The following is a 55,487-nucleotide window of genomic DNA, read 5'->3' on the forward strand; positions in this document are numbered from 1 at the left end:
GTTTCGGTGGTCATAGCGTTAGGGAAACGCCCGGTTACATTCCGAACCCGGAAGCTAAGCCTTTCAGCGCCGATGGTACTGCATGGGGGACCGTGTGGGAGAGTAGGACGCCGCCGAACAAATTTTAAGCCGCAGGCCCTGAGTGATATCACTCAGGGCCTGCGGCATTTTTGCGTTCCGGGCCTCTAGGGTGACGTCATGATGCGCTACGACCTCGTCATCTTCGACAACGACGGTGTGCTCGTCGACAGCGAACCGATCGCCAACCAGGTGCTCGCCGACTACCTCACCGAACTCGGGCACCCCACCACGTACGAGGAATCCATCCGGGACTACATGGGCTCCGCCGTGCACCGCGTCCACGACCTGGTGCTCGAACGCACCGGCCGGCGGCTGCCCGCCGACTTCGACACCACTCTGCACTCCCGCACCTTCGACGCGTTCGACCGCGAGCTGCAGCCCATAAAGGGTGCTGCGGAGGTTCTCGAGTACCTGGTGGCCACCGGCGTTCCGTACTGCGTCGCCTCCTCCGGGACCCATGAGCGGATCCGGGTCGGTCATGGCCGTACCGGGCTGGACGAATGGTTCGAGGAATCCTGGATTTTCAGCGCGGAGGACGTCGGCAGGGGCAAGCCGGCCCCCGACCTCTTTCTCCACGCCGCCCGTTCCATGGGTGTTGACCCCACCCGCTGTGTCGTCGTCGAGGACAGTCCGCTGGGCGTCCGGGCCGCGCTCGCCGCCGGTATGGATGTCTACGGGTACACCGGCATGACCTCTCCCGAGCGATTGACCGAAGCCGGCGCCAAGGGGCTGTTCGGTGAGATGACCGAACTCGCTCAGCTCCTGGTCTGACCCATCCACTACGGTGATGCCCATGAGCGGCCGTGCGCAGTTGATGTGGGACGAGGCGGTAACGGGCTACGACTTCGGGCCAGGCCACCCCATGGATCCGGTGCGGCTCGCGCTCACCATGCGGCTGGTCGAGGCGCTCGGGCTGGACCGTGCCGTGCGCGTCGCCGCCGCCCGGCCCGCGGGGGATTCCACGCTGCGGCTGGTGCACCGCGAGGACTACATCGCCGCCGTGCGTGCCGCGTCCGCCGACCCCGCCTCCGCCGACGGTTCGTACGGTCTCGGGACGCCCGACGTCCCGGCCTTCCCGGCCGTGCACGACGCCTCGGCACTGATCGCCGGGCAGTCGGTGGGCGCCGCGGAATCCGTATGGCGCGGCGAGGCCCTGCACGCGGTGAACTTCGCCGGCGGGCTGCACCATGCGATGCCCGGCGCGGCGTCCGGGTTCTGCGTGTACAACGACGCGGCCCTCGCCGTGGCCCGGCTGCTGGAGCTCGGGGCCGAGCGGGTCGCGTACATCGATGTGGACGTGCACCACGGTGACGGCGTCCAGGCGGCCTTCTGGGAGGACCCGCGCGTTCTCACCGTCTCCCTGCACGAGCACCCCAGCACGCTCTTCCCGCAGACCGGCTGGCCCCAGGAGACCGGTGGCCCGGGAGCCGAGGGGAGTGCCGTCAACGTGGCGCTGCCGGCGGGGACGGGTGATGCGGGGTGGCTGCGGGCGTTCCACGCCGTGGTGCCGGAGCTGCTGGCGGCCTTCCGTCCGCAGGTGCTGGTGACGCAGCACGGCGCCGACACGCACTTCGAGGATCCGCTGGCCCATCTGGCGGTGTCCTTGGACGCCCAGCGGATGGTGGCCGAGGCCTGTCACGCGCTGGCTCACGAGCATGCGGAGGGGCGGTGGGTCGCCCTGGGCGGTGGCGGGTACGCGGTGGTCGACGTCGTGCCGCGGTCCTGGGCCCATCTGGTGGGGATCGCCGCGGGGGTGCCGGTGGCTCCCGAGAGTGCCGTTCCGGAGGAGTGGCGGGCCGAAGTGTTCCGTCGTACGAGGCAGTTGGGGCCGTACCGGATGACGGACGGGCGCCGGCCCGAGTGGAAGGACTTCACGGATTCGGGGTACGACCCGGGGGACCGGCTCGACCAGTCGATCCTCGCGACGCGGCGGGCCGTGTTCCCGGCTCACGGCCTGCTTCCGTAGGACGCCGCGTCACGTGGGGCCGTGCCTGAGGCAGGCGGCGCCTGGCCTGAGTCGCGCGGGGCTGTGCCGTGTTGCACAGGCCTGTGTCTGCGTCGTGCATGCCTGCCGTGGCGTGCAGCCCGTTAGGCCGACCGTGGGATCCCTGGGCGAATGCCCTTCGGCTCAGGGGCGGTTCCGCCAGCATCGGAACCGTGCCGACCGAGCTCCCCGCCCAGTCCCGTGCTCAACGTGCCCTCCGCAGCCACCTCCTGCGCTCCCGTATCGCCGGTGTCGTATCCACTTCCCGGGAGCGGAGTCTGAGCCGCTATCGGATGTTCGTGGCCGGAGATCCCCGGGCGTTGCTCGGGCTGGAGCCGGAACGGGACTGGCGGCTGGGGGACTTGTTACAACTGATGGGCCGCAAGTGCGGGGTTTCGGCCGATCCCGGTCACACTTCGGGGCAGGATGTCATCGACCCCGACCGTACGATCGTGGCACTGAGTGCCTTTGCGGAGCGGCTCGCCGCGGCGGCCGCGGCCGCCGCTCCGGTGCTGATCGGCACCGGTCACCCGCACCGGCTCCTGGGCTTCTACGCCGGGTTGGCCGCCGGTCTCTCGGCGGCGGGATGCACTGTCCTCCGTCCGGCGCAGGGTCGAAGTGTCGACATAACGACCCGGTTCGGGGTACGTACCTACAACCTGGACTACGTTCGAGGCGTCGCGCTGGTGCGTGAACCCGGCGCACGTGGGTGTGGAAGTGAGCCCGGCGTACATACGCATTCTCCGCTCCCGCTTCGGGTGGCCCTGGGAGCGGCGATGGACGGTGACGGACCGCTTCCGGCGATGGTCGTGGGGGACCACGGCTGGGTCTGCGGGGCAGGTCAGCTGGGTATTGAGGCCCTCGGCCTGGCGGATGCGGACGACCCGGCGCCGTTCGTCGGGCAGGCGGAGGGGCGGGTGTCCGTCGTCGTTCCGCTTGATGACACTGTGCGGTCTGATTACTACCGACCGCTTACTCGCTATGTACTCAATCGAGCGTGTCTGTCACAGTAGGCGGCCGATGGCTGCTCCTCTTCCCCACTCGCATCACCCGCCCCTAACCTGGGGAGTGAGCGCGCAGCGACGAGGAGTCACCGGAGGGGAAGCCGGTGCGCGTCATGTGCGGAAGGTTCAGGTGTGTCATGGCTGCTGACCAGAGGCCTCTCAACGAGGTCGTGTTCCTGACCGTGGCGGAAGTCGCCGCGGTGATGCGAGTGTCCAAGATGACCGTGTACCGCTTGGTGCACAGCGGTCATCTGCCGGCGATCAGGGTGGGCAGGTCGTTCCGGGTCCCGGAGCAAGCGGTGCACGAGTACCTCCGAGAGTCCTACGTGGGGGTGGAAACAGCCTGACGGGGGCCCTGGATTACGCTGATCGCCCGGTGCCGGGTAGGCTGGCCCGATGTAGGTCGTGTGGGCTCGGACGCCCCGCACCGAGTGAATCGATGTAAGCGAGGGTAGTCGTGGGCTCTGTTATCAAGAAGCGGCGTAAGCGGATGGCCAAGAAGAAGCACCGCAAGCTGCTCAAGCGCACGCGCGTTCAGCGTCGCAACAAGAAGTAAGCGGCACGCCGCTGTGCTCGTCCCGCAGCCCTTCCACCGATCATGGTGGGAGGGCTGCGGTGCATTGCGGGCCGGTAGCGCTGAGTGAAACCTCGGCTACGGCTTGAAATGTAGCTCCGTGCATCGGCCGGTCATCACAGCGCAACGACGACCCGCTACGGTGGCCGCGGCAGCACCACTCATGGGTAGGTCGTGGGCGGATCGTGGGCAGAGGAAGGCGCTGATCTTGGGCAAGGTCGTGCTCGTCACCGGAGTCGCACGGCAGCTGGGGGGCCGGTTCGTCCGCCGTATCCAGCGTGAGCCCGATGTGGACCGGGTGATCGGGGTGGACGCGGTGCCTCCCGCGCACCATCTGGGCGGGGCCGATTTCGTACGGGCGGACATTCGCCATCCCCGGATCGCGCGGGTTCTGGCCGAACACGCTGTGGACACGGTGGTCCACATGGATGTGAACGGCACCCCGCTGGGCAAGCGCGGCAGCCGGGCCACGGTCAAGGAGACCAACGTCATCGGCACGATGCAGCTGCTCGGCGCCTGCCAGAAGACGCCCTCGGTCAAGCGCCTGGTGGTCAAGTCCAGCACCAATGTCTACGGATCCGCGCCACGCGATCCGGCGATCTTCACCGAGACCACCCCGCCGAAGTCGCTGCCCAGCGGGGGCTTCGCCAAGGACGTGGTGGAGGTCGAGGGGTACGTGCGCGGCTTCGCCCGGCGCCGGCCCGACGTGGCCGTGTGCGTGCTGCGCTTCGCGAACATCCTCGGGCCCTGCGCCGACTCGCCGCTCGCGGAGTACTTCGCGCTGCCCGTGCTGCCCACCGTGCTCGGCTTCGACCCCCGGCTGCAGTTCGTCCACGAGGACGACGTGATCGAGGTGCTGCGGATCGCCTCCGGCGAGCCGCGCAGGGGCACGCTCAACAGCGGCACCTTCAACGTCGCGGGTGACGGAGTGCTGCTGCTCTCCCAGGCGGCCCGCCGCCTCGGGCGTCCCACGCTCCCCTTCTTCCTGCCGACCGTCACCTGGGTCGGCTCCGCACTGCGTTCGGTCGGCGTGACGGACTTCTCGCCCGAGCAGATCCGGCTCCTCACCCACGGGCGGGTCGTCCGGACCACCCAGATGCGCGAGGTCCTCGGCTTCGACCCGCGCTACACCACCGCGGGGGCCTTCGAGGACTACGCGCGCAGCCGGGGGCCCGGGCTGCTGCCGCCCGAGACCCTCGCCCGTACCGTCGACCGGATCGCCGCGGCACTGCCTGCCGGCCGCGGCCAGAAGTGAGGAGCGCACCCACCATGGCGGACGCGAAGGTCATCCCGTTCGGCGGCGAGGAGCCGCGGTCCAAGCGCAAGGGCAAGCGGACGGGGCGGGCCCGTACGAACCGCGTGTCGTCCCTCGCGCCCGTGCCGCCGCAGCGGGACGTGGACCAGGCCGCGGCGGCCGAGCCCGAGCGCCCGGCGGCCGCGGACGGCAGTGCCCGGGGGCGGGAGCAGGAGGCCGCGCGGGAGGCCGGCTGGGACCGGAAGCTGGCGCACGGGCTGAGCTTCCTGCGGCGGCGGATCACCGGCGAGTACGAGGTCGACGAGTTCGGCTACGACGAGGAGCTGACCGACCAGGTCCTGATGTCCGCGCTGCGGCCCTTCTACGAGAAGTACTTCCGGGTCGAGGTGAAGGGCATCGAGAACATTCCGGAGAAGGGCGCGGCCCTGGTCGTCGCCAACCACTCCGGGACGCTTCCGGTGGACGGGCTGATGCTGCAGGTCGCGGTGCACGACCACCACCCGGCCGACCGGCACATCCGGATGCTCGCCGCGGACCTGGTCTTCATGCTGCCGGGCGTCAACGAGCTCTCCCGGAAGCTCGGGCACACCCTGGCCTGTGCGGAGGACGCGCAGCAGCTCCTGGAGCGGGGCGAGGTGGTCGGGGTGATGCCGGAGGGGTTCAAGGGGATCGGGAAGCCGTTCTCGGAGCGGTACAAGCTCCAGCGCTTCGGCCGGGGCGGCTTCGTGTCGACGGCACTGCGTGCCGGGGCGCCGATCGTGCCGTGCTCGATCGTGGGGGCCGAGGAGATCTATCCGATGCTCGGCAACTCCCGGACGGCCGCGCGGCTGCTGGGGATTCCGTACTTCCCGCTGACGCCCGCGTTCCCCTGGCTGGGGCCGCTGGGGCTGGTGCCGCTGCCGACGAAGTGGACGATCCAGTTCGGGGAGCCGATTCCCACGGACGGGTATCCGGCGGAGGCCGCGGACGACCCCATGCTGATGTTCAACCTGACCGACCAGGTACGAGAAACGATTCAGCACACCTTGTACAAGCTGCTCGTGCAGCGGCGGTCCGTGTTCTTCTGACCGGCTCACGGATCGGCCCGGCCCGACACGGCACAGCAGCGGCGGTCGGCGTTCTCGAAAGAACGCCGACCGCCGCTGCTGTCCTACTTCGGATCGTCGCCGTGGATGCCCAGGCCCGGGAGGATGTCCGGGAGGACCGGCGGGATCGTGATGCTCGGCTGCTTGGCCGGCTTGCTCTCCTTGCCGTGCGACGTGCCCTCCGGGCTGGCGGTGCCGGGGGCCGAGGGGGGCTTCAGCAGCCCCGTGCCGCCGAGGAGGCCCTCGTGCTCCTCGTGGCCGCCGGGGGCCGCCGGATGCTGCCGGCCGCCGCCGCCCGCGTGCTTGCCCTCGCCGCTGGACGAGGCCGACGGCTTGGGCGCGGCGTGGCCCGAGCGGGCGGACGTGCCCGGGGAGGGGACGCCCGGCCGGACGGACGAGCCGTGCTTGCCGTGGTGGGCGGGGAGCAGGGACCGCAGCGGCTCGACCTCTTCGTCTATGGCGAAGAGGACCGAGCTCACTTCGGCGCCCACGTCGGCCAGTTGGACCGGGAGCTTCTCGCGCAGCTGGCTCCAGCTCTCGCGGTGCGAGGACGCGAAGCTGGAGAGGCGCTGGATGGGGCCGAGCGAGCGGTCGCGCTTGTAGGCGGTGTGCAGCAGGCGGTGGCCTTCGGAGGCGTCCTGGCGCATGCCCGAGAGCGTCTTGCGGATCTCGCCCAGGACCTCGTGGTCCAGGGTGCCGCCCAGCTTGCCGCGCTCCATCAGGCGGCGTGCCTCCTGCAGGCGGGTGGAGGCCCGGTCGAGCAGCAGGCCGCCGCGGTCGGAGTCGTCGTCGGCCATGCCGAGGCGGAGATCCTCCATTCCGCGCTTGAGCGGATAGAGCGAATCGCCGGGCAGGGCATTGGAACTGGCGGCCGCCACGCCGCCGAACGCACCCGCTGCCACACCCACGGTCAGGCCGCCCGCGGCGAGCCCCTTCGACCAGCGGGAGCGCGGCCGGAGCCGGCCCAGCGCGCGGTGGGCGCCGCGGCCCGACCGGCGGGCCTTCGGCTCGGGGAGGGCGGCGGAGTCACCTCCGGCGAACTGGGTCTCCATGGCAGCGATGAGCTGCGCACGCTGCACGGCCTTGGTCTCCGGATCGAGCCCGGGGCGGGGCAGCTCACCGAGCCGGCCCGTCAGGGCCAGCAGTCTGCCCGGCTCCGCGCCCTCGGCCGGCGGTTCGGGCTGTGTGGCCGCCGCGTCCTGGACTTCCTGCTGCTCCAGGGACCGGGCGAAGGCGTTCGCCCGCCGGTGCGCCGATACGTTCGCGATCACAGGCGGCACCTCCTCTCGTCATGACGGTCGACTCCTCTGAACACCTGGAGGGTTGCACGCCGTGATGAGCATCCACTCGATCGAGTGAGTGGCTGCGGGCATGGCGTGACCGCAGGGAGTCTGCATCCCGCACAACGACTGGCGCGCCAGCCGGGTTACGCGTCCTGGGCGATGTGACCGCTGGTGAGTGAACGGGCGCGCATGGTTAACGCGCGTCGTCGGGAAGGAGGCGGGCCAGGGTGCGGACCGCCCGGTACTGGAGGGTCTTGATGGCGCCCTCGTTCTTGCCCATGACGCGGGCGGTTTCGGCGACCGAAAGCCCTTGCAGGAAGCGCAGGGTGACGCACTCCTGCTGCTGGGGGTTGAGCTTGCGCACCGCCTCCAGCAGTGCGGCGTTGGACAGGGACTCGAGGACGGAGTCCTCCGGGCTGCGCTCGACCTCATTGGCGTCGAGCATCTCGCCGGTGGTCACTTCGAGCCGGAACCTCGACGACTTGAAGTGGTCGGCGACCAGGTTGCGGGCGATCGTCACGAGCCAGGCGCCGAAGTCGCGGCCCTGCCAGGTGAAGGTGCCGATGCGGCGCAGGGCGCGCAGGAACGTCTCACTGGTGAGGTCCTCCGCGGTGGCCCGGCCGCCTACCCGGTAGTAGATATAGCGGTAGACCGTATCGGCGTACTGGTCGTAGAGACGGCCGAAGGCTTCGGCCTCCCCGGCCTGGGCGCGCTCGACCAGGTCGAGCATGCGGGCGCTGTCGCTGTCCGCGCTGGGGCGGCGCGTTGACGTGGCGGAGCCGGAGGGCGCGGCGGACGACGCGGTGGCCGCACCGCCCCGGCGGGCGGCTCGTCTGCCCACCGCCGCGCTGCTCTCGGCGAGGGCGTAGCAGGGGCCGGCGTGGCCGGCACGGCCGCCTCCTGCAGGGGCGAGCGTGGCGAGGGCGGGGACGGCGTACGCGGTGGGGACGAAGCCGCGCAGGCGGTCGAGGACCGTTGCGCGAAGCGTAGCCAGGCCCGAGGCGTCAACCCCGACGTGTGGGTACACGGGACTCCCAGAGGCAGAGCTTCCATCACGTGCAGTACGGAACCGTTCACTCGTCGTAGGGACAAGGGGGTACCGGTTTGCGTCTGAGGAGAATAACGCTTCGTACAGGCAGCACTACACCGAGTTGCTCAAATCATCGTTTCCGTTCGATCTCTTACCGGTTGGGGATCGATCAAATATCGAACTATGAAAGGAGGTTGAACAGATTTGGTCATGGTGTGGCCGAATGGGCGGCGTGTTGTGGCAATCCGGACGCGGAAGGACTGAGGAGGAGGATGTGAGGGTATGAAGACAGGATTGCCTGAGAGTGACGTGCGGCTACGCGCTGTTGCCGAACCTTTGTGGCGACAGCGCGGCGTAGTGGCGTGAAGTGGACGGCGCGGTACGGCGCGCCGCCGCATGAATCCGCCCCGGAGCCGCTAGAGCGGGCCGGGCAGGGGAGCGGGGCGGGCCCGCGTCAGTGCCGGCGGCGGTGCAGGGCCACGGCCGCGGCCGCGCCGCCCGCCAGGGCGCCCACGCCGGCCGCCGCGGGGATGCCGACCTTGGCCGCCTTGCGGCCCGTACGGTAGTCGCGCAGCCGCCATCCGCGCTCGCGGGCGTGCTTGCGCAGCCGGCTGTCGGGATTGACGGCGTAGGGGTGGCCCACGAGCGAGAGCATCGGGATGTCGTTGGCCGAGTCGCTGTAGGCGGCGCAGCGCGAGAGGTCGAGCCCCTCGGCGGCGGCCAGGGCGCGGACGGCCTCGGCCTTCGCGGGGCCGTGCAGCGGCTCGCCGACGAGCTTGCCGGTGTAGACGCCGCCGATCGACTCGGCGACGGTGCCGAGCGCGCCGGTCAGCCCGAGGCGGCGGGCGATGATCGTCGCGGCCTCGACGGGCGCGGCGGTCACGAGCCACACCTTCTGGCCCGCGTCGAGGTGGGCCTGGGCGAGCGCCCGGGTGCCGGGCCAGATCCGCTCGGCCATGTACTCGTCGTAGATCTCCTCGCCGATGGTCATCAGCTCGGAGACGCGGTGGCCCTTGACGATGGACAGGGCGCTGTCGCGGGCGTCCTGCATGTGCTCGGCGTCCTCGCCGGCCAGCCGGAACCACACCTGCTGCCAGGCGAAGCGGGCGAGCTCGCGCTTCTGGAAGAACCGCCGCTTGTACAGCCCGCGGCCGAAGTGGAAGAGGGAGGCGCCCTGCATGACCGTGTTGTCGAGGTCGAAGAAGGCGGCGGCGTGCACGTCGCCGACGACGGGGAAGTCCGGCTCGGACGGCTGCGGTGCGGCGCCCTCGGCGCTCTCGGCAGCGCTCTCCTGAGCGGTTTTGCGGGCTGCCTCCGCCGCGGCCTCGCCTGCCAGCACGCTGCGTGCCGTGGCAGAGCGCCTGCGCGGAGTGATCCATCCCAGTGCGGCCATGGCCCGAGCATAGCCAGTTTGTTCGGGGTAACCGGAGTCGGGATGATTCCGGGGCGTGAACTTCCCTTGACGCTCCGGTTACACCCGGCGGGTCCGCGTGCGCGCGGGCGGGGAGGGCTCAGCCCGCGAGGGCCTTGCGCAGCCGGCCGGGGTCCACGCGCCAGAAGTCGTGCTGGGCGCCGTCGACGAGGATCACCGGGATCTGCTCCCAGTACTTGCGGTGGAGCTCCTCGTCCTGGGTGATGTCCTTCTTCTCCCAGCGGGCGCCGAGTTCGCCGCAGACCTCGGCGATCACGGTCTCGGCGGCGTCGCACAGGTGGCAGCCGGGCTTGCCGATCAGGGTGACCGTGCTGTCGGCGGGGTTCTTGCGGGGGCGGCGGCGCAGCAGGGGGGTCATGCCCGCCATTGTGCCCGCCCCTGGTGCGCCGCCGTGTGCGCCCGTATGCAAAGGCGTGCTCCCGGCTCGTTCAAACGTGCTGGATGGGTGCCTGAGTCGACTACCATCATGTGGCGATTTATTGGTGTCCGGGGTTTTTTCTGGCCGGTGCCGGGGGTCGGTCCCCCGGTGAGCGAGCAGTGAGTCAGGAGTGAGCGCCCGTGTCCGCGTCGACGCTCCCCCGGGCTGTGTGTGACGGGTGTGGCTGCTGTGACAGTGCGGCCGGTCGTCCCCGGAAGGGGCCGAATGGTTCCCGGAGAGGGCCGAAAGGCCGCGTGACCCCGGTCACTTTGACCGGGCAAAACGGACACCATCTTTGTGCACGCGTTCACAAAGGCATAGCCTGCGTTCGACGGGGCGGTCCTGGGACGAGGCGCCGCCCGCAGCCCCGCTCTACCCGCAGGAGCACCGTGGCAACTGGCCGAACTCACCGACCGGCGACCCGAAGCCGAGGGATTCCCGAGGCCACCGTCGCCCGGCTTCCGCTGTACCTGCGCGCACTGACCGCGCTCTCCGAGCGCTCGGTGCCCACGGTCTCCTCCGAGGAGCTCGCGACCGCGGCGGGGGTCAACTCCGCCAAGCTGCGCAAGGACTTCAGCTACCTCGGCTCCTACGGCACCCGCGGCGTGGGCTACGACGTCGAGTACCTCGTCTACCAGATCTCCCGCGAGCTCGGCCTGACCCAGGACTGGCCGGTCGTCATCGTCGGCATCGGAAACCTCGGCGCGGCCCTCGCCAACTACGGCGGCTTCGCCTCCCGCGGCTTCCGCGTCGCGGCCCTGATCGACGCCGACCCCGCCATGGCCGGCAAGCCGGTCGCCGGGCTGCCCGTGCGCCACACCGACGAGCTCGAATCGATCATCACGGACAACGGCGTCTCCATCGGCGTCATCGCCACCCCGGCCGGCGCCGCCCAGCAGGTCTGCGACCGGCTCGTGGCCGCCGGGGTCACGTCGATCCTCAACTTCGCGCCCACCGTGCTCTCCGTGCCCGAGGGCGTGGACGTGCGCAAGGTCGACCTGTCGATCGAGCTGCAGATCCTCGCCTTCCACGAGCAGCGCAAGGCCGGCGAGGAGACCTCCCCCGCACAGGAGACCGCCGTGGCCGCCGCGGCGCAGCCCCGCTCCGGCACGGGCGTGCGCCCGGCCGCGGGCGGCAGGAAGGGACCGGACGGGGACGTACCCGCCGTGATGCCGGCATGAGTCTTCTCGTCGTCGGACTGAGCCACCGCAGCGCGCCGGTGAGCGTGCTGGAGCGCGCCGCCCTCGCGCGCGAGGCGCAGGCCAAGCTGCTGCAGGACACCCTCGCGGCCGAGCCGGCCACCGAGGCGGCCGTCCTCGCCACCTGCAACCGCATCGAGCTCTACGCCGACGTGGACAAGTTCCACGCCGGTGTGGCCGAGCTGTCCACGCTCCTCGCCCAGCACTCGGGCGTCGGGCTGGAAGAGCTCACTCCGTATCTCTACGTGCACTACGAGGACCGTGCCGTCCACCACCTCTTCTCGGTGGCCTGCGGGCTGGACTCGATGGTCGTCGGCGAGGGCCAGATCCTCGGCCAGATCAAGGACGCCCTCGCCCTCGGCCAGGAGCTGCACACCGCCGGGCGGCTGCTGAACGACCTCTTCCAGCAGGCCCTGCGGGTCGGCAAGCGCGCCCACAGCGAGACCGGCATCGACCGGGCGGGCCAGTCCCTGGTCACCTTCGGTCTGGAGCGCCTGGCCGACGGCGTGCCGCTGGGCGACTGGGCCGGCGGCAAGCGGGCCCTGGTCATCGGCGCCGGCTCGATGTCCTCCCTCGCCGCGGCGACGCTGGCGCGGGCGGGCGTCGCCCACGTGGCCGTCGCCAACCGCACGCTCGCGCGCGCGGAGCGCCTGGCGGAGATCCTCACCGAGCCGGGCGCCCGGGCCGCCGCCGGCTTCACGGCCTCGGCCGTGGAGATGGCCGCGGTGCCGCAGGAGCTCGCGCTCGCGGACGTCGTGGTCAGCTGCACCGGCGCCATGGGCGTCGTGCTGACCTCCGAGGCCATACGCGCCGCGCTCGCCTCCCGTCCGGACGCGGCCGGCGCCGGCCGTACGGACACGGCCTGCGCCCTCGACGCCGCGTGCGGCGACGCGGCCCGCACCGGCGTCCGTCTCGCCCTCCTCGACCTCGCCATGCCGCGCGACATCGACGCCGCCGTCCACCGCCTGGAGGGCGCACGGCTCGTCGACATCGAGTCGCTCGCCGAGGCCTCCGCCGACGCGCCCATGGCCGCCGACGTCGACCGGGTGCGCACCATCGTCTCCGACGAGGTCGCCGCCTTCGGCGCCGCCCAGCGCGCCGCCCACATCACCCCCACCGTGGTCGCCCTGCGCACCATGGCCGCGGACGTCGTCGCGAGCGAGATCGCCCGCCTCGACGGCCGCCTGCCCGACCTGGACGACAAGCAGCGCGCGGAGATCACCCAGACCGTGCGCCGCGTCGTCGACAAGCTCCTCCACGCGCCCACCGTGCGCGTCAAGGAGCTGGCCTCCACCCCCGGCGGCGCCGGCTATGCCGACGCGCTGCGAGAGCTCTTCGACCTCGACCCGCAGGCGGTCGCCGCCGTCAGCCGGGCCGACTCGCAGGCCGGTACGCACAACACGGCACGGGAGCCGGCATGAACGACAACTCTTCGCGGCCGCTGCGCCTCGGCACGCGCCGCAGCAAGCTCGCCATGGCCCAGTCCGGCCAGGTGGCGCAGGCCGTGCAGCAGCTGACCGGCCGCCCGGTGGAGCTGGTGGAGATCACCACCTACGGCGACGTCTCGCGCGAGTCCCTCGCGCAGATCGGCGGCACCGGCGTCTTCGTCTCCGCGCTGCGCGACGCGCTGCTGGCGGGCGAGATCGACTTCGCCGTGCACTCCCTGAAGGACCTGCCCACCAAGCAGCCCGAGGAGCTGGCCCTCGCGGCGATCCCGGCGCGCGAGGACCCGCGCGACGTGCTGATCGCCCGCGACGGCCTGACCTTCGAGGAGCTCGCGGCGCTTTCCTCCGAGAAGGCCGCCCGCATCGGCACCGGCTCCCCGCGCCGCATGGCCCAGCTCAACGCCTGGGCCCGCGAGCTCGGCAAGGAGATCGAGACCGTCCCCATCCGCGGCAACATCGACACCCGCATCGGCTTCGTCACCAACGGCGAGCTCGATGCCGTGGTGCTCGCCGCCGCGGGGCTGTCGCGGATCGGCCGCAGCGCCGAGGTCTCGCAGTTCCTGGAGCCCGACGCAGTTTTGCCCGCCCCCGGCCAGGGGGCCCTGGCGATCGAGTGCGCCATGACCAACGCACCCCTCGCCGCGACGCTCGCCGAGCTCGACGACCCGTACACCCGGGTCGCCGTGACGGCCGAGCGTTCCCTGCTCGCCGCCCTGGAAGCCGGCTGTTCCGCACCCGTTGGTGCGCTGGCCGACTTGTTGGCCGACGGGCAGGTTGTCACCGAAATGCGCCTGCGGGGCGTCGTCGGCACGACCGACGGCAAGACGCTGGTGCAGCTGTCCACCACCGGCCCCGTGCCGTCGTCCAGCGAGGAAGCCGTGGCCATGGGCCGCGAGCTCGCCGCAGCGATGCTCGACAAGGGAGCGGCCGGTCTTATGGGGGAGCGAGCACTTTGAACCCCACCGCCCCGAACCACCCCGTGCACGGGCACGTCACCTTCCTCGGTGCCGGCCCCGGAGACCCGGGCCTGCTGACGCTCCGCGCCGTGGAGGCGCTCGCGGCCGCGGACGTCCTGATCGCCGATCCGCAGGTGCTCGACGTGGTGCGCACGCATGCGCGCGCCCATGTGGACATGCCTGCCCAGACGGTTACTGATGAGGCATCAAAAACCGCGGACGTCCCCGTCCTTAGGGACACCGCCAATCTTGTCATGACGGCCGCGCGCAGCGGCAAGCGGGTCGTCCGTGCCGTCTTCGGCGACCCCGGCCTCGACGGCTACGCCGCCGACGAGATGCTCGCCTGCGCCGCCGAGGGCATCACCTTCGAGGTGGTCCCCGGCGTCGCCACGGCCGTCGGCGTGCCCGCCTACGCCGGTGTGCCGCTGCGCGACGGCAAGGGCGGCGACGTGCGCTTCGTCGACGCCCGCACGGCCTCGGCCACCTGCTGGTCCGAGGTCGGCGCCAGCGAGGTCACCGCCGTCGTCTCCACCACGCTCGACTCCGTCGTCTCCGCAGCCGGCGAACTGGTCTCCGCCGGCCGCGGCCCCGACACGCCGATGACCGTCACGGTCGCCGGCACCACCACCCGCCAGCGCACCTGGACCGCCACCCTCGGCACCCTCGCCCAGGTGCTCAAGGCCGCCAAGGTGCTGCCGTCGGCCGACGGCGCCCAGCCGGTCATAGCCGTGGTCGGCGAGCGCAGCGCTGCCGAGCAGCGCGACCGGCTCTCCTGGTTCGAGTCCAAGCCCCTCTTCGGCTGGAACGTCCTCGTGCCGCGCACCAAGGAGCAGTCCGCCGCGCTCTCCGACCAGCTCCGCTCCTACGGCGCCGTGCCCAGCGAGGTCCCGACCATCGCCGTCGAGCCGCCGCGCACCCCCCAGCAGATGGAGCGCGCGGTCAAGGGCCTGGTCACCGGCCGCTACGAGTGGATCGCCTTCACCTCCGTGAACGCCGTCAAGGCGGTGCGCGAGAAGTTCGAGGAGTACGGGCTCGACGCGCGGGCCTTCGCCGGCATCAAGGTCGCGGCCGTCGGCGAGCAGACCGCCAAGTCGCTGATCGAGTTCGGCGTCAAGCCCGACCTCGTGCCGTCCGGCGAGCAGTCCGCCGCCGGCCTGCTGGAGGACTGGCCGCCCTACGACCCGGTCTTCGACCCGATCGACCGCGTCTTCCTGCCGCGCGCCGACATCGCCACCGAGACCCTGGTGGCCGGTCTGATCGAGCTGGGCTGGGAGGTCGACGACGTCACCGCCTACCGCACCGTCCGGGCCTCGCCGCCGCCGGCCGAGACCCGCGAGGCCATCAAGGGCGGCGGTTTCGACGCCGTGCTCTTCACCTCGTCGAGCACGGTGCGCAACCTCGTCGGCATCGCCGGCAAGCCCCACAATGTCACCGTCATCGCCTGTATCGGCCCGGCCACCGCGAAGACCGCGGAGGAGCACGGCCTGCGGGTGGACGTGCTGTCGCCCGAGCCCTCGGTGCTCAAGCTCGCCGAGGCGCTCGCGGAGTTCGGCGCGGCCCGCCGGGACGCCGCCCTGGAGGCCGGCGACCCGGTCACCCGCCCGAGCGAGCGACGGCCCGGATCGCGTAGAAGGGCACGGAGTTGAGCACCACCTACGGCACGTTCCCGGGGTCCCGCCCCCGGCGCCTGCGCACCAGCCCCGCCATGCGCCGCATGGTCGCGGAGACCCGACTGCACCCGGCCGACCTGATCCTTCCCGCCTTCGTGCGGGAGGGCATCGCCGCGCCGGTGCCGATCACCTCCATGCCGGGCGTCGTCCAGCACACCCGTGACACCCTGCGCAAGGCGGCCGTCGAGGCGCTGGAGGCCGGCGTCTCCGGGATCATGCTCTTCGGCGTCCCCGAGGAGTCCAAGAAGGACGCCGCCGGCACCGCGGGCACGGACCCGGACGGCATCCTGCAGGTCGCCATCCGCGACGTGAAGGCCGAGGTCGGCGACGACCTCGTCATCATGTCCGACCTGTGCCTGGACGAGTTCACCGACCACGGCCACTGCGGCGTCCTGGACGCCTCCGGCCGCGTCGACAACGACGCCACGCTCGAGCGCTACGCCGAGATGGCGCAGGTCCAGGCCGACGCGGGCGTCCACGTCGTGGGCCCCAGCGGCATGATGGACGGCCAGGTCGGCGTCATCCGCGACGCCCTCGACCAGACCGGCCACGAGGACGTCTCCGTCCTGGCCTACACCGCCAAGTACGCCTCCGCGTTCTACGGCCCCTTCCGCGAGGCCGTCGGCTCCTCGCTGCAGGGCGACCGCAAGACCTACCAGCAGGACCCCGCCAACACCCGCGAGTCGATGCGCGAGCTCGCGCTCGACCTCGCCGAGGGCGCGGACATGGTCATGGTCAAGCCGGCCCTGCCGTACCTGGACATCCTCGCCAAGATCGCCGAGGCCGTCGACGTGCCCGTCGCCGCCTACCAGATCAGCGGCGAGTACGCGATGGTCGAGGCCGCCGCCGCCAACGGCTGGATCGACCGCGACCGCGCGATCATGGAGACCCTGACCAGCGTCAAGCGCGCCGGGGCCAACATGATCCTCACCTACTGGGCGACCGAGGCCGCGCGCCGGCTCCGGTAAGGACCGCCGGCTCCGGCAAGGACCGTCAGCTCCGGTAAAGGCTGTAGACAGCAAGGGCCGGTGCCCGGGGGAATTCCGCCGAAACAGTGGAAAGCCCCCCGGCACCGGCCCTAGCTTGTGGCGCACACCGTTCCCTCAGCGGAGACGCGCCCATGAGCACCGACCCCGAGCTCCCCGAGAGCTGGGAGTACACCCTCCAGGTCCCCTGCGACCCGCTCGCCCCCTGCATCGCCCGCCGCACCCTCCGCACGATCTTCGAAGAGCACGGCTTCGCCCGCGTGGCCGAGACCGCCGAACTGCTCACCTCGGAGCTGGTCACCAACTCCTACCGGCACTCCGAAGGGCCCGCCTCCGTACGCGTCAGGCGCGAGGGCAAGGGAAAAGGGGTGCGGGTGACCGTATGGGACACCAACCCCGCACTGCCCGGCCTGCAGGCCACCGCGCTGCCCCGGGAGGACGCCGAGGAGGGCCGCGGGCTCGCGCTCGTGATGCGCTGCGCCGACAGCTGGGGAGGATTCGCCCTGCGCCGGCAACCCCAGGGGCTCACCGGCAAGCTGGTGTGGTTCGAACTGGGGGCGGGGTGAGGCACCCCGCCCCGGTCCGGTGCCTCAGAGCTGCTCGGGCGTCCGGATGCCCAGCAGCGACATGCCCTGACGCAGGGTGCGGGCCGTCAGGTCGCACAGGAAGAGGCGGTTCTCCACCTGCTGCGGCGTCTCGGCCTTGAGGACCGGGCACTCGGCGTAGAACGTCGTGTACAGCGAGGCCAGCTGGTAGAGGTACCCGGCGAGCTTGTGCGGCTCGTAGGAGGCCGTGACCTCGGCCAGGTTCTCCCCGAACTGGTCCAGGTGCATGCCCAGCGCGCGCTCCGCCGGGGCCAGCGCGAGCTCCGGGTGAGCGACCGGCCGGGCCTCGCCCGCCTTGCGGAGGATCGACTGGATCCGGGCGAAGGCGTACTGGAGGTAGACGCTGGTGTCGCCGTTGAGGGACACCATCTGGTCCAGGTCGAACTTGTAGTCGCGCGAGACGGACGTCGACAGGTCCGCGTACTTCACCGCGCCGATGCCCACCTGGGCGCCGCGCTCGGCGATCTGCTCCTCCGTCAGGTCCTGGGCCTTCTCCCGGACGACGGCCGTCGCGCGGTCGATCGCCTCGTCGAGCAGGTCGACCAGGCGGACCGTCTCGCCCTCACGGGTCTTGAACGGCTTGCCGTCCTTGCCGAGGACCGTGCCGAAGCCGAGCTGGACGGCCTTGACGTCGTCGGTCAGCCAGCCGGCCCGGCGCGCGGTCTCGAAGACCATCTTGAAGTGCAGGGACTGCCGGGCGTCCACCACGTACAGCAGGGTGTCGGCCTTCAGGTTCCCCACGCGGTCGCGGATCGCGGACAGGTCCGTGGCCGCGTAGCCGAAGCCGCCGTCGGACTTCTGGACGATCAGCGGCGAGGGCTTGCCGTCCGGGCCCTTGACGTCGTCGAAGAAGACGCAGAGCGCGCCGTTGGAACGGACCGCGACACCGGACTCCTCCAGCAGGCGGCAGGTCTCGGCGAGCATGTCGTTGTAGCCGGACTCGCCGACGATGTCCTCGTCGCGGATCTCCACGTCGAGCTTGTCGAAGACCGAGTAGAAGTAGATCTTCGACTCGTCGACGAACCGCTGCCACAGCGCGAGGGTCTCCTCGTCGCCGGCCTGGAGGTCGACGACCCGGCGGCGGGCGCGGGCCTTGAACTCCTCGTCGGAGTCGAAGAGCGTCCGCGACGCCTTGTACAGCCGGTTGAGGGAGGACATGGCCTCCTCGCCGGAGACCTCGCCCTCGTGGTCCAGCTCGTGCGGGTGCTCGATCAGGTACTGGATCAGCATGCCGAACTGGGTGCCCCAGTCGCCGATGTGGTGACGGCGCACGACCTTCTCGCCGGAGAACTCCAGGATCCGCACCACCGCGTCACCGATCACCGAATTGCGCAGGTGGCCGACGTGCATCTCCTTGGCCACGTTCGGCTGGGCGTAGTCGATGACCGTGGTGCCCGGGTGCTCCGCGAACGGCACGCCCAGACGGTCGTCGGCGGCGCGCGCGGCCAGGGTCTTCACGATCGCCTCGTCCGTGATCGTGATGTTCAGGAAGCCGGGGCCCGAGACCTCGACCTCCTTGATCAGATCACCGGCCGGCAAGCCGTCGACGACCTTCGCCGCCAGCTCGCGCGGGTTGCCCTTCAGCTTCTTGGCCAGCGCCAGCATCCCGTTGGCCTGGAAATCGGCCCGGTCGCTTCGGCGCAGCAGCGGATCGGCGGCATCGGCCTCCGGCAGGGCTGCCGAGAGGGCGTCCGCGATGCGCTGGTGGAGCGAGGAAGCGAGGGAGGGAACCGAAGCCATGGGAAGGTGCCATTCCGGTAGGCGGCATGTGATGGTCCCGCCGATTATCCCATGCGCCTACCACGCCCCCCGCGGTAATTTCCCCGCAGCCGGGCAACCCCGGAGCCACCCCTCCCGTCTGGGACAATGGTCATGCCAGGACCGTAAGGAAGGAAGTGCCGTGGCTCAGGCTCAGAGCACCGAGGCCGATTGGGTCTCCCGTTTCGCCGACGAGGTCATTGCCGAAGCGGAGCGCCGGGCCCCCGGCAAACCGATCGTCGTCGCCTCGGGCCTGTCCCCCTCCGGCCCGATCCACCTCGGCAATCTGCGCGAGGTCATGACGCCGCACCTCGTCGCCGACGAGATCCGCCGCCGCGGCCACGAGGTCCGCCACCTGATCTCCTGGGACGACTACGACCGGTACCGCAAGGTGCCGGGCGGCGTCCCCGGCATCGACGAGTCCTGGGCCGCCCACATCGGCAAGCCCCTGACCTCCGTCCCGGCCCCCGCCGGCTCGGCGTTCCCGAACTGGGCCGAGCACTTCAAGGCCGCGATGGTCGAGGCGCTCGCCGAGCTCGGCATCGAGTACGACCCGATCAGCCAGACCGAGCAGTACACCTCCGGTGTCTACCGCGAGCAGATCCTGCACGCGATGAAGCACCGCGCCGACATCGACGCGATCCTCGACCAGTACCGGACGAAGGACAAGGCGACCGGCAAGCCCAAGAAGCAGCAGCAGAAGCCCGTCGACGAGGCCGAGCTGGAGGCCGCGGAAGGCTCCGGCGCCGCCGCCGAGGACGACGGCAGCGCCGGCGGTGCGGGCTACTTCCCGTACAAGCCGTACTGCGGCGCCTGCGAGCGCGACCTCACCACCGTCACCGCGTACGACGACGAGACCACCGAGCTGGCCTACACCTGCGTGTGCGGCCACTCCGAGACCGTCCGCCTCAGCGAGTTCAACCGCGGCAAGCTGGTCTGGAAGGTCGACTGGCCCATGCGCTGGGCCTACGAGGGCGTGATCTTCGAGCCCTCCGGCGTCGACCACTCCTCCCCGGGCTCGTCCTTCGTCGTCGGCGGCCAGATCGTCCGCAAGGTCTTCGGCGGCGAGCAGCCCATCGGCCCGATGTACGCCTTCGTCGGCATCAGCGGCATGGCCAAGATGTCCTCCTCGAAGGGCGGCGTCCCCACCCCCGGCGACGCCCTGAAGATCATGGAAGCGCCGCTGCTGCGCTGGCTGTACGCCCGCCGCAAGCCCAACCAGTCCTTCAAGATCGCCTTCGACCAGGAGATCCAGCGGCTCTACGACGAGTGGGACAAGCTGGAGGCCAAGGTCGCCGACGGCACCGTCCTGCCCGCCGACGCCTTCGCCCACAGCCGCGCCGCCCGCACGGCTGCCGGCGAGCTGCCCCGCACGCCGCGCCCGCTGCCCTACCGCACGCTCGCCTCGGTCGCCGACATCACCGCCGGCCACGACGAGCAGACCCTGCGCATCCTCAGCGACCTCGACCCGGCGCAGCCGGTCACCGCGCTCGACGAGGTCCGCCCGCGCCTGGACAAGGCCGAGCACTGGATCAACACCCAGGTCCCGGCCGAATCCCGCACCATCGTGCGCTCCGAGCCCGACACCGAGCTGCTCGGCTCGCTCGACGAGCAGGGCCACGAGTCGCTGCGGCTGCTCCTGGAGGGCCTGGACGACCACTGGTCGCTCGACGGCCTGACCACGCTCGTCTACGGCGTGCCCAAGGTCCAGGCCGGCCTGGAGCCCGACGCCAAGCCGACCCCCGAGCTCAAGGTCGCCCAGCGGTCCTTCTTCGCCCTGCTCTACCACCTGCTGGTCAGCCGCGACACCGGCCCGCGCCTGCCCACCCTGCTCCTCGCGGTGGGGGCGGACCGGGTGCGGAAGCTGCTCGGCGCGTAGCGCCTCCGGCGTGGTACCTCGCATAACGGCGCCGGCCGCTCGATGGTGATCGAGCGGCCGGCGCCGTCGTTGCCCGGTGCTGCCGGTGCGTATGCCGCCGGACCCTCACCGCTGTCGCTCCTCGCCGCTGCGGCGGAGGAAGGACAGCGGCGAGGCCCACGGGCCGGAGCCGCTAGCTCTTGTTCGCCGCGGCGACCGCGGCCACCGCCTCCTTGGCCGCGTCCTGCGCGCCCTTGGCGATCTCGTCCGCCGCCGGGTTCTTCGCGCCCTGGAAACCGGCGCCGCTGTACTTCACCGTGACCACGACGTTGCCCGTGCGGGCGACGACCGTCGCATTGCGGTAGTCGTCGTCGTCCTTCTTGGTGTCCGTGGCCACCAGGTTCGCGCCCTCGCCGATGCCCTCGGCCTTCTCGGTCTTCGCGTCCTTGGCACCGTCGGCGGTCGTCGCCTTGGTCACCTGCTGCTCGGCGAACTTCTCGGCGCGCTTCTCGCCCGAGCCCAGCGTCGGGTCGGAGGCCAGCCGCTTGTAGGAGACGGTCAGCGAACGGAACTGCAGGTCCTTGACGTCCTCGTCGTTCAGGCCGTTCCAGAAGCAGCTCGCCGAGTCGTTCGCGTCGCTGGTGGGGAGGGCCTCGCCCTCCTTCTTCTTCGCCTTCGGCACCAGCTTGTCGATCGTCTTCTCGTCGATGGTCTTGCAGACCTCCGGCGGCAGCTTGGCGAACGTCGCCGCCTTCATCGACGGCGAGGCGCTGGGGGCCGGCGCCGAAGCGGAGGGCGAGGACTTCTTCTTGTCGCCGCCGTCGTCGTCCGAGCAGCCGGTGGCGACGAGCATCACCGGTACTGCGGCGCAGGCGAGGAGTCGGGCGAGTCGCGGGGCTGTTCGGTGCATGGGTCCTTCGCTCGTTCGGTGTCGAGGGGCGGAGCGCCTGGGCGCTCTCGCCCCGCCTGATCGGCACGGTACGCGGCCGACGCGGGCCGGTGGCGGATTGGCCACCGGCTAATTGTTGAAGTTCCCCGCGTCGAGCTCCCGGGCCAAGGCCTGGGCCTTGCCCTGGAGGTCCTCGCTCCCGGGGACGTGCTGCTTGTCGGCCGACCACTGGTCGTAGGCGATGGTCACGATGACGTTCGCGGACCGGAAGACGATGTTGATGTCACGGTGCACGCCCGAGCCGGCAGTGATCAGCTTGTCGTCGATGAAGGCGTCGTCGCCCAGGTCGTCCAGGACGCGCGGGGCCAGCGAGGCGCCGCCCGCCGGCGAACCGGAGGCCGACGGCGCGCCCGGCAGGGACGCGGAGGGCGCCGGGGAACCGCTCTGCGCACCGCCCTGCGGGTGCGGGCCCGCGCTCGCGCCCTTCGAGGCCGAAGGCGTGGATGCGGACGGCGAGCCGGAGGAGACCGGGATGTGCGCGGCGCCCGCCCGGCGGCCGTAGAGCTGCTCCGCCCGCTGCTCGTCGCTGACGCCGGGCTGGTACGAGACGACGCGCTCGAAGTCGACGGTCAGGTGCCGGGAGCCCTGCGGGGCCTCCAGCTTCCAGCGGCAGCCGACGCGGCGGTCGGTGTCGTAGGTGATGGCGGCCTGGCCCTTGTAGAGCTTCGCGAGGGTGTCGCGGTCGGCCTCGTCGTCACCCGGAGTGGGCAGGAGCCTGCGCAGCGTCTCGCGGTTCACGTAGCCGCAGGGCTCGGGGAGGCTGCGGTACTTGCCGGGCTGGGCGGCGGGCGCGGTGGAGCCCGCCTGGCCGGGCTTGGAGTCGTCGCCGCCGTCGCCGCCCGCCCCGCCGCTGCAGGCGGTGAGCGCTGCGGCCAGCACGGCGGCGGCCAGTGCGGCGGCCGGTGCGTGAGCCCTTCGCTGCACGGTCCGTGGCTCCTTCCACCGAAAACGTGTTGCTGCCGCGGAGGCGGCGGCTGGACAGTATGTCTACCGCACGTGCCGCTGCGTCTGCCGGTTCGCTGTCGCGAATCGTGAGATATGTCCGGCTTTTGCGTTATCTTGCTTTTACGGGGTTATGAGGAAAACCATGTCCTACACCGAGGTGCCCGGCGCCCGTGTTCCGATCCGCATGTGGGCCGACCCGGCCACGGTCGAGGACGTTGCCATGCAGCAGCTGCGCAACGTCTCCACCCTCCCATGGATCAAGGGACTCGCGGTCATGCCGGACGTCCACTTCGGCAAGGGGGCCACGGTCGGCTCGGTGATCGCCATGCAGGGCGCGGTGTGCCCGGCGGCGGTCGGCGTCGACATCGGCTGCGGGATGTCGGCGGTGAAGACGTCGCTGACCGCGAACGACCTGCCCGGTGATCTCTCCCGGCTGCGCTCGAAGATCGAAGAGGCCATTCCGGTGGGCTTCTCGATGCACGACGACCCGGTCGACCCGCGACGGCTGCACGGGCTGCCGACGGCCGGGTGGGACGACTTCTGGGGGCGGTTCGACGGGGTTGCGGAGGCGGTGAAGTTCCGGCAGGGGCGGGCGCTGAAGCAGATGGGAACCCTTGGCCAAGGAAACCATTTTGTTGAACTTTGTATAGATTCGTCCGGGTCGGTGTGGCTCATGCTTCACTCCGGGTCCCGCAACATCGGCAAGGAGCTCGCCGAGTACCACATCGGCGTGGCCCGGAAGCTGTCGCACAACCAGGGGCTGGTCGACCGCGACCTCGCAGTCTTCATCGCGGACACGCCGCAGATGGCCGCCTACCGGCACGACCTGTTCTGGGCCCAGGAGTACGCGCGGCACAACCGCGAGATCATGATGGCGCTCTTCAAGGACGTGATCCGCAAGGAGTTCAAGAAGGCCAAGCCCATGTTCGAGCAGACCATCTCCTGCCATCACAACTACGTGTCGGAGGAGCGGTACGAGGGCGTGGACCTGCTGGTCACCCGCAAGGGCGCGATCCGCGCCGGCGGCGGCGAGTACGGCATCATCCCGGGCTCGATGGGCACCGGCTCGTACATCGTGCGCGGCCTGGGCAACGAGGCGTCGTTCAACTCCGCCTCGCACGGCGCCGGCCGCCGGATGAGCCGCAACCAGGCGAAGAAGCGATTCTCCGAGCGGGACCTGGCGGACCAGACGCAGGGCGTCGAGTGCCGCAAGGACCGTGGCGTGGTCGACGAGATCCCGGCCGCGTACAAGCCGATCGAGCAGGTCATGGAGCAGCAGCGGGATCTCGTCGAGGTCGTGGCGAAGCTCAAGCAGGTCGTCTGTGTGAAGGGCTGACGGTCATTCGGCTCGAGCCGCCTGATTCTTGCGCAAGCGCCAGCGCCGGAGATTGCAGGATTGCTGCGATCTGCCCAGCTTCTCGGCCGCTTCCGCGTTGGTCGGGGTGTCGAGCAGGATGCGGTCTTCCAGCTGTGTCCAGCTGCGGCGCGGCCGAGGCGGATTCATGTGCGCCGGGCGGACCCAGGCACTCACCTGGGCCGCCGCCGAGCGCTTGCGCTCCAGGGCCAGGCTCCCGGGGTAGTACAGGTGAGCTGCCAGTGTCACGCCCGCCTCTCGCATGTACATGATGTTGTACGCGCCGTCGCGGGCGTTCCGGCTGGTCAGCTTATGGATGCCGAGTGTGACCTGGGTGTAGTGGCACAGGTAGGTGGCGATTGCCGTGCTGGTCGTGGCCAGGCTGACGAACGGCAGACCCTGGCTGGTGAAGCCCACGGCGCCGTCGGCGTCGATGATTCCGCGAAGGTAGTCCCGGTGGGAGAACGGGACGCGCGGTGGCGTGACCCTGGTGGACTTCTTGCCGTAGGGGATGCCGAGCTCCACGAGTCGGTCTCTGGCTTCCAGGGCGCAGAGGGTCCAGATCGCGGAGTGATGGCTCGCTGAGAAGTTGGTCGCTCGTGTGCGCTCGGTGATGGTGCTGTTGTACGGGCACAGTTGCTGGAAGGCCCGGAGCATGCCGATGTCGCGGTGGCTGATTTCGACGGTCAGCCGTCCCTTTTGGCCTGCGCCCGCTTGTAAGTGCCCATCCGCCTGCAAGAAGCCGAACATGTACGCGTAGCGAGGGTCTTCGAGGTCCATGAAGGTCATGGGCCGATCGTGCGACGCCGCTGCCGGGCCGTCGGGCGGAACGGCAGGGCGTCACTCGAACTGGCGAGCGCTCGACGAGCGTGTGCGCCCTACTGCTGCACGTCCTGCGGGTACCAGCGCAGTTCGACCGTGTTGCCGTCCGGGTCGAGGACGTAGACCGACTCCGCGTCGCCGCGGGCGCCGTAGCGCTTGCCGGGGCCGTCGACGACGGTGAAGGTGCCGGCGTCGATGACGGTCTGCCAGTCCAGGGGCTCGACGACGAGGCAGATGTGGTCGACGTTGGAGGCGGCCGTGTCGCCGCGGTCGCGCTCCACCAGGTCGATGATCGTGGTGGGGGAGACGCGCACCGACGGGAACGGGGCCCGGCCCGCGCGCCACTCGTCCACGCGGACGGGGTCGAGGCCGAGCGGGCCGGTGTAGAAGGCGAGGGACCGCTCCGCGTCGGAGACGTTGAGGACGAGGTGGTCGAAGGCGATGACGCGCATGGGTTCCCCTGTTCGGTGCGGGCCGCCCGGCCGGGGCGGGCTTCGGTACGACGGTAGCCCGGGAATGATCGTTTCCGCTTCGGTCCCGGCCGGGGTCAGGCCTGGCGGTGGACCTTGTAGTTCGAGGCCTGGGCGCGGGGGCGGACGACGAGCAGGTCGACGTTCACGTGCGGCGGCCGGGTGACGGCCCAGCCGATGGTGTCGGCGACGTCCTCGGCGGTGAGGGGCTCGGCGACGCCCGCGTAGACGGCGTCGGCCTTGGCGCGGTCGCCGCGGAAGCGGGTGAGGGCGAATTCGTCGGTGCGCACCATGCCGGGGGCGATCTCGATGACGCGGACGGGCTGCCCGCACAGCTCCAGGCGGAGGGTTTCGGCGACGGCGTGGGCGCCGTGCTTGGCGGCGGCGTAGCCGCTGCCGCCTTCGTAGGTGCCGAGGGCGGCGGTGGAGGAGAGGATCAGGACCGTTCCGTCGCCGCTCGCGGTGAGGGCGGGGAGCAGGGCCTGGGTCATGTGGAGCACGCCGAGGACGTTGACCTCGTACATGGTGCGCCAGTCGGCGGGGTCGGCGGTGGCGACGGGGTCGGCTCCGTGGGCGCCGCCGGCGTTGTTGATGAGGACGTCGACGCGGTCGAGGGTCGCGGCGAAGGCGTCGACGGCGGCGCGGTCGGTGACGTCGAGGGCGTGGGCGCGGGCGCCGGGGAGCTCCTCGGCGAGGGCGGTGATGCGGTCGGCGCGGCGGGCGGTGAGGACGACGCGGTAGCCCTCGGCGGTGAGGCGGCGGGCGGTGGCGGCGCCGATGCCGCTGCTGGCGCCGGTGATGACGGCGGTGCGGGTGCTCATGGTGATGCCTCCTGGGGCGCGGCGCGGCCGATGTGGCGTGGGTGGTCCCCGGGCAGGATATTCAGCGGTTGCGGGGCGCGTACATGATGATCGCCACGCCGACGAGGCAGACGAGCGCGCCGAGGACGTCGTAGCGATCGGGCCGGTAGCCGTCGGCGGCCATGCCCCAGGCGAGGGAGCCGGCGACGAAGACTCCGCCGTAGGCGGCGAGGATGCGGCCGAAGTGGGCGTCGGGCTGGAGGGTGGCGACGAAGCCGTAGGCGCCGAGGGCGATGATGCCGGCGCCGATCCAGGCCCAGCCGCGCCCCTCTCCGGAATGGCTGCCGCGCACGCCCTGCCAGATGAGCCAGGCGCCGCCGATCTCCAGGAGTGCGGCGAGGAGGAAGAGTCCGGTGGAGCGGGCGATGAGCATGTTCGCAGGCTACGGGTCCGGGGTGGGGCTGCAGAGCGGGCCGGAGGCCCTGCCCTCCCCCGGCAGTGGCCTCCGGCCGGCTCGCTCTCGACCGCGGAGGCACCGGCTGGGCGGGAGGCGTGTCCGGTGCGTCGGCGGGAGACGGTGACCAGGGGCCGGGGCCACGGGCTTCACCCTAGGGCGTGGGGCGGGGCCTCCGGAAGGCGGGCGGAGGAGGCTTCGGGGAACGGCGGAAAGTATGGGGTGTGGGCGGTGGCGGGCCCGGGCGGAGGGCATGGGCGGCGGGTTTCGCGAGGCTGTTCCGGGAAGTTTCATTCGTTCGAGCGTTGCATTCCGCCCGTGCCCTGTTCCGCAATCATCTGGCCATAGCCTCGTAGGAGCTGCCCCGGACCTTGGTGGCGACGGTGCACGGGCCGGCTTCGTGCACTGTCCCATGCAGCCCGAGCTGGGGGAGCAGTCGTGGCGGAGTGGCAGGGCACGGCCCGTATCCGGGCAGTGGGCCGGTGGAGCGTGCTGGAGCTTGCCGGAGAGATCGACCTTGCGGCGGTTCCGGAGGTGGAGGAGCTGCTGGCCCGGCTGATGGTCCAGGAGCAGCCGGCCGTGGTGGTCGATCTGATCGAGGTGACGTTCTTCGACTGCACCCTGCTGGGGTTGCTCAGCCGGGGCAGGACGAGGGTGCTCGGGGCCGGGGGCAGCTTCGATGTGCTGTGCATCCGGCCGTGGTCGCTGAAGCTTCTGCGGGTGGCGGGATTGCTGGAGGTCTTCCGTCCGGTTGCTTCCCTTGCGGATCTGGCCGATCTCGACGCCCTCGGAGGCCGCCGCCACCGGGGTGCCAGGGCGTAACGTGAACCTTGCGGGCCGTTCGTTCCGGGTGGCGCGTTACGGGTCGTCCTGGGAAGCGGGTGACATCGGTGGTCGCCGGCGCGGGTATGGCCCGGGTGCTCCGAGAGCTCTCCGCGGGGCCCGGCCCGGGGCTGATCGGCGGGGACCCGGGGGAGTGCGCACGCGTTCTGGGCGTGGACGGGGTCGCCGTCTCCTTGGCCACGGGCGGATCCCTCAGTGAGCTGGTGTGGTGCTCCCCGGGCACCAGCGAGCGCCTCGACGACGAGCAGTACACGCTCGGCGAGGGGCCGGGGGTGGATGCCGTCGGCTCGGGCGCCCTGGTCATCGAGCCGGATCTGGCGCAGGTCCGGCCCGACCGGTGGCCGGTGCTGCTGCCGGTGCTGGCGGCGCTGGGCGTGGGCGCCCTCTTCTGCTTCCCGCTGCGGATCGGTGGTGTGTGCGTGGGGGCGCTGACCGCGCAGAGGGCGACCGCGGGCCCGCTCTCGGAGGCGGCGATGGATGACGCCCTCCTTCTGGCCGCCGCGGTGACCGCGGCGGTGCTGGTCGGGGGCGACCGGGCGGCGCGGTTCTCCGACGCGGAGCCCCTCGCCCATCTGCACCGCGCCGTGGTGCACCAGGCCAGCGGGATGATCAGCGTCCAGGCAGGGGTCACGGTGGCGCAGGCGCTGGTGCTGTTGCGCGCCCACGCGTACCGCTTCGAGCGTCCGCTGCTGCAGGTGGCGGAGGACGTGGTGACGCGTCGTCTGCACTTCCGACACGATGGAGACGGGCCCGGCCCGTCCGCGAGCAAAGGGGATGATGGCCGTGGCTAGCCAGCAACGCATGCTGGAGATCCTGGTCGAGGCCGTCGATTCGCTGATCGACGACTTCGATCTGATCGATTTCCTGCACCGGCTGACCGCTCGTTGTGTCGAGCTGCTCGACATCGACGCCGTGGGCGTGATGATCGTCAACCCGTACGGCGAGCTGCAGGTCATCGCGGCCTCGGACGAGCACACGCGGCTGCTGGAGCTGTTCGCCCTCCAGCACGAGCAGGGCCCTTGTGTGGAGTGCTATCGCACGGGGCTGCCGCAGCTGGACATCGATCTGGAGTCCCCGCAGGCCGCGGCGTCCTTCGGCGCGTTCGCGGAGCATGCCCGCGGGGTGGGGTTCCGCGTCACGCACGCCATTCCCATGCGGCTGCGCCATCAGGTCATCGGCGCGCTGAACCTCTTCCACTCCCGGCCCGGCGGCATTGCCGAGCCCGACGTCCGGCTGGCGCAGGCGCTGGCGGACGTGGCGACGATCGCCATCCTGCAGCAGCGCACCATCGAGCAGGGCAATGTCGACAAGGCACAGTTGCAGGCCGCGCTGAACAGCCGGGTCGTCATCGAGCAGGCCAAGGGGGTGCTGGCCGAGCGCTGCCAGATCGGCCTGGACGAGGCGTTCGAGAGGATGCGGGGCTATGCCCGTCCGCGTCACCTGCGGCTGTCGGAGCTCGCCCGGCAGGTCGTCGAGGGCACGCTGGACACGGCGGTGCTGGCACCGGGCTGAGTGCCCTGGAGCGGGGTCCGGTGGCCGGTGCGGCGGGTTCGCTCAAAGCCGGTCCGCGGGCCGGGCGAGGGGTTACGGCCAGACGAGGCAGTAGGGCTGGTGGCCGTTCTCGTGGAGGCGGTGCGAGAAGTCCTGCCACTCGCGCAGGAGCTGGTAGACGCCGAAGGCGTCGCGGGGGCCGCCGCGGTCGGGGACGGTGGACCAGATGAAGGCGGCGGCGCCGACGGATTCCTCGCCGACGCCGCGCAGCGGGTCGACGACGGTCATGGGGAGTTTCACGACGGCGTAGTCGGGGTGGAGGACGACCAGCTCGAGCGGGGGGACTTTGTGCAGGGGTATGCCTTCGATGCCGGTGAGCACCATGGCGGCCACGGTTTCGGGCTTGATGCGGGTGAACATGCCGCCCATGCCGAGCTCGTCGCCGCCGAGCTCCTCGGGGCGCATGGAGATGGGGACGTTGGCTGCGGCCGCGCTGTTGGGTGCCCCGAAGTACTTGTAGGTCACCCCCACGCGGCCACTCCTGCTTCCTGTGCCTGCCTTGCTGCTCGCGAGGCCGTCCGTACCGCTCGCGAGGCCGTCCGTGCTGCCCGCGAGGTCTTCTTCGCGCCGGTCGCGCCGGCCCCTGTGGCGCCCCCTGCGGGACTGCCGGGCGCGCTCGGGGCCCAGGTCTCCGGTGCCCTCACCCACTCCGCCACCGCGCTGCATATCTCCACCTGACCGCTTTTTCCTACGCAGCACTGCCCCCGCCGCGCAACCCGATCATCGTCTCAGAGACCTCCCCCGTGAAGGGCATGTGAAACGCCCGGATCGGACTCGTCGCGAGGCTCTGAGACCATGGCTAGCGTGAGCTACCCATACCCCATGCATGCGCCAGTCTCGCAGACACTCTTCGACCGTGCCGCTGTCGTGACGCCCGGCGGCGTGAACTCCCCGGTCCGGGCGTTCCGTGCCGTGGGTGGTACGCCCCGGTTCATGGTGTCCGGTACCGGTCCGTACCTCACCGACGCCGATGGCCGGGAGTACGTCGACCTCGTGTGTTCGTGGGGTCCGATGATCCTCGGGCACGCGCATCCCGAGGTGATCGCGGCCGTCCAGGAGGCGGTGGCCCGAGGTACGTCGTTCGGTACGCCGGGTGAGGGGGAGGTCGCGCTCGCCGAGGAGATCGTCGCGCGCATCGAGCCCGTGGAGCAGGTGCGTCTGGTGTCGTCGGGGACCGAGGCGACGATGTCGGCGATCCGGCTGGCGCGCGGTTTCACCGGCCGGGCCAAGGTGATCAAGTTCGCGGGCTGCTACCACGGCCATGTGGACGCGCTGCTGGCGGCGGCGGGCTCGGGCGTGGCGACGTTCGGGCTGCCGGACACGCCGGGAGTCACGGGCGCGCAGGCCGGGGACACGATCGTGCTGCCGTACAACGACCTGGAGGCGGTGCACGAGGCGTTCCACGCGTTCCCCGGGGAGATCGCCTGTGTGATCACGGAGGCGTCGCCGGGCAACATGGGCGTGGTGCCGCCGCTGCCGGGCTTCAACCAGGGGCTGAAGGACGCGTGCGCGAAGAACGGCGCGCTGTTCATCTCCGACGAGGTGATGACGGGCTTCCGCACGAGCAGGGCGGGCTGGTACGGCGTCGACGGCGTGAAGCCGGACCTGATGACGTTCGGCAAGGTCATGGGCGGCGGTTTCCCGGCGGCGGCGTTCGGCGGCCGGGCCGATGTGATGGCGCACCTGGCTCCGGCGGGCCCGGTGTACCAGGCGGGCACGCTCTCGGGCAACCCGGTGGCGACGGCGGCGGGCCTGGCGCAGCTGCGGCTGCTGGACGACGCGGCGTACGAGAAGGTCGACGCGGTGTCCGCGGAGATCAGCGGTCTGGTGGGCGAGGCGCTGACCAAGGAGGGTGTGGCGCACCGCCTGCAGACGGCGAGCAACATGTTCTCGGTGTTCTTCACGGGGCGTGAGGTGCGGAACTACGACGACGCGAAGGCGCAGGAGGCGTTCCGTTTCAACGCCTTCTTCCATTCGATGCTGTCGCAGGGCGTGTACCTGCCGCCGTCGGCGTTCGAGTCGTGGTTCGTGTCGACGGCGCACGACGCGGCGGCGATCGAGCGGATCGCTGCGGCGCTGCCGGCTGCGGCGCGGGCCGCGGCCGGGGCAACCGAGGAGGGGGCCAAGTGAGCTCGGCGAAGGACGCGGAGAAGAAGCAGGACGAGATCACCGTGGTGCACCTGATGCGCCACGGCGAGGTCCACAACCCGGAGGGCGTGCTCTACGGGCGCCGGGCGGGCTATCACCTGTCGGACCTGGGCCGCCGGATGGCGGACCGGGTGGCCGAGCACCTGGCGGGGCGGGACGTCACCCATGTGGTGGCTTCGCCGCTGGAGCGTGCGCAGGAGACGGCGACGCCGATCGCCAAGACGCACGGTCTGGACCTGGCGACGGACGAGCGGCTGATCGAGGCGGCGAACGTCTTCGAGGGCAAGACGTTCGGCGTGGGCGACGGCGCGCTGAAGAAGCCGGCCAACTGGAAGTACCTGACGAATCCTTTCCGTCCGTCGTGGGGCGAGCCCTACGTGGAGCAGGTCGTGCGGATGATGCGTGCGCTGGATGCGGCGCGGGATGCGGCGCGGGGTCACGAGGCGGTGTGCGTGAGCCATCAGCTGCCGATCTGGATCGTGCGCAGTTTCGTGGAGCGGCGGCGGCTGTGGCACGACCCGCGAAAGCGCGAGTGCACGCTGGCGAGTCTGACGACGTTCACCTATAGGGGGGACAAAATCGTTTCGGTCGGCTACAGCGAACCGGCCCGGGATCTGGTGCCGGCGCACCTTCTCGCGGGCGCCAAGCCGGTGAAGGGCGGGGCCAAGGCGTTCGGCGCCTGAGGGCCGTTCGGGGGCCGCGGTTACTCCATCGGGCCGTGGCGACTGCGTAAATGCGGGGCAACTCCCTGAAGAGGGGGGAAACTGCGCAACCGTCGTACTCGACGCGCCCTCTCACGCAATGTCGTTTTATATGGACGACATACGGCGTGGGGCACGGCGAGTACGGACGGAGTCGACATGGGCGACATCAGCCGACGAGGTCTCCTCGGATGGGGAATGGGAGCGGCCGCGGCGCTGGGCGGCGTCGCCGGCTGCTCGGAGGGATCGGTTCCCGAGCGGCACGATCAGGCGGCGAAGGCGGTCGAGCGGGCGAAGGCGAAGCCGATCGGCGACGGCTCGACGGCCGACGCCGGGCCGCAGCCGTATCAGCCGCCGGAGCCGGAGCGGCTGGAGCCGGGGCAGAAGCCGCCGCAGTTCGTGATCTTCTCGTGGGACGGGGCGGGGGAGGTCGGCAACGGTCTCTTCCCGCGGTTCCGGAAGCTGGCGCAGGATCACGGGGCGCGGATGACGTTCTTCCTCTCCGGGGTGTACCTGCTGCCGGAGTCGAAGAAGCGGCTGTACAAGCCGCCCAACAACCCGGTCGGCGCCTCCGACATCGGCTACCTCACGGACGAGCACATCCGGGCGACGCTCACGAACCTGCGGGAGGCGTGGCTGGAGGGGCACGAGGTCGGCACGCACTTCAACGGCCACTTCTGCTCGGGCGAGGGGTCGGTCGGGAAGTGGGACGGGGACGACTGGGAGTCGGAGATCGAGCAGGCGGTCTCGTTCGTCACGGAGTGGCGGACGAACACGGGGTTCACCGATCTGGACCCGCTGCCGTTCGATTACCGCAAGGAGCTCGTGGGCGCCCGGACGCCGTGTCTGCTGGGGCAGGAGAATCTGCTGCCGACGGCTGCGAAACTGGGCTGGCGTTATGACGCGAGTTCCCCGGGCGGGACGCAGGTGTGGCCGTCGAAGAAACACGGTCTGTGGGATCTCCCGCTGCAGCAGATTCCCTTTCCCGGGCATTCGTTCGAAGTCCTGTCGATGGACTACAACATCCTCGCCAATCAATCCAAGAACACCACTCGAGGCCCCTCGGTGCATTACCCGCACTGGCGGCAGCAGGCCACCGACGCCTATCTCGCCGGATTCGAGCGGGCGTACGAGACGAATCGCGCGCCGTTCTTCGTCGGCAACCACTTCGAGGAGTGGAACGGCGGCATTTATATGGATGCGGTGGAGGAAGCTCTCAAACGCATCGCCGACGATCGTCACAAGGACGTGCGCCTGGTCTCCTTCCGGCAGTTCGTCGACTGGCTGGACGCCCAGGATCCGGCCGTGCTGCGCGGGCTGCGCCGGCTCGAGGTCGGCGAGAAGTGGCACGCCCGGGCGGCCGGCTGAAGCCGCGGGCGGCCGGAGCCGCTCCCGGACGGCCGCCCGAACCCGTACGAAGGGCCTGCAGGGGGGCGCGGAAGATCCCTAAACGGACCATGCGAAACTTTTCACATGAGTGCCTGCCGCGCCTTTCGACGCCCCGGACCACGCCGGCGTATCACCATGCCGGCCATCCTCGCCGCCGCCGCGGCCCTGTCCCTGACCGCGTGCGGTTCGGGTGACAACCCCAAGAGCGGCGGCCAGACCCAGTTCGTGCAGGGCACGGGCGGCGTCAGCGTCGTCAGCGACAAGAGCGGGCGGCAGGACGCGCCCGACCTCTCCGGCAAGACGCTGGACGGCAAGGCCCTCGACATCGCCGAGGACTACAAGGGCAAGATCGTCGTCCTCAACGTCTGGGGATCGTGGTGCGCCCCGTGCCGGGCCGAGGCCAAGAACCTCGTCAACGTCGCCAACGACTACAAGGACAAGGGCGTGCAGTTCGTCGGGCTCAACACCCGCGACTCCGACCCCGCACCGGCGATCAAGTTCGAGAAGGAGTTCGAGGTCCCGTACCCGAGCCTCTACGACTCCGCCGGCAAGCTGCTGCTGCGCTTCCCCGCCGGCAGCCTCAACCCGCAGTCCATCCCCTCCACCGTCTTCATCGACCGCGACGGCAAGATCGCCGCACGCGCGATCAAGGCGCTGACCGAGGACGAGCTGCGCAAGACGCTCGACCCGCTGGTCGCGGAGAAGTGACCCGGTGACCCCCGCCACCTCCGCCGCCGTCACGCTCGCCGTCGGCGAGATGAACCAGACGGTGCTCTCCGGGGCGCTGCTGCTGGCCCTGCCCGTCGCCCTGTTCGGCGGGCTGGTCTCGTTCTTCTCGCCCTGCGTGCTGCCGCTCGTCCCGGGCTACCTGTCGTACGTGACGGGGGTCGGCGGAGCGGACCTGGCCGAGGCCCGCAAGGGACGGATGATCGCCGGGGCCACCCTGTTCGTGCTCGGCTTCACCTTCGTCTTCGTCTCCATGGGCACCCTCTTCGGCTGGGTCGGCCGGGCCCTGCTGGTGCACCAGGAGACGATCACCAAGGTGATGGGGGTCCTCACCATCGCGATGGGCCTCGCCTTCATGGGGCTGTTCAGCAGGTTCGGGCAGCGCGAATTCCGCTTCCACACCCGGCCCACGATGGGCCTGGTGGGGGCGCCGCTGCTGGGCGCGCTCTTCGGGCTCGGCTGGGCGCCGTGCATCGGCCCGACGCTCGCCTCCGTCCTCTCCCTCTCCTCGACCCAGGCCAGCGCCGGCCGCGGGGCGCTGCTGACCGTGGCCTACTGCCTCGGCCTCGGCCTGCCGTTCATCCTGACCGCGGTGGCCTTCCGGCGCGCGCTCGGCGCGTTCGGCTGGGTCAAGCGGCACTATGCATGGGTCATGCGCGCCGGCGGGCTGATGCTGGTCGCGGTCGGCGTGCTCCTCGTCACGGGGGTGTGGGACAGCCTCATCCGCGAACTGCAGACGTGGTCCAACTCCTTCGTCCCCGAGGTCTGATCAGATGGGCAACACGAACGGCTCCGCCGGCACCGACGGCCGCCCCCCCGGCTCCGGCGCCGCCACGGACATCCCGGCCGCCCGGGCCGCCTCGGCCACGGCCGCGGACGAGCGCGCGGCCGAGGCCGCGAGCGCGGCCGAGACCGAGACCGAGGCCGACGCCGCGGGGGTGAAGTCCGCGGGTTCCGCGATGTCGACGGCACCCCGCGAGGACGCCGACGCCGGCCAGGCCGTGCCCGGCTCCTTCGGCGGCGTCCGCAAGCCCGGCGCGCTTGGGGGAGCGGCCTGGTCGGCCCGCGAGGCGATCGGCTGGGCCCGCTGGTTCTGGCGCCAGCTGACCTCCATGCGGGTCGCCCTGATCCTGCTCTTCCTGCTCTCCCTGGCCACCGTCCCCGGCTCCCTCGTCCCGCAGACCAGCGTGGACGCCGTCAAGGCCGAGGCGTGGCGCACGAGCCACGAGACGCTCGGGCCGCTCTACGACAAGCTCGGCCTCTTCCACGTCTACAGCTCGGTGTGGTTCTCCGCGATCTACATCCTGCTGTTCACGTCCCTGGTCGGCTGCATCATCCCGCGCACCTGGCAGTTCGTCGGCCAGCTGCGCGGCCGCCCGCCGGCCGCACCGCGCCACCTCAAGCGGCTGCCCGCCCACACCACGTGGCGCACGGACGCCGAGCCCGAGGAGGTCCTGGCCGCGGCCCGCAAGCTGCTGAAGAAGCGGCGCTTCCGCACGGAGGCGGCGGGCGACGCGGTGTCCTCCGAGAAGGGCTACCTGCGCGAGGCCGGCAACCTCGTCTTCCACATCGCGCTGATCGTGATGCTCGTGGCCTTCGCCTCCGGGCAGCTGTGGAAGTCCGAGGGGCAGAAGCTGATCGTCGAGGGCGACGGCTTCGCCAACACGCTCGTCCAGTACGACGACTTCAAGTCCGGCTCGCTCTTCGAGGCCGACGACCTCAAGCCCTTCAGCTTCTACCTCGACAGCTTCGAGGCCAGCTACGAGCGCACCGGCCCGCAGCGCGGCACCCCGCGGACCTACGAGGCCCACGTCACCTACCACGAGGGCGCCGACGGCCCCGGGCGCAAGGCGACGATCAAGGTCAACGAGCCGCTGCAGACGTCCGGCTCCAAGGTCTACCTGATCGGCCACGGCTACGCCCCGGTCGTCACCGTCCGCGACGGGCAGGGCGACATCTCCTTCCGCGGCGGGATCCCCTCGCTGCCCATCGACAACAACATCACCGAGTCGACCGTCCTGAAGGTGGGCGACTACCGCACCAAGGACGGCAAGAAGGACCAGATCGGCTTCAAGGGCAACTTCGTGCCCACCATGGACCTGACGACCGGCTCGATGCTGTCCCAGTTCCCCGACCTGGACAACCCGCGCCTCGTCCTCACGGCCTACCACGGCAGCCTCGGCACCGACGCCGGCACGCCGCAGAACATCTACCAGCTCGACGTGTCCAAGATGCAGCAGTTCAAGACCAAGAACGGCAAGCCCTTCGCGCAGGCCCTCAAGGTCGGCGACACCATGACGCTGCCCGACGGCGGCACCCTGAAGTTCGACGGCATCAAGCCCTGGGCCACCTTCCAGGTCTCCCAGCAGCCCGGCAACGTCACCGCCCTCGTCGGAGCGGTCGCCGCCCTCGTCGGCGTGGCGGGCTCCCTGTTCATCCAGCGCCGCCGCGTGTGGGTGCGGGCCGTCCGCGGCGCCGACGGGCACACCGTCGTCGAGGTGGCCGGCCTCGGCCGCAGCGAGTCCGCGAAACTCCCCGAGGAGCTCGCCGACCTCGCCGCCGGCCTGCAGGCCGACGCCCCGCCCGTGACCGCCACGGACGCCCCCGACCCCGCGGAGTCCGCCGAGTCCGCGGATTCCTCCGCAGCATCCGAAGGAGCGCGCGCGTGATCCCCATCGCTGCCGCAGCCAACGAGAACCTGGCGAACATCAGCAACGTGCTGATCTATTCGGCCATGGCCGTCTACACCCTGGCCTTCCTCGCCCACATCGCCGAGTGGGTGTTCGGCAGCCGCAGCGCCGTGGGCCGCACCGCCGCCGCGATCACCACCGAGGCGGCCGCCGCCGCGGGCACCGCGGGCGCCGCGAGCGCACAGGCCGGCGGCACCGCCGTCCTGGAGCGCCCCAAGGTCGTCACCCGCTCCGCCGCCGGCACCCGTGACGTGCCCGACGGCCCGGGCGCCGCCGGCACCAGCGAGAAGGGCGACGTCTACGGCCGCATCGCCATCTCGCTGACCGTGCTGTCCTTCCTGCTGCACGCGGGCTCGGTGCTCACCCGGGCGCTGTCCGTGGAGCGGGCGCCCTGGGGCAACATGTACGAGTTCTCCACGACCTTCGGCATGACGGTCGTCGGCGTCTACCTCGGCCTGCTGGCCTTCAAGAAGAACGTGCGCTGGCTCGGCCTGCCGCTGACCACCACGATCCTCCTGGACCTCGGCCTCGCCGTCTCCGTGCTCTACACCGAGAGCGACCAGCTCGTCCCGGCCCTGCACTCGTACTGGCTGTGGATCCACGTCTCCACCGCCATCCTGTGCGGCGCCGCGTTCTGGGTCGGCGCCTGCTCCACCCTGCTCTACCTCTTCCGCGACGGCTACGAGGCCCGCCTGGTCGAGGGCCGCACCGGCGCCGGCCTGCGCCGCTACCTGAACGAGCTGCCGCAGGACCGCAAGTACGCCCGCTTCAAGGCCAAGCTCGCGCTGCGCACCGACAACCCCATGTCGCGCCTGCCCTCCGCCGCCACCCTCGACAAGCTGGGCTACCGCATCAACGCCACGGTCTTCCCGCTGTGGACCTTCACGATCGTCGCGGGCGCCATCTGGGCCGAGGCCGCCTGGGGCCGCTACTGGGGCTGGGACCCCAAGGAGGTCTGGTCCTTCATCACCTGGGTCGCCTACGCCTGCTTCCTGCACGCCCGCGCGACCGCCGGCTGGAAGGGCCGCAAGGCCGCCTACATCGCGCTCGCCGCGTTCGGCTGCTACATCTTCAACTACTACGGCGTGAACATCTTCGTCACCGGCAAGCACTCCTACGCCGGCGTCTGAGCGGTCACCCGCACCCCGCACAGCAGCCCCCCGTACGGCCCGTTTCCCGCCCTCCCCGGAGCGCGGGAGGCGGGCCGCGGTGGTAGAGCTGGACCCATGGAGATCCCCTCCCTCTACGGCAAGTCCGAGCCCCGGGGCGAGGACAGCCACCTGCTGCGCTACGAGCTGTCGCTCCCCTTCCCCAGGGCCGAGGTGTGGCTGGCCATCGCCACCCCCGAGGGCCTGCCGACCTGGCTGGCCGCGGCCGAACCCTTCGAGCAGCGCGAGGGCGGAGCCATCACCCTGCGCTGGCAGAACACCGACGCGGCCGGGAAGGCCACGGTCGCCCCCGGCCGCGTCACCGCCTGGCAGCCGCAGCAGCTGGCCGAGTACACCGTCGACATCCACGGCCGGATCCGCTTCGAGCTGGAGGACGCCCCCGCCAGCGTCGGCGGCACCCTGCTGCACTTCACCAACGAGTTCACCGGCCCCGACAACGTCCGCCTGGACTGCCTGGCGGGCTGGCACCACCACTTCGAGTACCTGCTGGAGGCCCTGGCGGGCCGGCCCGCCGACTGGTCGGGGTGGACCCTCGAACGGTGGCGGAAGCTGCGCGCGGAGTACGAGCTGCGCGGCACCGGCGACCCGGGCGAGCCGCCGGGCGGCGCCACCGGCTGACGTCACGAGCCGCCCGGTCCCCGCCGCCCGGTCCCCGCGGGGCCGTCAGCGCCTGGGCCGGCTGCCCTTCTCCTGCTCGGGCGGCAGCTGGCGGGCGCCCGGCAGCGTGGGCTTGGGCAGGTGGGCGACCTTCCAGCGGGCCTCGTCGAGCTGCTCCTTGGTGTCCGCGGGCAGCCGCGGCGGCCGCGGGGCCTTGTCGGTGAAGCCGAAGGCCGAGGTCAGGTCGCCGAAGGTGCGGCGGCGCCAGGCGCTGATGTTCGGCTCCCGCACCCCCGTCCACACCTCCAGGAAGCGCAGCACCGAGGTGTGGTCGAAGGGGTCGCCCGCGGCCCAGCCGCCCACCGTCCACGGCGAGACGATCAGGCACGGCACCCGGAAGCCGCCGCCGATCGGCAGCTTCCCCACGAACTCGTCCGCCGTGCCCGCCGGGGGGACCGGCGGCGGCACGTGGTCGAAGAGCCCGTCGTTCTCGTCGTAGTTCAGGATGAACGCCGTCTTCGCCCACACCTCGGGGTTGTCGGCGATGGCCTCGATCTTCTTCGCCACGTAGTCCGCGCCGGCCGCCGGCAGGTAGCGCGGGTGCTCGGACTGCGCGGCCGTCGGGATGATCCAGGAGACGGCCGGCAGCCGGCCGTTGCGGGCGTCGTCCTCGAAGGTGCCCGCGGGCAGCCGGCGCATCCCCCGCTCGTACAGCGGATCGCCCGGCTTGGCGTCCTTGAACTGGGCGAACTGCTCCAGGAGGTTGCAGCCGTAGTTGTCCTCCTCCTGGTAGACGCGCCAGCTGACGCCCGCCGCCTGCAGCCGCTCGGCGTAGGTGGTCCAGCGGTAGGGGGAGGCGGCGGTGTTGTCGATGACCGGGCCGCCGCGGGTGGCCCCGGGGTCGATGGTGCCCGTCATCCAGTAGAGCCGGTTGGGCCACGTGGGGCCGAGGACCGAGCAGAAGTAGTTGTCGCAGAGGGTGAAGGTCTCCGCGAGCGCGAACTGGAAGGGGATGTCCTCGCGCGTGTGGTAGCCCATCACGTACGGCCCGTTCGCCCCGTCCGCCTTGCGGTGCGCCGGCATCCAGCGGTCCATCCTCCCGCCGTTCCACGCCTCGTGCTGGACGGCCCAGGCGTGGCTGGTGGACGGGATGGCCTGCGCGCTCGTCTTCTGCGTGTCGAGCCGGAACGGCAGCAGGTAGCCGGCCGGGTTCTTCTCGTCCGGCTGGTGGAAGACGTCGCGGCCGCCCGGCAGCTTGATCGCGTCGGGGTCGGCGAATCCCCGTACGCCCTTGAGGGTGCCGAAGTAGTGGTCGAAGGACCGGTTCTCCTGCATGAGCAGGACCACGTGCTCGATGTCGCGCAACGAGCCGCGCCGGGCCGGTCCGGCGGCGACCGCCCGCCGCACGCTCGGCGGCAGCAGCGACAGTGCCGCGGCGCCGCCCACGGCGCCCGCGGCGGAGCCGATGAGTCTGCGTCGGGTCATGTCGGGCATGGCGTGTGCCCCTCTCCCTGGAGTCGCGTGAGGCCTCAGTGTGGCCTGTCGGACTCTCCCGGCACGGGTGTGTCAAAGGCAGGAGGGGGTGCGTGAACGGGGTGCCAAATGGCTGTGAAGAGGGACGAGTTGATCTCTGTGGCGGCGAACGGCGGCCGGGATCGGGTTTTCTTATTACCCGATCGGGCGATGGGCGGCTACGCCGTACGGCGGGTGACTGCCGTGACACCGGGTGACGTCCGGACGGGCGAATCCTCCGACCGGCCGTCAGGGCGCGCCCGCGGGGGCGGATCCGGGGCCGGATCCCGGGGCGGGATCAGGCCGCGGGCGGCGGGTCGCCCTGGTCGCGCCGGAGGGACTTCAGGAACTCGGGGTTGTCGTCGGGCGCGACCCACTGCCGCTCGCCGCCCCGCCTCTGGCCGCGCGACCCCGCCGCGGCACGCGGACGCCCCGCGATCAGCCAGGCGACCGGCCCGATCAGCACCTCGCCGAAGAGCAGGATGACGATCACCCAGGCGATCTTCGGCAGCCCGCGGACCTCTTTCTCCGGGGTGTTCAGACAGTCCACGAAGGCGTAGATCCACAGCGCCAGGATCAGCAGGAACGGCAGATACCTGAGCATGTCGGACGGCTCCCCGGGGACGGCGGTACGGGCCGCTCGGCGGCCCCGATACCGGTCCAGCGTAGTGCGTGCTTGATACTGGAGCGCATGGCTTACGACGACCTTCGCTCGTTCCTCCGGGCGCTGGAGCGCGACGGCGACCTCAAGCGCATCAAGGCGGAAGTCGATCCGTACCTGGAAATCGGCGAGATCACCGACAGGGTGAACAAGGCGGGCGGCCCCGCGCTGCTCTTCGAGAACGTCAAGGGAGCGGACATGCCGCTCGCCATGAACGTCTTCGGGACCGACCGCCGGCTGCTCAAGGCGCTCGGCCTGACGTCCTACGACGAGATCAGCGACAAGATCGGCGGTCTGCTCAAGCCCGAGCTGCCGCAGGGCTTCGTCGGCATCCGCGAGGCGTTCGGCAAGCTCGGCGCGATGACGCACGTGCCCCCGCGGAAGATCAAGGACGCTCCGGTGCAGGAGGTCGTCCTCACCGGGGACGACGTCGACCTCGACAAGCTGCCGGCGCTCTTCACCTGGCCCGAGGACGGCGGCTCCTTCTTCAACCTGGGCCTGACCCACACCAAGCACCCGGAGACGGGCGTGCGGAACCTGGGCCTGTACCGCCTGCAGCGCCACGACAAGCGCACCATCGGCATGCACTGGCAGATCCACAAGGACAGCCGCAACCACTACCAGGTCGCCGCCAAGCGCGGCGAGCGGCTGCCGGTCGCCATCGCCTTCGGCTGCCCGCCGGCCGTCACCTACGCCTCCACGGCGCCGCTGCCCGGCGACATCGACGAGTACCTCTTCGCCGGCTTCGTCTCCGGCAAGCGCATCGAGATGGTCGACTGCAAGACCGTTCCGCTGCAGGTCCCGGCCAACGCCGAGGTCGTCGTCGAGGGCTGGCTGGAGCCGGGCGAGATGCTCCCGGAGGGCCCCTTCGGCGACCACACCGGCTTCTACACGCCGCAGGAGCCGTTCCCCGCGCTGACGATCGACTGCGTGACGATGCGCAAGCGGCCGCTGCTGCAGTCCATCGTCGTCGGCCGGCCGCCGACGGAGGACGGCCCGCTGGGCCGGGCCACGGAGCGGTTCTTCCTGCCCCTGCTGAAGATCATCATTCCGGACATCGTGGACTACCACCTGCCGGAGTCCGGCGGCTTCCACAACTGCGCGATCGTCTCGATCGACAAGAAGTACCCCAAGCACGCGCAGAAGGTCATGCACGCGATCTGGGGCGCGCACATGATGTCGCTGACCAAGCTGATCATCGTGGTGGACGCGGACTGCGATGTGCACGACCTGCACGAGGTGTCCTGGCGGGCCCTCGGCAACACGGACTACGCCCGCGACCTGACGGTCGTCGAGGGCCCGGTCGACCACCTCGACCATGCCTCGTACCAGCAGTTCTGGGGCGGCAAGGCGGGCATCGACGCGACGGCGAAGTGGCCCGAGGAGGGCTACACGCGCGACGGGGGGTGGCCGCACATGGTCGAGTCCGATCCGGAGACGGCGGCGAAGGTCGACCGCAGGTGGAAGGAGTACGGGCTGTGACGTCCGCAGCGGAAGGGGTCCTCAACCCGGGCCCGGCGCCGTCGAGCGGCAAGGTGAAGGCCTTTTTGAGGCTCGTGATGATCGAGCACTCGGTCTTCGCGCTGCCCTTCGCCTACATCGCCACCCTCACCGCGATGTTCCGCACCTACGGCAACGTCCACTGGACGCGGCTGCTGCTGGTCACCGTCGCGATGGTGGGCCTGCGCACCTTCGCGATGGCCTGCAACCGCATCATCGACCGCGAGATCGACGCCCGGAACCCGCGCACCGCGAACCGCGAGCTGGTCACCGGCGCGGTGTCCGTGCGCTCGGCGTGGACCGGCGCCGGGATCGCGGTCTTCTTCTTCCTGGGCGCGGCGGCCCTGCTGAACCCGCTGTGCCTGGCGCTGGCCCCGATCGCGGTCGTGCCGATGGTGGTCTATCCGTACGGGAAACGATTCACCGACTTCCCGCACGCGATCCTGGGCCTGGCCCAGGCGATGGGCCCGGTGGGCGCGTGGCTCGCGGTGACGGGGGAGTGGTCCTGGGAGGCGGTGGTCCTGGGGCTCGCGGTGGGCGTGTGGATCGGCGGCTTCGACCTGATCTTCGCCTGCCAGGACGTGATGGCGGACCGCGCGCACGGGGTGAAGTCGACCCCGGCCCGCTTCGGCGTCCCGGCGGCGCTGCACGGCGCCCGCGTGTGCCATGTGATCACCACGGGCCTGCTGGCCTGGTACGGGGCGATGACGGATGCGGGGGTGTTCTTCTGGGCGGGTCTGGTCTTCGTTGCGGTGGCGTTCGTCTACGAGCACACGATCGTCCGTCCGCATGACCTGTCGCGGCTGAACCGGGCCTTCTTCACGGTGAACGGCGTGATCGGGATCTGCCTGTTCGTCTTCGCGCTGATCGACCTGTCCGTGCGGGGCCTCGGGCTGTAGCTCGATCGTGTGATCGACCACGCAGAGGGCCGGAGCGCGGACCAGGCGGCGGCCGGCTTGGGCCGTGCTCCCCGCCCTTGCGGGGGTGTTCCGCCGTTGACGGTCAAAAGCGCCCTGTTCAGGCGTTGCTCCCCGCACGGGCGGGGTTGTGCGGGCTGCCCGGCGGTCCGAATCCGGTTCGGGCCGCCGGGATAGGCTCGCCGTATGAACGACGGCAAGCGCCGCCCCTGGGTGGTTGGGGTCTCCGGCGCATCTGGGACGCCCTACGCGGCGGCAGTGCTGCGGGCGCTGCTGGCCGCGGGTGAGAGCGTCGACATCGTCGTGTCGCGCGCGTCGCGGCTGACGCTGCTGGACGAGACCGGGATCAAGTTCCGCGACGCGCACTGGCAGGACGACCTGCGCGAGTGGCTGGCGCTGGGGGCCGACGGGAAACCGCACTTCGGGGAGGCCGTCCTCGACGACGTCCGGTTCTGGCCCGCCGGGGACCTCGCCGCGGGGCCGTCGTCCGGCTCGTACCCGGTGAAGGGGATGCTGATCGTTCCGGCGAGCACGGCCTGTGTGGCCGGGGTGGCGCTGGGGTTGTCGAAGGACCTGCTCCAGCGGGTCGCGAGCGTGACGCTGAAGGAGCGGCGGCCGCTGGTCGTCGCCGTGCGGGAGACGCCGCTGAGCGGTCAGACGCTGCGGCAGCTGGTGGCGCTCGACGAGGCGGGCGCAGTGGTGCTGCCCGCCTCTCCGGCGTTCTACGCGGGTGCGACGCACATCCAGGATCTGGTGGACTTCGTCGCGGGGCGGGTGCTGGATGCGGCGGGTGTGCCGCACCGGCTGTACCGCCGGTGGAAGGGAGAGCTGGGTGGTGCGCGCTCCCCGGAGGGGGACTAGCGCTTCTTGGCGCGCGCGGCCCGGCTGACGCTGCGGGCGGCCCTGGCCTCGGCGCGGCGCTCGGCGGTCTGGTGGGCACGCGAGCGGTTGGCCAGGTCCTGCATCTCACGCATGCGGGCGTAGGCCATCTCGATCGTGTACACGGTTACGTCACTCCTGAAGGATCGTCGTTGATCTAGCGAGTTGAGCGAAGATTTGCAGGCTCTGAAGCCCTGCATGCCTTAGATTCTACATGAAACGCGGCGAGTTCGCCGATTATTGAAAGGTGCCAGGTTATGGACGCGGTGGACAGGCAGCTCATCCAGGCCCTCCGGGAGAACGGCCGGGCCTCGTACGCGGAGCTGGGCCGGCTCGTGGGCCTCTCCGGGCCGAGCGTCACCGACCGGATCAACCGCCTGGAGGCGGCCGGCGTCATCACGGGGTACCGCGCGACCGTCAACGCCGCGTCGCTCGGCCTCGGCGTCACCGCGCTGATCGGCCTCCAGCTGTCGGACAGCGCCGACCACGAGGACGTGGCGCGCCGGCTGCGCGACCTGGCCGAGATCGAGGACTGCTGGTTCATCGCGGGCGACGACTCGTACATGCTCAAGGTCCGTGTCAGCGACGTGGACGGCCTGGAGCGCACCATCCGCCGGCTCTCCGGCACCAAGGGCGTGAGCCGTACCCGCACCACGATCGTGCTGTCCACGAAGTGGGAGAACCGGGTCGGCGAACTGCCGGACGAGGCGTAGGGATACGCTCGGAGAGTTGCGTAAAGCGGAAGTATCGGAGAGGCGGACGTCATGGACGCTGGGCTCAAGCGCGAGCTGGAGGAGAAGGTCCTCGCCGGGGAGCGGCTGACCCGTGAGGACGGCATCGCCCTCTACGAGTCCGACGACCTGGCCTGGCTGGGCGGGCTCGCCCACCACGTCCGCACGCAGAAGAACGGCGACGTCGTCCACTTCAACGTCAACCGTCATCTGAACATGACGAACGTGTGCACGGCGTCGTGCGCGTACTGCTCGTTCCAGCGCAAGCCGGGCGAGAAGGACGCGTACACGATGCGCATCGAGGAGGCCGTGCGCCTCGCCAAGGCGATGGAGAGCGAGAACCTCACCGAGCTGCACATCGTCAACGGCCTGCACCCGACGCTGCCCTGGCGCTACTACCCGCGCTCCCTGAAGGCCCTCAAGGAGGCGCTGCCGAACGTCTCGCTGAAGGCCTTCACCGCCACCGAGATCCAGCACTTCGAGAAGATCTCCGGCCTGCCCGCCGACGAGATCCTCGACGAGCTGATCGACGCCGGTCTGGAGTCGCTGACCGGCGGCGGCGCGGAGATCTTCGACTGGGAGGTCCGCCAGCACATCGTCGACCACGACACCCACTGGGAGGACTGGTCGCGCATCCACCGCCTGGCGCACTCCAAGGGCCTCAAGGGCCCGGCGACGATGCTCTACGGCCACATCGAGGAGCCGCGGCACCGCGTCGACCACGTCCTGCGGCTGCGCGAGCTGCAGGACGAGACCGGCGGCTTCCACGTCTTCATCCCGCTGCGCTACCAGCACGACTTCGTGGACATGAAGGACGGCAAGGTCCGCAACCGCCTGCAGGCCCGGACCACGATGGCGACGGGCGCCGAGGCGCTGAAGACCTTCGCGGTCTCGCGGCTGCTGTTCGACAACGTGCCGCACGTCAAGGTGTTCTGGGTGATGCACGGCGTGCAGACCGCGCAGCTCGCGCTGCAGCACGGTGCGGACGACATGGACGGCTCGGTCGTCGAGTACAAGATCACGCACGATGCGGACAACTACGGCACGCCCAACAAGCTGACCCGTGACGATCTGCTGGAGCTGATCCGCGAGGCGGGCTTCCGCCCGGTGGAGCGGAACACCCGCTACGAGATCATCCGCGAGTACCCGGGCCCGGACGCCTCGCTGCGCGAATCGCCGCAGCCGATGCGGGTCTGAGATCCACTTCGGGGCGTGCTGTACTGGTTTGACTGAAGAAGCGTGCCCCTTCGGTCGTCGTCGAGAAGAAGGTCCCGTCCGTGAGTAGCCAGAAGTACGCGTCGCTCCGTTACACCGCCCTGCGATTCGGCCTGCTCATCGGCTGCTTCGCCCTCGTCTACGTGCTCTGCTACGCGCACGTCATCCCGCTGGGCGTGGGCAGTTCGAACCTCATGTGGATGGTGCTGCTCTCGCTGATCCTGTCGGCGCCGCTGAGCTGGGTGCTGCTGCGCAAGCAGCGCGACGCGATGTCCGTGCAGATCGTCGAGCGCGTGGACCGGGCGAAGGAGCGCATCAACTCCAACGCCGCTCAGGAGGACGGGGCGTGACCGACGAGGTGTAACCCTCGTCACGTTTGCCCGATTTTTCGCCGATGCCCCGGCGTGGAGCTTTCCGCTCCACGCCGGGGCATCGGGCGTTTCCGGAGGTCCGCGGGGGTCCCGCGGACCCAAAGAAGACCTTTGGGCTACTCAAAGTCCGAGTGTTAACGTATTGGACATGAAGACAGCAGCAGCGCACCAGTTCCCCACGGGCCCCGTGCTCGTGGCGCGCCTGCACGTCGATCTTTGCCGCTGTGTCTCCGCGGCCTGTTGTCGCCGCTGACGCCATGTCCACCGCGGCCGGAGATCCTGCGCAAACGGATTTCCCCGGCACCTCACGCCCTTTTTCTTCCGTCTGTAACCGGAGCTTCCGTTGTCATCGACACCCCCGTCCCCCGCGGCGTCCCTGCGCGGGCGCATACCCAACGTCCCGTTCTGGGCCCAGATCCTGCTCGGTCTCGTCCTCGGCGCCCTGCTCGGCTGGGCCGCCAAGAGCGGTGACATCTCCTGGCTGTCCACCACGCTGGGCAAGATCGGCGACATCTTCGTCCAGCTGCTGATGCTGGTCATCGCGCCGCTGGTGTTCTTCGCGATCCTGGTGTCGATCACCAACCTGCGGAACGTCTCCAACGCCGCCCGCCTGGCCACCCGCACCCTGATGTGGTTCATGATCACGTCGCTGATCGCGGTCGTCATCGGCCTCGGCATCGGCCTGCTCACCGACCCGGGCGCGGGCACCGGCCTGACCGCCGCCGACGGCGCCGAGCCCAAGAAGCACGGCTCCTGGATCGACTTCCTCACCGGGATCGTCCCGACCGACATCGTCACGCCCTTCACCGAGCTCAAGGTCCTGCAGATCGTCTTCATGGCCGTGGTCGTGGGCGTCGCGATCCTGAAGGTCGGCGAGAAGGCGCAGCCGGTCCTCACCCTCAGCCACTCCGTGCTGGAGCTGCTGCAGAAGGCCCTGTGGTGGGTCATCAAGCTCGCCCCGCTGGGCACGCTCGGCCTGGTCGGCACGGCCATCTCCACGTACGGCTGGAACCTGCTGAGCAAGTACGCGACGTTCACCGCGGACATCTACGTGGGCTGCGCCATCGTGATGTTCGGCGTCTACCCGCTGCTACTGGCCGGCGTCGCCAAGGTCAACCCGCTGCAGTTCTTCAAGGGCGCCTGGCCGGCCATCCAGCTGGCCTTCGTCTCCCGCTCCTCGGTCGGCACGATGCCGCTGACGCAGAAGGTCACCGAGCGGCTCGGCGTGCCCAAGGAGTACGCGTCCTTCGCGGTGCCGTTCGGCTCGACGACCAAGATGGACGGCTGCGCATCGATCTACCCGGCCATCGCCGCGATCTTCGTCGCGCAGGTCTTCGACGTGCCGCTGGAGGTCAAGGACTACATCCTGATCGCCTTCGTCTCGGTGATCGGCTCGGCCGCCACCGCCGGCCTGACCGGCGCCACGGTGATGCTGACCCTGACGCTGTCGACGCTGGGCCTGCCGATGGCGGGCGTGGGCCTGCTGCTGGCGATCGACCCGATCGTGGACATGATGCGCACCGCCACGAACGTCGCCGGTCAGTCGGTCGTCCCGATCCTGGTGGCCTCCCGGGAGGGGATCCTGGACCGCGAGGCGTACGCCACGGCCGACGGTTCCCGCCTGGAGGACGGCGAGTCCCGCGTGGACGCTCAGCCCCAGCCCGTGGCGGCCTGACGGGTCCGTCCGCGGCTGGTCGACGGGGCCGGTCCACGGCCGTCCGGCGGGATCTTGACTGACCCGTCCGTAGGGAGTGGACCGAACGGCCCTACCCCGCATCCCTCCACCCCGTAACATTACCTGCCGGTAACGTGACGGGGGCGGAGGGATGTTTGTCGTGAATGCTGCACAGACCGACGTACTTCAGGCCCAGGGGAAGCCGAAGGGCAGGACGAAGCGCATGCCGCGGGAGGTGCGCGAGCGCCAGATGCTCGACGCCGCCGTGGCCGTCTTCGCGCGCCGTGGGTACCGGGCCGCGTCGATGGACGAGATAGCCGAGCTGGCCGGGGCGTCCAAGCCGCTGGTCTACCTCTACCTGCACTCGAAGGAAGACCTCTTCAGCGCCTGCATCCGGCGCGAGGCGGAGGCGCTCATCGCGGCCGTCCAGGCGGCGGTGGACCCGGGCGCCCCGGCCGACAGGCGGCTGTGGAACGGGCTGCGCGGGTTCTTCGCGCACACCGCCGCGCACCCCGACGGCTGGGCGGTGCTGCACTGCCAGGCGCGCACCCACGGGGAGCCCTTCGCGCTGGAGGTGGCCGCGCTGCGGCAGCGGCTCGTGGACGTCGTCACCCGGCTGATCACGGAGACGGCCGAGGCCGGCGGCTGCACCGAGCCGCTGCCCGAGGTCGAGGTCGCGGGCCTCGCCCACGCCCTGGTGGGCGCGGCCGAGTCGCTCGCCGGGTGGTCCAACGAGCGCGACGGCACCGGCTCCTGCGAGCGGCAGACGGCGGAGACGCTCATGAACTTCGCCTGGACGGGGCTGGAGAACCTGAGGAACGGGCGGCGCTGGGCGCCCGCCCGTTCCTGACGTCGGCGGAGTCCGGGTGCGGGGCCGGCGGCCCGCTCAGCGCCGCACGTCCTTGCGGCGGCGCGCGGCGAGCACCCCGGCCCCGCCGAGGACTCCCGCCGCCGCCAGCGCGCCGCCGGCGAGGGCGGGGCCGGTGTCCGGGCGCTCCTGGGGCGCCTCGCCGGCGGCGACGCCGCCCTTGGGGGGCGTTGTGCCGGTGGCCCCGCCGGTCTTGTCGTGATCGGCGGTCTTCTCCGCGCTCCTCCCGGTGCCGTGGGCGGCGGTGTCGCGGGCCGCCTCGCCGTTCCTGCTCCTGACGGTGGTCTGGGTGATCAGGCCGGTCTTCCGGTCGAGGGTCACCTTCAGGCCGCCGTCGAGGGTGACGGAGGGGGCGGAGGCGGTGAGCGTGGCGAAGACGAAGCCGTCCGGGCCGGTGACGACGGCCTTGTAGGAGCCGTCGCCGAGCTTGGTGATGACGGCGTACTTGCCGTCCTTCAGCTGTACGGTGCGCCGTGAGCCGCCGGTGTCGCCCTTCCGGGCGTCCTGCTTGGCGTCCTTGCCGGTGTCCCGGGCGGTTTCCTCGGCGGTGTCCTGTCCGGTGTCCGGCCGGGGTGTCGCCCCGGAGGTCGTGCCCGGCGTGCCGGCGGTGCCGGCGCCGCCGGCGGCGAGCGCCGCGGTGGGCACGGCGACCGTGCCGGCGAGCACGGCGGCGGCTATGGCGGTACGGAGTGCGGTGCGGGTGCTTCGCGTGGTGTTCATGGCCACGACGCTAAAACGGGCACAACGGGGCACGTATCGGCAAAACGGGCAGACGGTGGGTGGCCGTAAGGACTAGCGGCGGTCTGGAGGGAGCGGCTCCCGAGGCGTAGATTGCCGCCATTTACCGCCCAGTAGGGAGCCGCACGTGTCCGTACCGCACAGCGTCGCCCCACCCCGCGTCACCGTCGTCGAGGGAGTCGTCCGCGAGGCGTCCCTCCCGCCGCTCGCCCCGCCCGTCTCCCGCGGGTCCCTCGGAGACCTGCCCTTCGACAACGCCGCCGAGGCCCCCGCCGACCCCGTCCTCAGCCGCAAGCAGCCCGGCGGCACCTGGCGCGACGTCAGCGCCGCCACCTTCGCCGCCGAAGTGCTCGCCACCGCCAAGGGCCTGATCGCCCACGGGCTGCGGCCGGGCGACCGGCTCGCCATCATGGCCCGCACCCGCTACGAGTGGACGCTCCTGGACTTCGCCGCCTGGGCTGCCGGGCTGGTCACCGTCCCCGTCTACCCCACCTCCTCCGCCGCCCAGGTCCGCTGGATCCTGCACGACTCCGGGGCCGCCGCCTGCGTCGTCGAGGGACCGGAGCAGACGCGGCTGGTGGAGGCCGAGCGCGGCGCCCTGCCGGGCCTCGCCCACCTGTGGGAGTTCGACGCGGGCGCCGTGCCCCACCTGATGGCCGCGGGCCGCGGCCTGCCCGGCACGGCCGTCACCGAGGCGCGCGCCACCCGCGGCCCCGACGACATCGCCACCCTCATCTACACCTCGGGCACCACCGGCCGTCCCAAGGGCTGCGTCCTCACCCACGCCAACTTCTTCACCGAAGTCGACAATTCCACGGAGCTGCTGCACCCCGTCTTCAAGGCCGTCAGCAAGGCGCCCGCCGCCACGCTCCTCTTCCTGCCCCTCTCGCACGTCTTCGGCCGGACCGTCGCCGTCGGCTGCATGCGCGCCCGCGTCCGCGTGGGCCACGCCCCCTCCCTGCGCACCGAGGACCTGCTCGCGGACCTCGCCGGCTTCCGGCCCACCTTCCTGCTCGTGATCCCCTACGTGCTGGAGAAGGTCTACAACACCGGCCGGGCGACCGCCGAGAAGCTGGGCCGCGCCACCTCCTTCGACCGCGCCGCCCGCGTCGCCCGGCGCTGGGGCGAGGCGGAGGCGGCCCGCCTGCACGGCACCGGACCGGGTCCCGGCCCGGCGCTGCGCGCGGCCCGCGCCCTGTACGACCCGCTGGTCTACCGCCGGATCCGCGGCGCCCTGGGCGGCGAGGTCCGTCACGTGCTCAGCGGCGGCTCCCCGCTCGGCGAGCGCCTCGCGGCCTTCTGCACGGGCGCGGGCATCGAGGTGTTCGAGGGCTACGGCCTCACCGAGACCACGGCCGCCGCCACCGTCACCCCGCCGCACCGCCCCCGCCTCGGCACGGTCGGCTGGCCGCTGCCCGGCGGCGCCGTGCGGATCGCGGAGGACGGCGAGGTGCTGCTGCGCGGCGGGCACGTCTTCGCCGGGTACTGGGACGGCGAGCTGGGGAAGGCGGTGCCCGCGGCGCCGGGGGAGTGGTTCCCCACCGGGGACCTGGGCGAGCTCGACGCGGACGGCTACCTCACCATCACCGGCCGCAAGAAGGAGCTGCTCGTCACCTCCGGCGGCAAGAACGTCGCCCCCGCGCCGCTGGAGGACCGGCTGCGCGCGCACCCCCTGGTCGGCCAGTGCATGGTCGTCGGCGACGACCGCCCCTACATCACCGCCCTCCTCACCCTGGAGGCCGACGGCGTCGCCCACTGGTGCCGCATGCACGGCAAGGAGGACTTGCCGCCGCAGGAGCTGGTGCGGGACGGCGAGCTCCTCGCCGAGCTGCAGACGGCGGTGGACGACGCGAACGCCCTGGTCTCGCGGGCGGAGTCGATACGGCGCTTCGCCGTCCTGCCCGTTGACTTCACGGAGGAGGCCGGCCACCTCACGCCGTCCATGAAGCTCAAGCGGGAGGTCATCGCCCGGGACTTCGCGGAGGAGGTGGAGCGGCTGTACGAGCGCTGAACCGGGGGCCGCCCGGTCCAGCGCTCGGCGCGCGTCAGCAGTTGCCCGCCGCGGACCTGCCGGCGAACCGGTCGGCGAGCCAGTTCGCCGCCGGGACGGACTCCGCGATCACGCCCACGACGTGCTCGGCCAGCGGCACCGGCTTCCACTGCACGGCGGCCCGCTTCGTGCACCAGGCGGAGCGCAGCCGCTGCGCGCCCGCGTAGGGGATGAGCTCGTCGAGGGTGCCGTGGTAGAGGTAGACGGGCCGGTCGGGGGCGCGGGTGCCGAGGTCGGAGGAGTGCAGCACGCGCTGCCAGTCCGGCTCGTGCAGCGGGTTCCTGACCGTCACGTCGGAGATCCGCTTGAACAGGCCGGCGGCGGCGTCCGCGACCACGCAGTGCTTCTTGAGGAAGTCGACGTGCCGCCTGCCCTTGTCGTTGAGGTACGAGCCGAGGCGCAGCTCGGGGAAGGCCGCGTCCTGCCCGATCGCGCCCATGAGGACCAGGCCGCCGCCGATGCCGCCGTCGTTGTACTCGGCGACCTCGACGAGGTCGGAGGGGACGCCGCCCGCGGCCGTGCCCTTGAGGTTCAGCTCGGGGGCGTACGACGCGTGCAGCTCGGCGGCCCAGCCGGCGGCCTGACCGCCCTGCGAGTAGCCCATGATGCCGACCGGCGAGCCCTCGGCAAGCCCGGCCTCCGGCAGCCGCAGGGCGGCGCGGGCCGCGTCGAGGACGGCGTGGCCCGCGGCCCGGCCGACGGTGTACGTGTGGTCGCCGGGCGTCCCGAGGCCCTCGTAGTCGGTGACGGCCACCGCCCAGCCGCGCAGCGTGAGCTGCTGGATCAGGTTCGCCTCCACCGTCGTCCCGTACGGGAAGCCGGCCGACGGGGCGCAGTGGTCGGCGAGCCCGATCGTCCCCACGGCGTATGTCACGAGCGGGCGCGGCCCCTTTCTGCCGTCCTGGGGGACGATCACCGTCCCGGAGACGACATTGGGGGCGCCCTTGGCCGTGGTGGAGCGGTAGGTGACGTGCCAGGCCTTGGTGCCGGTGGGCTGGCCGGGCAGCGGGTGGAAGGAGGTCGGCGCGGAGGTGACGATGCCGCCCGGCCCGGCGGCGGGCGCGGGCCCGGCGGCGCCGGCCGTGCCCGCGAAGCCCAGTGAGACGGCCAGTGCGGCGACGGCGGTCCAGGCCTTCGTACGCAGGTGCCTACGCAAGTGCATGCGACTCTCCCGACAGTGCAGTGGTGAGGGGTCACTCATGTCTCGTCGCGGATCGCCTCCGCGAAACTCCCCGGGGGCGGCGGGAGTCGGGGAGACCGTAGTGACTGACGGGTAGGAAAGAAGCTGACCGGAAAGCTCAGCTTTGCTGACCCCGTTCACGGTCGGCGTTGCCGGCCCCGTTCGCGCCCGCCCGGGAGCCGGTACGTCCCAGGAGCCGGTACGCCCCCGGGGTGGTGCCCGTCCAGCGGCGGAACGCGCGGTGGAAGGCCGTGTCCTCCGAGAAGCCCAGCCGCGCCGCGAGCTCCGCGATCGGCTCCCGGCCCTCCGCCAGCCCGGCCACGGCCGCCTCCCGCAGCACCTGGTCGCGCAGCCGCCGGTACGACGTGCCCTCCTCCTGCAGCCGCCGCCGCAGTGTCGCCGGGCTGACCGCCAGCCGCGCGGCGAGCTGCGCCACCTCCGGCAGCCGGGCCGTCCGGCGCTGCGGGGCCGCCTCCCGCAGGGCCCGCGCCAGGGCGTGCCGCACCTGCTCGGCGACCGTCGTGCCGTACTCGCGGCGGCTGAGCAGCCCGGCGGGGGCGCGCCGCAGCAGCTCCGCCAGGCCGGCCTCGTCCCGGACGACGGGCGCGGCCAGCCAGCGCGGGTCGAACCCGGCGCGGGTGCGCGGCGCGCCGCAGCGGACCGGGCAGCCGAACAGCAGGCCGTACTCGCCCGCGTACGGCGGCGCCGGGTGGGCGAACTCCGCCCAGCGCAGGGGGATCCGGCGGCCGATCAGCCAGCTCGCCACGCGGTGCCAGACCAGCACCAGGCACTCGGCGGCGAAAGGGGCCTCGGCGAGCGCCCGCAGATCGGTGCGCACGGCGAACGCGGCGTCAAATCCGGTGCGTTCGACGGCGAGGTCGGGGCCGCCGGGGAAGAGGCCGTAGAAGCGGGTGGCGCGGCGCAGGGCCGTGCCGAGGTCGGGGCAGCCGATGCTCGCGTGGCACATCATCGCGAACGTGCCGGGCCGGCTGGGCTCGGGCCCCAGGCCCAGGAACTCGTCGCGGGTGGCCTGCCGGACGGCGGTGACCAGGCGGGCGAACTGCTCGGGCGACACGCGCGCGTGCGCGTCGCCGAGGAGCAGCGGGGGGATGCGGGCGCTCTGCAGGAGCGGCACGGTGTCGAGGCCGAGTCGCCGCGGGCCGGTGAGGGTGGCGCGTACGTGGTGCACGGTGATCGTGCGACTCGTCATGCGAATGACGGTAACTCCGTTGAGCGCCGGGGTCAGTGGGGCCGACCGTTCCGGTCATCCCCTGCGCGGGCGAACGTCCCTAACGTTCGGGAAGGCCCCGGCACGGGGCGCGCTCGCACGCGGGTGCGCTCCTACGCGGGGCCCGGGTGGTCCGGCACCACCGGACTGCGCCGTTGCGGCTGTTCGCCGTCGCGGCGGAAGAGAGTGACGGCGACCGTCTCGAACGCTCGGGCAGCGCCCCTCCGCCGGAGCGGGAGGCGATCTCCCGCAGCGAGACCTCCGCCGCAACGGCGGGAAACCGCGACGGCGCAGTCCGGCGGTGCCGAGCAGGGATCAGCCACCAGGGAGGAACCGATGCCGCGCCAGCGCCCCCGTACGCTCGCCGTTCTCGCCCAGTGGGCCGCCGAGCACCACGGCCCCGTGCCTGCCCAGCGGTTCCGCCGCGGCGAAGGGTGGGCGGAGCTCACCTACGCCGCCTTGTGGGCCTCCGTGCAGGAGACCGGGCGCGGCCTGATGGCCCTCGGGGTGGGTCCCGGGGACCGGGTCGCCGTCCTCTCCGAGACCGGTCCGGCGTGGTCCCGTACCCACTTCGGCGCACTGGCCGCCGGCGCCGTCGTGGTGCCCGTCTACCCGACGGCGGGCGACGAGGAACTGACCTGGGTGCTGGCCGACTCGGGCGCCTCGGTGGCCGTGTGCGGGACCGCGGACCTGGCGGCGCGCGTGACGGCCGTCCGCGGCAAGCTGCCGGAGCTGCGGCACGTGGTGCTGATGGACGATCCGCTGCCCCATGGCGAGGTGCCCGCGGCGGAACTCCTCGCCCGGAGCGCGGCCGTCACCCCCGCCGACCTGTGCGCCGTCGTCTACACCTCCGGCACCACGGGCCCGCCCAAGGGCTGCTGTCTGACGCACGGCAACTTCACGGCGGTCGACGACGCCTCCGCCGACCTCGTCGGCGGCGGGCCCGGGGACCTCACGTATCTCTACCTGCCCCTCGCGCACCTCCTCGCCCAGCTCATCCAGCTGTCGGTGTTCGTCCGCGGCGGCACCCTGTGCTACTTCGGCGGGCGGATCGAGGACGTCGTCGCCGAGCTGGCCGAGGTGCGGCCCACGCACCTGCCGTCCGTACCCCGCCTGTTCGAGAAGGTGCACGCGACGGTGGTGTCGCTGGCGGAGGCCTCGGGGCCGGACGGCCGGGCCCGGCTGGAGGCGGCGGTGCGCACCGGGCTGGAGGCCGCCGGCGTGCGCGCGCGGGGCGAGGAGCCCACGGGCGAGCTGCTCGCGGCCTGGCGGGCGGCGGACGAGAGCGTGTTCGCGCGGGTCCGGGCGGTCTTCGGGGGGCGGCTGAAGCTGGCGATCACCGGTGCGGCCCCGATCGCCCCGCAGACCCTGGACTTCCTGCGCGCGTGCGGCATCGCCCTGTACGAGGGCTACGGGATGACGGAGGCCACCGGCGTGATCACCCTGAACCACCCGGGCGGGGTCCGCCCCGGGACGGTGGGCAGGCCGGTGCCCGGCGTCGAGGTGCGGATCGCGGAGGACGGCGAGGTGCTGGCCCGCGGTCCGGGGGTCTTCGCGGGCTACCGCAACGCCCCGGCCGCGACGGCCGGGATGCTGGATACGGACGGCTGGCTGCACACCGGGGACCTCGGCGCGCTGGACGCGGACGGCTACCTCACGATCACCGGCCGGAAGAAGGACCTGATCATCACGTCGGGCGGCAAGAACCTCGCGCCGTCGCCGGTCGAGTTC

54 protein-coding genes and 1 rRNA gene (1 of these 55 running past the window's edge) are annotated in these 55,487 nt (G+C 71.3%); 37 read left to right on the forward strand and 18 right to left on the reverse strand.

Annotated features, from left to right (window positions below):
* The first annotated feature begins 2 nt into the window (after window positions 1-2).
* From rrf to ACFPP6_RS21135, 8 genes are all read left to right on the forward strand, one after another.
* Window positions 3-119 (forward strand): 5S ribosomal RNA (gene rrf / locus ACFPP6_RS21100).
* An 82-nt stretch (window positions 120-201) separates the two neighbouring features.
* Window positions 202-852: an HAD family hydrolase gene (locus tag ACFPP6_RS21105; protein ID WP_382045144.1), complete on the forward strand. Its 651-nt coding sequence runs from the start codon at window positions 202-204 to the stop codon at window positions 850-852.
* A gap of 22 nt (window positions 853-874) precedes the next feature.
* Window positions 875-2,047 carry an acetoin utilization protein AcuC gene (locus ACFPP6_RS21110; protein WP_382044629.1) on the forward strand — a complete coding sequence of 391 codons (1,173 nt, stop codon included), beginning with the start codon at window positions 875-877 and terminating at the stop codon, window positions 2,045-2,047.
* A gap of 191 nt (window positions 2,048-2,238) precedes the next feature.
* Window positions 2,239-3,078, forward strand: a complete 840-nt coding sequence (locus ACFPP6_RS21115) for a phosphatase (protein WP_382044632.1) — start codon at window positions 2,239-2,241, stop codon at window positions 3,076-3,078.
* Between the two features lie 128 nt (window positions 3,079-3,206).
* On the forward strand, window positions 3,207-3,416 hold the full coding sequence (locus ACFPP6_RS21120; protein ID WP_123975194.1) for a helix-turn-helix domain-containing protein: 210 nt from the start codon (window positions 3,207-3,209) through the stop codon (window positions 3,414-3,416).
* Between the two features lie 110 nt (window positions 3,417-3,526).
* Window positions 3,527-3,625, forward strand: coding sequence for a 30S ribosomal protein bS22 (locus ACFPP6_RS21125; RefSeq protein ID WP_003948845.1), 99 nt, complete (start codon window positions 3,527-3,529; stop codon window positions 3,623-3,625).
* A 226-nt stretch (window positions 3,626-3,851) separates the two neighbouring features.
* On the forward strand, window positions 3,852-4,898 hold the full coding sequence (locus tag ACFPP6_RS21130; protein ID WP_382044635.1) for an NAD-dependent epimerase/dehydratase family protein: 1,047 nt from the start codon (window positions 3,852-3,854) through the stop codon (window positions 4,896-4,898).
* A gap of 14 nt (window positions 4,899-4,912) precedes the next feature.
* Window positions 4,913-5,965: a lysophospholipid acyltransferase family protein gene (locus ACFPP6_RS21135; RefSeq protein ID WP_382044637.1), complete on the forward strand. Its 1,053-nt coding sequence runs from the start codon at window positions 4,913-4,915 to the stop codon at window positions 5,963-5,965.
* A gap of 83 nt (window positions 5,966-6,048) precedes the next feature.
* Here the strand turns inward: ACFPP6_RS21135 and ACFPP6_RS21140 are convergent, their stop codons facing one another.
* The 4 genes from ACFPP6_RS21140 to ACFPP6_RS21155 all read right to left on the reverse strand — a co-directional run bounded on the left by ACFPP6_RS21140 (window position 6,049) and on the right by ACFPP6_RS21155 (window position 10,086).
* Window positions 6,049-7,254 (reverse strand): DUF5667 domain-containing protein, encoded by a 1,206-nt coding sequence (locus ACFPP6_RS21140; protein WP_382044640.1) that lies wholly within the window; start codon window positions 7,252-7,254, stop codon window positions 6,049-6,051.
* A 205-nt stretch (window positions 7,255-7,459) separates the two neighbouring features.
* Window positions 7,460-8,293 carry an ECF subfamily RNA polymerase sigma factor, BldN family gene (locus tag ACFPP6_RS21145; protein ID WP_058047584.1) on the reverse strand — a complete coding sequence of 278 codons (834 nt, stop codon included), beginning with the start codon at window positions 8,291-8,293 and terminating at the stop codon, window positions 7,460-7,462.
* 457 nt (window positions 8,294-8,750) lie between these two features.
* Complete coding sequence (locus ACFPP6_RS21150) at window positions 8,751-9,689, reverse strand: HAD family hydrolase (protein ID WP_382044642.1); 939 nt, start codon at window positions 9,687-9,689, stop codon at window positions 8,751-8,753.
* A 118-nt stretch (window positions 9,690-9,807) separates the two neighbouring features.
* Window positions 9,808-10,086 (reverse strand): glutaredoxin family protein, encoded by a 279-nt coding sequence (locus tag ACFPP6_RS21155; RefSeq protein WP_382044644.1) that lies wholly within the window; start codon window positions 10,084-10,086, stop codon window positions 9,808-9,810.
* Between the two features lie 449 nt (window positions 10,087-10,535).
* Between ACFPP6_RS21155 and ACFPP6_RS21160 the strand changes: the two genes are divergently transcribed.
* The 6 genes from ACFPP6_RS21160 to ACFPP6_RS21185 all read left to right on the forward strand — a co-directional run bounded on the left by ACFPP6_RS21160 (window position 10,536) and on the right by ACFPP6_RS21185 (window position 16,968).
* Window positions 10,536-11,327: a redox-sensing transcriptional repressor Rex gene (locus tag ACFPP6_RS21160; protein ID WP_382044647.1), complete on the forward strand. Its 792-nt coding sequence runs from the start codon at window positions 10,536-10,538 to the stop codon at window positions 11,325-11,327.
* Window positions 11,324-12,766 carry a glutamyl-tRNA reductase gene (locus ACFPP6_RS21165; protein WP_382044650.1) on the forward strand — a complete coding sequence of 481 codons (1,443 nt, stop codon included), beginning with the start codon at window positions 11,324-11,326 and terminating at the stop codon, window positions 12,764-12,766. The genes ACFPP6_RS21160 and ACFPP6_RS21165 overlap by 4 nt, the downstream gene beginning before the upstream one ends.
* Window positions 12,763-13,746 carry a hydroxymethylbilane synthase gene (hemC, locus tag ACFPP6_RS21170; protein WP_382044653.1) on the forward strand — a complete coding sequence of 328 codons (984 nt, stop codon included), beginning with the start codon at window positions 12,763-12,765 and terminating at the stop codon, window positions 13,744-13,746. The genes ACFPP6_RS21165 and hemC overlap by 4 nt, the downstream gene beginning before the upstream one ends.
* A complete protein-coding gene (locus tag ACFPP6_RS21175; RefSeq protein ID WP_382044655.1) occupies window positions 13,743-15,392 on the forward strand; it encodes a bifunctional uroporphyrinogen-III C-methyltransferase/uroporphyrinogen-III synthase in 1,650 nt (549 codons plus the stop codon). Before hemC ends, ACFPP6_RS21175 begins: the two co-directional genes overlap by 4 nt.
* Entirely contained in the window at window positions 15,389-16,384 is a 996-nt protein-coding gene (gene hemB / locus ACFPP6_RS21180; RefSeq protein WP_382044658.1) for a porphobilinogen synthase, read from the forward strand. Before ACFPP6_RS21175 ends, hemB begins: the two co-directional genes overlap by 4 nt.
* A gap of 152 nt (window positions 16,385-16,536) precedes the next feature.
* A complete protein-coding gene (locus ACFPP6_RS21185) occupies window positions 16,537-16,968 on the forward strand; it encodes an ATP-binding protein (protein WP_058047592.1) in 432 nt (143 codons plus the stop codon).
* A gap of 24 nt (window positions 16,969-16,992) precedes the next feature.
* Here ACFPP6_RS21185 and argS read toward each other — a convergent pair whose 3' ends face one another.
* Window positions 16,993-18,747 (reverse strand): arginine--tRNA ligase, encoded by a 1,755-nt coding sequence (gene argS, locus ACFPP6_RS21190; protein ID WP_382044661.1) that lies wholly within the window; start codon window positions 18,745-18,747, stop codon window positions 16,993-16,995.
* A 160-nt stretch (window positions 18,748-18,907) separates the two neighbouring features.
* On the opposite strand from argS, the gene lysS reads away from it, so the two are divergent.
* Complete coding sequence (gene lysS / locus ACFPP6_RS21195) at window positions 18,908-20,644, forward strand: lysine--tRNA ligase (protein WP_382044664.1); 1,737 nt, start codon at window positions 18,908-18,910, stop codon at window positions 20,642-20,644.
* Window positions 20,645-20,816: 172 nt separating this feature from the next.
* On the opposite strand, the gene ACFPP6_RS21200 is transcribed toward lysS, so the two are convergent.
* Together ACFPP6_RS21200 and ACFPP6_RS21205 are read right to left on the reverse strand one after the other, a co-directional pair.
* A complete protein-coding gene (locus ACFPP6_RS21200; protein ID WP_382044667.1) occupies window positions 20,817-21,533 on the reverse strand; it encodes a hypothetical protein in 717 nt (238 codons plus the stop codon).
* A 108-nt stretch (window positions 21,534-21,641) separates the two neighbouring features.
* Window positions 21,642-22,496, reverse strand: a complete 855-nt coding sequence (locus ACFPP6_RS21205) for a hypothetical protein (RefSeq protein ID WP_382044669.1) — start codon at window positions 22,494-22,496, stop codon at window positions 21,642-21,644.
* Window positions 22,497-22,659: 163 nt separating this feature from the next.
* Here ACFPP6_RS21205 and ACFPP6_RS21210 point away from each other — a divergent pair, with 163 nt between their 5' ends.
* Complete coding sequence (locus ACFPP6_RS21210) at window positions 22,660-23,853, forward strand: RtcB family protein (protein WP_382044672.1); 1,194 nt, start codon at window positions 22,660-22,662, stop codon at window positions 23,851-23,853.
* A 3-nt stretch (window positions 23,854-23,856) separates the two neighbouring features.
* On the opposite strand, the gene ACFPP6_RS21215 is transcribed toward ACFPP6_RS21210, so the two are convergent.
* The 4 genes from ACFPP6_RS21215 to ACFPP6_RS21230 all read right to left on the reverse strand — a co-directional run bounded on the left by ACFPP6_RS21215 (window position 23,857) and on the right by ACFPP6_RS21230 (window position 26,396).
* Window positions 23,857-24,660, reverse strand: a complete 804-nt coding sequence (locus ACFPP6_RS21215; protein WP_382044675.1) for an LAGLIDADG family homing endonuclease — start codon at window positions 24,658-24,660, stop codon at window positions 23,857-23,859.
* 89 nt (window positions 24,661-24,749) lie between these two features.
* The gene (locus tag ACFPP6_RS21220; RefSeq protein ID WP_382044678.1) at window positions 24,750-25,145 is read right to left on the reverse strand and encodes a VOC family protein; all 396 of its coding nucleotides are present in this window, start codon (window positions 25,143-25,145) and stop codon (window positions 24,750-24,752) included.
* A gap of 95 nt (window positions 25,146-25,240) precedes the next feature.
* Complete coding sequence (locus tag ACFPP6_RS21225; RefSeq protein WP_382044681.1) at window positions 25,241-25,984, reverse strand: SDR family NAD(P)-dependent oxidoreductase; 744 nt, start codon at window positions 25,982-25,984, stop codon at window positions 25,241-25,243.
* A 61-nt stretch (window positions 25,985-26,045) separates the two neighbouring features.
* Window positions 26,046-26,396 (reverse strand): YnfA family protein, encoded by a 351-nt coding sequence (locus ACFPP6_RS21230; RefSeq protein ID WP_382044684.1) that lies wholly within the window; start codon window positions 26,394-26,396, stop codon window positions 26,046-26,048.
* 459 nt (window positions 26,397-26,855) lie between these two features.
* Here ACFPP6_RS21230 and ACFPP6_RS21235 point away from each other — a divergent pair, with 459 nt between their 5' ends.
* From ACFPP6_RS21235 to ACFPP6_RS21245, 3 genes are read left to right on the forward strand one after another with little or no spacing between them, the layout of a single operon-like run.
* Window positions 26,856-27,239, forward strand: coding sequence for an STAS domain-containing protein (locus ACFPP6_RS21235; RefSeq protein ID WP_382044687.1), 384 nt, complete (start codon window positions 26,856-26,858; stop codon window positions 27,237-27,239).
* Between the two features lie 59 nt (window positions 27,240-27,298).
* A complete protein-coding gene (locus tag ACFPP6_RS21240; protein ID WP_382044690.1) occupies window positions 27,299-28,051 on the forward strand; it encodes an ANTAR domain-containing protein in 753 nt (250 codons plus the stop codon).
* Entirely contained in the window at window positions 28,038-28,772 is a 735-nt protein-coding gene (locus ACFPP6_RS21245) for an ANTAR domain-containing protein (protein WP_382044692.1), read from the forward strand. The genes ACFPP6_RS21240 and ACFPP6_RS21245 overlap by 14 nt, the downstream gene beginning before the upstream one ends.
* Window positions 28,773-28,844: 72 nt before the next feature.
* Here the strand turns inward: ACFPP6_RS21245 and ACFPP6_RS21250 are convergent, their stop codons facing one another.
* Window positions 28,845-29,477, reverse strand: a complete 633-nt coding sequence (locus ACFPP6_RS21250) for a hypothetical protein (protein ID WP_382044695.1) — start codon at window positions 29,475-29,477, stop codon at window positions 28,845-28,847.
* Window positions 29,478-29,606: 129 nt separating this feature from the next.
* On the opposite strand from ACFPP6_RS21250, the gene hemL reads away from it, so the two are divergent.
* The 8 genes from hemL to ACFPP6_RS21290 all read left to right on the forward strand — a co-directional run bounded on the left by hemL (window position 29,607) and on the right by ACFPP6_RS21290 (window position 38,252).
* Entirely contained in the window at window positions 29,607-30,941 is a 1,335-nt protein-coding gene (gene hemL / locus ACFPP6_RS21255; protein WP_382044696.1) for a glutamate-1-semialdehyde 2,1-aminomutase, read from the forward strand.
* A gap of 53 nt (window positions 30,942-30,994) precedes the next feature.
* Window positions 30,995-31,642 carry a histidine phosphatase family protein gene (locus ACFPP6_RS21260; protein WP_079110955.1) on the forward strand — a complete coding sequence of 216 codons (648 nt, stop codon included), beginning with the start codon at window positions 30,995-30,997 and terminating at the stop codon, window positions 31,640-31,642.
* Window positions 31,643-31,819: 177 nt separating this feature from the next.
* Window positions 31,820-33,028 carry a polysaccharide deacetylase family protein gene (locus ACFPP6_RS21265; protein WP_382044699.1) on the forward strand — a complete coding sequence of 403 codons (1,209 nt, stop codon included), beginning with the start codon at window positions 31,820-31,822 and terminating at the stop codon, window positions 33,026-33,028.
* A 105-nt stretch (window positions 33,029-33,133) separates the two neighbouring features.
* Window positions 33,134-33,757: a TlpA family protein disulfide reductase gene (locus ACFPP6_RS21270; protein WP_382044701.1), complete on the forward strand. Its 624-nt coding sequence runs from the start codon at window positions 33,134-33,136 to the stop codon at window positions 33,755-33,757.
* A 49-nt stretch (window positions 33,758-33,806) separates the two neighbouring features.
* Window positions 33,807-34,544, forward strand: a complete 738-nt coding sequence (locus ACFPP6_RS21275) for a cytochrome c biogenesis CcdA family protein (RefSeq protein ID WP_382045147.1) — start codon at window positions 33,807-33,809, stop codon at window positions 34,542-34,544.
* A gap of 4 nt (window positions 34,545-34,548) precedes the next feature.
* Window positions 34,549-36,444, forward strand: a complete 1,896-nt coding sequence (resB, locus tag ACFPP6_RS21280; protein ID WP_382044704.1) for a cytochrome c biogenesis protein ResB — start codon at window positions 34,549-34,551, stop codon at window positions 36,442-36,444.
* The gene (gene ccsB, locus ACFPP6_RS21285; RefSeq protein WP_382045151.1) at window positions 36,444-37,595 is read left to right on the forward strand and encodes a c-type cytochrome biogenesis protein CcsB; all 1,152 of its coding nucleotides are present in this window, start codon (window positions 36,444-36,446) and stop codon (window positions 37,593-37,595) included. Before resB ends, ccsB begins: the two co-directional genes overlap by 1 nt.
* A 96-nt stretch (window positions 37,596-37,691) precedes the next feature.
* Window positions 37,692-38,252, forward strand: a complete 561-nt coding sequence (locus ACFPP6_RS21290) for an SRPBCC domain-containing protein (protein WP_382044707.1) — start codon at window positions 37,692-37,694, stop codon at window positions 38,250-38,252.
* A gap of 45 nt (window positions 38,253-38,297) precedes the next feature.
* Here ACFPP6_RS21290 and ACFPP6_RS21295 read toward each other — a convergent pair whose 3' ends face one another.
* Together ACFPP6_RS21295 and ACFPP6_RS21300 are read right to left on the reverse strand one after the other, a co-directional pair.
* A complete protein-coding gene (locus ACFPP6_RS21295) occupies window positions 38,298-39,725 on the reverse strand; it encodes a phosphocholine-specific phospholipase C (protein WP_382044710.1) in 1,428 nt (475 codons plus the stop codon).
* Between the two features lie 316 nt (window positions 39,726-40,041).
* The gene (locus ACFPP6_RS21300) at window positions 40,042-40,347 is read right to left on the reverse strand and encodes a PLD nuclease N-terminal domain-containing protein (RefSeq protein ID WP_382044712.1); all 306 of its coding nucleotides are present in this window, start codon (window positions 40,345-40,347) and stop codon (window positions 40,042-40,044) included.
* A gap of 87 nt (window positions 40,348-40,434) precedes the next feature.
* Here ACFPP6_RS21300 and ACFPP6_RS21305 point away from each other — a divergent pair, with 87 nt between their 5' ends.
* The 3 genes from ACFPP6_RS21305 (at window position 40,435) to ACFPP6_RS21315 (ending at window position 43,682) form a co-directional block, all read left to right on the forward strand.
* The gene (locus ACFPP6_RS21305; protein ID WP_382044715.1) at window positions 40,435-41,886 is read left to right on the forward strand and encodes a menaquinone biosynthesis decarboxylase; all 1,452 of its coding nucleotides are present in this window, start codon (window positions 40,435-40,437) and stop codon (window positions 41,884-41,886) included.
* Window positions 41,883-42,803: a menaquinone biosynthesis prenyltransferase MqnP gene (mqnP, locus tag ACFPP6_RS21310; protein ID WP_382044717.1), complete on the forward strand. Its 921-nt coding sequence runs from the start codon at window positions 41,883-41,885 to the stop codon at window positions 42,801-42,803. Before ACFPP6_RS21305 ends, mqnP begins: the two co-directional genes overlap by 4 nt.
* Before the next feature lie 204 nt (window positions 42,804-43,007).
* Complete coding sequence (locus ACFPP6_RS21315; protein WP_382044719.1) at window positions 43,008-43,682, forward strand: UbiX family flavin prenyltransferase; 675 nt, start codon at window positions 43,008-43,010, stop codon at window positions 43,680-43,682.
* Here the strand turns inward: ACFPP6_RS21315 and ACFPP6_RS21320 are convergent.
* A complete protein-coding gene (locus tag ACFPP6_RS21320) occupies window positions 43,679-43,825 on the reverse strand; it encodes a hypothetical protein (protein WP_168093789.1) in 147 nt (48 codons plus the stop codon). The genes ACFPP6_RS21315 and ACFPP6_RS21320 overlap by 4 nt on opposite strands.
* 132 nt (window positions 43,826-43,957) lie before the next feature.
* On the opposite strand from ACFPP6_RS21320, the gene ACFPP6_RS21325 reads away from it, so the two are divergent.
* The 5 genes from ACFPP6_RS21325 to ACFPP6_RS21345 all read left to right on the forward strand — a co-directional run bounded on the left by ACFPP6_RS21325 (window position 43,958) and on the right by ACFPP6_RS21345 (window position 48,542).
* Window positions 43,958-44,413, forward strand: coding sequence for an Lrp/AsnC family transcriptional regulator (locus ACFPP6_RS21325; protein WP_058047613.1), 456 nt, complete (start codon window positions 43,958-43,960; stop codon window positions 44,411-44,413).
* A 51-nt stretch (window positions 44,414-44,464) separates the two neighbouring features.
* Window positions 44,465-45,628, forward strand: a complete 1,164-nt coding sequence (gene mqnE, locus ACFPP6_RS21330; protein WP_058047614.1) for an aminofutalosine synthase MqnE — start codon at window positions 44,465-44,467, stop codon at window positions 45,626-45,628.
* A gap of 80 nt (window positions 45,629-45,708) precedes the next feature.
* The gene (locus ACFPP6_RS21335; RefSeq protein WP_168093791.1) at window positions 45,709-45,996 is read left to right on the forward strand and encodes a DUF4229 domain-containing protein; all 288 of its coding nucleotides are present in this window, start codon (window positions 45,709-45,711) and stop codon (window positions 45,994-45,996) included.
* A gap of 364 nt (window positions 45,997-46,360) precedes the next feature.
* A complete protein-coding gene (locus tag ACFPP6_RS21340; protein ID WP_382044723.1) occupies window positions 46,361-47,692 on the forward strand; it encodes a dicarboxylate/amino acid:cation symporter in 1,332 nt (443 codons plus the stop codon).
* A 151-nt stretch (window positions 47,693-47,843) separates the two neighbouring features.
* Window positions 47,844-48,542, forward strand: coding sequence for a TetR/AcrR family transcriptional regulator (locus ACFPP6_RS21345; protein ID WP_382044726.1), 699 nt, complete (start codon window positions 47,844-47,846; stop codon window positions 48,540-48,542).
* A 36-nt stretch (window positions 48,543-48,578) separates the two neighbouring features.
* On the opposite strand, the gene ACFPP6_RS21350 is transcribed toward ACFPP6_RS21345, so the two are convergent.
* A complete protein-coding gene (locus ACFPP6_RS21350; protein WP_382044729.1) occupies window positions 48,579-49,280 on the reverse strand; it encodes a hypothetical protein in 702 nt (233 codons plus the stop codon).
* Between the two features lie 145 nt (window positions 49,281-49,425).
* Between ACFPP6_RS21350 and ACFPP6_RS21355 the strand changes: the two genes are divergently transcribed.
* Window positions 49,426-51,309 carry an AMP-dependent synthetase/ligase gene (locus ACFPP6_RS21355; protein WP_382044731.1) on the forward strand — a complete coding sequence of 628 codons (1,884 nt, stop codon included), beginning with the start codon at window positions 49,426-49,428 and terminating at the stop codon, window positions 51,307-51,309.
* A gap of 34 nt (window positions 51,310-51,343) precedes the next feature.
* On the opposite strand, the gene ACFPP6_RS21360 is transcribed toward ACFPP6_RS21355, so the two are convergent.
* Both ACFPP6_RS21360 and ACFPP6_RS21365 read right to left on the reverse strand, forming a co-directional pair.
* Entirely contained in the window at window positions 51,344-52,510 is a 1,167-nt protein-coding gene (locus ACFPP6_RS21360; RefSeq protein ID WP_382044734.1) for a lipase family protein, read from the reverse strand.
* Window positions 52,511-52,646: 136 nt separating this feature from the next.
* On the reverse strand, window positions 52,647-53,738 hold the full coding sequence (locus tag ACFPP6_RS21365) for an AraC family transcriptional regulator (protein ID WP_382044737.1): 1,092 nt from the start codon (window positions 53,736-53,738) through the stop codon (window positions 52,647-52,649).
* Window positions 53,739-54,092: 354 nt separating this feature from the next.
* Here ACFPP6_RS21365 and ACFPP6_RS21370 point away from each other — a divergent pair, with 354 nt between their 5' ends.
* A protein-coding gene (locus ACFPP6_RS21370; RefSeq protein ID WP_382044739.1) for an AMP-dependent synthetase/ligase crosses the window boundary here: on the forward strand, window positions 54,093-55,487 show its 5' portion. 354 nt of this gene lie beyond the right edge of the window; only the first 1,395 of its 1,749 coding nucleotides appear in the window; it begins with the start codon at window positions 54,093-54,095; the stop codon falls past the right edge of the window.

Source organism: Streptomyces aureoversilis (genome assembly GCF_042657885.1).
Taxonomy (GTDB): domain Bacteria; phylum Actinomycetota; class Actinomycetes; order Streptomycetales; family Streptomycetaceae; genus Streptomyces; species Streptomyces aureoversilis.

Excerpts from the sequence above, each read along its gene's own strand:
- ACFPP6_RS21245 (WP_382044692.1), top strand. The coding sequence starts at position 28,038 with ATGGCCGTGGCTAGCCAGCAACGCATGCTGGAGATCCTGGTCGAGGCC.
- ACFPP6_RS21295 (WP_382044710.1), bottom strand. The coding sequence starts at position 39,725 with ATGCCCGACATGACCCGACGCAGACTCATCGGCTCCGCCGCGGGCGCC.
- ACFPP6_RS21165 (WP_382044650.1), top strand. The coding sequence starts at position 11,324 with ATGAGTCTTCTCGTCGTCGGACTGAGCCACCGCAGCGCGCCGGTGAGC.
- ACFPP6_RS21305 (WP_382044715.1), top strand. The coding sequence starts at position 40,435 with ATGGCTTACGACGACCTTCGCTCGTTCCTCCGGGCGCTGGAGCGCGAC.
- ACFPP6_RS21345 (WP_382044726.1), top strand. The coding sequence starts at position 47,844 with ATGTTTGTCGTGAATGCTGCACAGACCGACGTACTTCAGGCCCAGGGG.
- ACFPP6_RS21110 (WP_382044629.1), top strand. The coding sequence starts at position 875 with ATGAGCGGCCGTGCGCAGTTGATGTGGGACGAGGCGGTAACGGGCTAC.
- ACFPP6_RS21185 (WP_058047592.1), top strand. The coding sequence starts at position 16,537 with ATGAGCACCGACCCCGAGCTCCCCGAGAGCTGGGAGTACACCCTCCAG.
- mqnE (WP_058047614.1), top strand. The coding sequence starts at position 44,465 with ATGGACGCTGGGCTCAAGCGCGAGCTGGAGGAGAAGGTCCTCGCCGGG.
- ACFPP6_RS21365 (WP_382044737.1), bottom strand. The coding sequence starts at position 53,738 with ATGACGAGTCGCACGATCACCGTGCACCACGTACGCGCCACCCTCACC.
- ACFPP6_RS21350 (WP_382044729.1), bottom strand. The coding sequence starts at position 49,280 with ATGAACACCACGCGAAGCACCCGCACCGCACTCCGTACCGCCATAGCC.
- ACFPP6_RS21220 (WP_382044678.1), bottom strand. The coding sequence starts at position 25,145 with ATGCGCGTCATCGCCTTCGACCACCTCGTCCTCAACGTCTCCGACGCG.
- ACFPP6_RS21200 (WP_382044667.1), bottom strand. The coding sequence starts at position 21,533 with ATGCACCGAACAGCCCCGCGACTCGCCCGACTCCTCGCCTGCGCCGCA.
- hemL (WP_382044696.1), top strand. The coding sequence starts at position 29,607 with ATGGCTAGCGTGAGCTACCCATACCCCATGCATGCGCCAGTCTCGCAG.
- ACFPP6_RS21225 (WP_382044681.1), bottom strand. The coding sequence starts at position 25,984 with ATGAGCACCCGCACCGCCGTCATCACCGGCGCCAGCAGCGGCATCGGC.
- ACFPP6_RS21250 (WP_382044695.1), bottom strand. The coding sequence starts at position 29,477 with ATGCAGCGCGGTGGCGGAGTGGGTGAGGGCACCGGAGACCTGGGCCCC.
- ACFPP6_RS21300 (WP_382044712.1), bottom strand. The coding sequence starts at position 40,347 with ATGCTCAGGTATCTGCCGTTCCTGCTGATCCTGGCGCTGTGGATCTAC.
- ACFPP6_RS21105 (WP_382045144.1), top strand. The coding sequence starts at position 202 with ATGCGCTACGACCTCGTCATCTTCGACAACGACGGTGTGCTCGTCGAC.
- ACFPP6_RS21155 (WP_382044644.1), bottom strand. The coding sequence starts at position 10,086 with ATGACCCCCCTGCTGCGCCGCCGCCCCCGCAAGAACCCCGCCGACAGC.
- ACFPP6_RS21325 (WP_058047613.1), top strand. The coding sequence starts at position 43,958 with ATGGACGCGGTGGACAGGCAGCTCATCCAGGCCCTCCGGGAGAACGGC.
- ACFPP6_RS21360 (WP_382044734.1), bottom strand. The coding sequence starts at position 52,510 with ATGCACTTGCGTAGGCACCTGCGTACGAAGGCCTGGACCGCCGTCGCC.
- ACFPP6_RS21275 (WP_382045147.1), top strand. The coding sequence starts at position 33,807 with ATGAACCAGACGGTGCTCTCCGGGGCGCTGCTGCTGGCCCTGCCCGTC.
- ACFPP6_RS21265 (WP_382044699.1), top strand. The coding sequence starts at position 31,820 with ATGGGCGACATCAGCCGACGAGGTCTCCTCGGATGGGGAATGGGAGCG.
- ACFPP6_RS21135 (WP_382044637.1), top strand. The coding sequence starts at position 4,913 with ATGGCGGACGCGAAGGTCATCCCGTTCGGCGGCGAGGAGCCGCGGTCC.
- ACFPP6_RS21315 (WP_382044719.1), top strand. The coding sequence starts at position 43,008 with ATGAACGACGGCAAGCGCCGCCCCTGGGTGGTTGGGGTCTCCGGCGCA.
- ACFPP6_RS21215 (WP_382044675.1), bottom strand. The coding sequence starts at position 24,660 with ATGACCTTCATGGACCTCGAAGACCCTCGCTACGCGTACATGTTCGGC.
- hemC (WP_382044653.1), top strand. The coding sequence starts at position 12,763 with ATGAACGACAACTCTTCGCGGCCGCTGCGCCTCGGCACGCGCCGCAGC.
- ACFPP6_RS21260 (WP_079110955.1), top strand. The coding sequence starts at position 30,995 with ATGCGCCACGGCGAGGTCCACAACCCGGAGGGCGTGCTCTACGGGCGC.
- resB (WP_382044704.1), top strand. The coding sequence starts at position 34,549 with ATGGGCAACACGAACGGCTCCGCCGGCACCGACGGCCGCCCCCCCGGC.
- ACFPP6_RS21210 (WP_382044672.1), top strand. The coding sequence starts at position 22,660 with ATGTCCTACACCGAGGTGCCCGGCGCCCGTGTTCCGATCCGCATGTGG.
- argS (WP_382044661.1), bottom strand. The coding sequence starts at position 18,747 with ATGGCTTCGGTTCCCTCCCTCGCTTCCTCGCTCCACCAGCGCATCGCG.
- ACFPP6_RS21290 (WP_382044707.1), top strand. The coding sequence starts at position 37,692 with ATGGAGATCCCCTCCCTCTACGGCAAGTCCGAGCCCCGGGGCGAGGAC.
- ACFPP6_RS21230 (WP_382044684.1), bottom strand. The coding sequence starts at position 26,396 with ATGCTCATCGCCCGCTCCACCGGACTCTTCCTCCTCGCCGCACTCCTG.
- ACFPP6_RS21120 (WP_123975194.1), top strand. The coding sequence starts at position 3,207 with ATGGCTGCTGACCAGAGGCCTCTCAACGAGGTCGTGTTCCTGACCGTG.
- ACFPP6_RS21150 (WP_382044642.1), bottom strand. The coding sequence starts at position 9,689 with ATGGCCGCACTGGGATGGATCACTCCGCGCAGGCGCTCTGCCACGGCA.
- ACFPP6_RS21270 (WP_382044701.1), top strand. The coding sequence starts at position 33,134 with ATGAGTGCCTGCCGCGCCTTTCGACGCCCCGGACCACGCCGGCGTATC.